The following is a 57,671-nucleotide window of genomic DNA, read 5'->3' on the forward strand; positions in this document are numbered from 1 at the left end:
GTCACAGCAATATCCAAGTCATTGAATATATTCATATAACCGGAATCAATCGCGTGCGGCTGCACGGCTCGCAGGCAAAACCGACTGCGCGATCCGCAAGCCGGAATCAACAGTCGGTTCCCAGCCGGTTGATTCCAGCAGGGCGGCGCTTGCCACGAGATTGCCGTTGAGTGTTTGCCAGCGCTGCTGCTGGCCGGTCACGGCAGCGGCGAGATGCAGGAGTCCGGCGGGAATGCCGACCAGTCCGGCATCCCGGCCCAGGCCATGCCGGATCGCCGTGACGATTGCCGCTGCTGTCATGGGCCTCTTGTCCGCGACGATATAGATGCCCCCGTCCGTGTTCGTGCTGCACAGGCTGTGCAGGATGGCGCGGCACAGCGCCGAGCGGTCAAGCACCGAGCGTTGTCCCGTCAGTGATTGCAGCGGCAGGGGTATCTTGCGGGCCGCGAGCCTGATCAGCGCCGCCATGTTGCCCTTCACGCCGGGCCCGTAGACAAGGACGGGACGCAGGATGGTAAAGTTGCGCCTTGGCATGGCCGCGGCGATTTCCGCCTCGGCGGCAAGTTTTGCCCGGCCGTAATCATCGCTTGGCCGGGGCGGCGACAACTCGGTGACGAGACCCTCCTGCGTGGCTCCCGATTGCGCCCGGATTGACGAAAGGAACACCAGTTTGCCGCTGATCGCCTGATCCGCAGCCATGGCGAGTTTGGCGGCGAGGACACAGTTCACATCGTGGTAGAGCTGTGCTGCCTCCGGCAGCCGCGTGTGGGCGATGGCGGCCAGATGCACCACATGATCGAACCCGGCGAGCAGCCGCGCGAAATCTTCGTCTGGGGCAGCGGGCGAGGGCAGAGGAATCGTTTCAATCGGGAGGGTCGCCGGGCTCGTCGATGAGCGCGAAGCGCCGGTCACCTGATAACCGGCGGCCATGAGGTGCGGCACAAGCTCCTGTCCGATGAAGCCGGAAGCGCCCGTGACGAGGACCTTGCCCTTGACCATTGTGTGAAACCCCATTCCTGAACCTCACTCATATCAAGAGGTGTCGCTGCCAATCAATGCGCCAATCCATATTCATGGCGGGGAAAGCGGATTTCCTGCTGCGACCGCGCAAAAATTTCGTGACAATTCAATATCCCGGTAAACATTTGTTCAATCTCGGCCGAGTCGTATTGACAAGTCCCGCATGATCCGAAATGTTGAATGAAACGTTTCATGAAGGCATGAATCGCAGGGAGAGGCACATTTGCGCCGGTTTGGGAGAATCTCGGGCGCAAATTGTTCTGACAGTTTTTGGCATCGTACCGCGGCACCCATTGAGGGCGGACCGGTTTTGATGTGCATCGTCAGGCCAAGGCATTTTCCGCGACATGAGAAGGATTTCAGGGTGGGCGCTTCGCGCACAGCCGGGAAAATACAAGGCAAAACCAAGGGAGGATAAACCTGTGAAGAAACTGCTCGCATCACTCGCCATCGTTGCGGCACTGGCCGCACCGGCCATGGCCGACAGCGCCGTCGATACATCCAAGGTGAAGAAGGAATACGTCACCTCCGCCAGCGGCAAGACCTATTCGATTGCCACGGTCGTCAAGGTCGACGGCATCGCCTGGTTCGACCGCATGCGCACCGGCGTTGCACAGTTCAAGGCGGAAACCGGCGCAGACGCGTGGATGGTCGGCCCGAGCCAGGCCGATGCCGCCGCGCAGGTGCAGATCGTTGAAAATCTGATCGCGCAGGGCGTCGATGCCATCTGCATCGTGCCGTTCTCGGTGGAAGCGGTCGAGCCGGTTCTGAAGAAGGCGCGCGATCGCGGTATCGTCGTCATCGCGCACGAAGCCTCCAACATCGTCAATGTCGATTATGAGCTCGAAGCCTTCGACAACAAGGCCTACGGCGCGAAGCTGATGGAAGTTCTGGCCAAGGATATGGGCGGCAAGGGCAAGTATCTCGCCACCGTCGGCAGCCTGACCTCGAAGTCGCAGATGGACTGGATCGATGGTGCCATCGAATACCAGAAGAAGAATTTCCCGGACATGTCCCTGGCAACGGAGCGTCTGGAAACCTATGACGATGCCAACCAGGATTATACCAAGCTGAAGGAAGCCATGACCACCTATCCGGATGTCAAGGGCATCCTGGGTGCGCCCATGCCGACTTCCGCCGGCGCTGGCCGTCTGATCGCCGAAGGCGGTCTGAAGGGCAAGGTCTTCTTTGCCGGTACCGGTCTGGTTTCCGTTGCGGGCCAATACCTCAAGAATGGCGACATCCAGTACATCCAGTTCTGGGATCCGGCCGTTGCCGGTTACGCCATGAACGAACTGGCCGTCATGGCGCTGGAAAAGAAGAACGGCGAGATCAAGGCCGGTCTTGATCTGGGCCTGCCCGGCTACAACAGCCTGCTCGTTCCCGATGCATCCAAGCCAAACCTGCTCTATGGTGCAGGCTGGGTTGGCGTAACCTCGGCCAATATGGGCGATTACAACTTCTGATCGCTATTGTTTGATGGCGGCGGGCGTCCCTATGGACTCCGCCGCCTCAACACTGTGTCGGCACCGGAGAAAGCATGAGCGAACACCTTCTGGAACTGAAAAATATCGGCAAGCGCTTTGGCGGCCTTGTGGCGCTGGATGCTGTCTCGCTCTCGATCAAGCCGGGTGAAATCCACTGTCTCGCCGGAGAGAACGGTTCCGGCAAATCGACGATCATCAAGATCATGGCCGGTGTTTACCAGCCGACCGATGGTGAAATCCTGATCGATGGCAAGCCGGTCTCCGGCATGACGCCTGCCCAGTCGGTGCAGCATGGCATTCAGGTCATCTATCAGGATTTTTCCCTGTTCGGAAATTTGACGGTTGCTGAAAATCTAGCGCTGAACACGCTGCTTCTCGAAGGCAAGCGCACCGTCAACTGGCGCCGTGTGCGCGAACTCGCCGAAAAGGCGCTTGCCCGGCTAGGCGTGACGATGGACCTCGACGCCGATGTCGAGACGCTGCCGACATCCGGCAAGCAGATCGTGGCGATCGCCCGTGCGGTCATGGCCGATGCGCGCCTGATCATCATGGATGAGCCGACGACGGCGCTGACCCGGCATGAGGTCGACGCGCTGTTCCGCATTGTGCGCGATATTCAGGCGCAGGGTATCGCCGTGCTGTTCGTCAGTCACAAGATGCGCGAAATGCTGGAGATCAGCGAACGGCTGACGGTCCTGCGCAACGGCAAGAAGGCCGCCGAAGGCCCGATCAGCGATTTCGATGAGCCTGCGATCACCCGCGCCATGACCGGTCATGACCTGACCGATCAGGTCTATCGCTGGCAGCCGACAAAGGGCGATACGCTGCCGCGCCTCGACGTGCGCAATCTCAGTATTGCCGGCAGCCTGGATGATATCAACCTGACATTGCATGCGGGCGAGATTGTCGGCCTGTCCGGCCTCATCGGCTCCGGCCGCACGGAGCTGGCCCTGGCGCTGTTCGGCATGCATCCCAAGTTCACCGGAACCGTCAAGATCGACGGCACCAGCGTGCATCCGAAGACCGTGCAGGAGGCCATTGCCAGCGGCCTGGCCTATGTGCCGGAAGACCGGCTGACGGAAGGCCTGTTCCTGACCCAGTCGATCGAGCGCAACATGCTGGCGACATCGCTCGACAATTTTGTCCGGGGCCTGTTCATCGACCGCAAGAAGACGGCGAAGGCCACCACCGCGATGTTCGGTGCCATGCAGATTGCCGCGCCCGGACCCTATACGCCCGTCAACCATCTCTCCGGCGGCAATCAGCAGCGTGTGGTTCTGGCGCGCTGGCTGTTGACCGGGGCGCGCGTGCTCATCCTCAACGGCCCGACCGTTGGCGTCGATGTCGGTTCCAAGGCGCAGATCCATCGCAAGATCCGCGATCTCGCCACCCAGGATGGCCTTGCCGTTTTGATGATATCCGACGATGTGCCCGAGCTTGTGCAGAACTGCAACCGCGTCATCATCATGCACCGCGGCCGTTTCGTCGATGAAGTCGGACCTGATGCTTTGGATGAAGACACTCTAAACGACCGCCTGAAGGCCTTGAAATGACTCTGTTTCGCCGATCGGAATTCATCATCGCGTGCATCCTCTTTGCCGCCATGATCATCATTGGACTGATCAACCCGGCCTTCTGGTCGCTGGACAACCTGTTCGGGCTTCTGCGCAGCAATGTCATCATCGGCATCATGGCGCTCGGCGTTCTCGTGGTGATGATCTCGGGTGGTATCGACGTGTCGTTCACCGCCTTTGCCGCCGCGGCCATGTACCTGACCATCAAACTGATGATCTATATGGGCTACGAAGGCGTCTTTCTGCCCTTTGTCGCGGCAACGCTGATCGGCCTGTTTCTCGGCGCGTTCAATGCGTTTTTCATCCACACGTTCCGGATGATCCCGCTGATCGTCACGCTGGGCACCGGCAGTGTGGTGCGCGGATTGCTGCTTGGCCTTGTCGGCACCAGCGTCATCAACATCGACAAGATGCCCCAGCAGCTGATCGCGTTCGCCAAGACCGATCTGGTCAGCCTGACCTCGGCCACCGGCACCAATTTCGGCCTGACGGCGATGATCCTGATCTATCTCGGTCTTGCCCTCGTCACCCACCTTTTCCTGCGCTACACCATGGCGGGCCGCAGCATCTTTGCGTTGGGCGGCGCGCCGGAAGCGGCGAGCCGTGTCGGCTTCAACACCCGCCGCACGCTGTTCTTCGTCTATTGCTTTGCCGGGGCGCTGGCCGGTTTTGCCGGTCTCCTGCACGGCTCGATGATCTGGCTCGCCAATCCGCGTGATTTTGCCGGGCTCGAACTCGATGTCATCGCCGCCGTCGTGCTTGGCGGTGCCTCGATCTTCGGCGGACGCGGCAGCGTCATGGGCACGCTGCTCGGGGTGTTCATGCTTGTCATGGTCAAGAACAGCCTGATCATCATGAAGGTCGACACCACGTGGCAGCGTGTCGTCGTCGGCCTGATCATTATCGTTGCGACAGCGCTGACCGCCTGGCGCGACCGCAAGAAACTGGTGTGAGAGCAGGGAACGTCATCATGCAAAACAGCTCATTCGCCAAGCGCATTTTCGGACAGGATCGCAACATCCTGCAACTGCTCGTCATCACCGTGCTCGTCTTCGCGCTGATGTCCTATCTCAACCCGGACAAGTTCCTGCGCTACTACAACTTTGAATCCATCACCTACATCATGCCGGAACTGGGCATCCTCGCCATTGCCATGATGATCGCCATGCTCACCGGCGGCATCGACCTCTCCGTCGTGGGCATTGCCAATCTCGCCGGCATCCTCGCTGGTGTGTTCTTCCATTCGGTGATTGTCGGAACCAGCCAGTCCACCGGCATGGTGCTGCTGTACACCGGCATCGGCGTCCTGATGGCGCTCGCCATCGGCCTTCTCGCCGGGGTGCTCAACGGTTTCCTCATCTCGAAACTGCGCATCACGCCGATCCTGGCGACGCTGGGCACCGGGCAGATTTTTACCGGTCTTGCCGTGGTCCTCACCGGCGGCCCGGCGATTGTCGGCTTCCCGGATGCGTGGAATTTCATCGGCAACGGCAAGATTCTGGGCATTGCCACCCCGTTCATCCTGTTCGTCATCGTTGCGGGTGCCGTCGCAATCTTGCTGACGCGCACCACGCTCGGCGTCAACCTGATGCTGATCGGTACCAATCCGCGCGCCGCCATCTTTGCCGGTCTGCGCAAGGACCGGATGATTTTCTACTCCTACATGATGACCGGGCTGCTCGCGGCCATTGCCGGGATCATCCTGTCGGGCCGGACCAATGCGGCCAAGTCGGATTACGGCGCATCCTATCTCCTGCAGGCCATCCTGATTGCCGTGCTTGGCGGTACCAATCCGGCGGGCGGCAAGGGCAGGGTGCTCGGGGTTTCGATTGCCCTGATCGCACTGATGCTGCTGTCCTCCGGCTTCCAGATCCTGCGTTTTTCCAACCACCTGATCGACTTCATCTGGGGTGGTTTCCTGCTGCTGGTCATCGCGCTCAACGCTTTCAGGAACAGCGACAGGTAGGGCATGTTTCTTTCGTGAAGTCATTGATATAGAGCAATTTCAAACACTACGGATAAGGCAAGGAACATAATATGGCTCGTCGCATTGCAGTCGTTGGCAGCAACATGACCGATCTCGTCACGTCGATCATCCGCATGCCGGCGCCCGGCGAAACCCTGGAAGCACCGGCATTCGCCATGGGGTTCGGCGGCAAGGGTGCCAATCAGGCCGTGGCCGCCGCCCGGCTTGATGCCGACGTGATGATGGTCACCAAGGTGGGCGATGACGTGTTCGGCCAGAGCACCATCGACAATCTGCGGAACAACGGTATCGATATCAGCCATGTCGGCATGGTGGCCGGGCAGTCGAGCGGCGTCGCACCGATTTTCGTCGACGAAACAGGCGAGAATTCGATCCTGATCATCAAGGGCGCGAACAATGATCTCAAGCCCGCCGATATCGATGCGGCCGCCGAAGACCTGAAGCAATGCGACCTGATCCTGATGCAGCTGGAAGTGCCGCTGGAGACGGTCTACTACACCGCTGCCTTCGCCGAGAAACACGGTATCGAGACCATCCTCAACCCCGCCCCTGCCGCACCCGATCTGGACGCCGCGAAGGTTGCCAAAGTCACCTTCGTGGTGCCGAACGAGAGCGAGCTGGCGCTTTTGACCGGCATGCCCACCGACACGGACGAACAGATCGAACGGGCGGCCCATGCGCTGATCACCCGGGGTATCCGCACTGTCATCGTCACGCTCGGCTCGCGGGGCGCGCGGCTGATCACCGCCGACAAGTCGACCATGATCGAACCGGTCAAGGTCAAGCCGAAGGACACCACCGGTGCCGGCGATGCCTTCATCGGCAGCTTTGCCCGCTTCTACGTCGAGACCAAGGAGCTGGAAGCGTCGCTGAAGAAGGCGGCGCTCTATGCGGCGGATTCCATCACGCGTCCGGGCACGCAGAAATCCTATGCGACGACGGCGGAGTTCGAGGCCTTCGTCGCTGCCAACAAGGCTTAAGGCCAATACCCGCTAGAATGAGGAAACAACCGTGCTGAAAAATCTCGATCCGCTGCTGAATGCCGATGTCCTCTATGCGCTGAAGTCCATGGGGCACGGCGATCGCCTGGTCATTTGCGATACGAATTTCCCCGGCGATTCCATCGCCCGGCAGACCCGTCTCGGCCGGTTGCTGCGGATCGATAATGTGAGCGCGCCGCGTGCCGCCAGGGCCATTCTTTCGGTCATGCCGCTCGATACCTTCATCGACGACGCCGCCGCGCGCATGGAAATCGTCGGCAGCCCCGATGAGATTCCGGACGTGCAGAAGGAACTGCAGGCGGAAATCGACGCCGCCGAGGGCAAGCACTGGCCGATGGTCTCGATCGACCGCATGGCCTTCTACGAGCACGCCAAGAATGCCTATTGCGTCATCGCCACCGGCGAGCGGCGTTTTTACGGCTGCTTCATCCTGACCAAAGGCGTGATTGCGCCGGACGCCGCCTGAAATCTTTTGTTGCCGTTGCACTAAGCGTGATGCGTGGTTCGACAAGCTCACCATGAGGGATGGAACGAGCTGCAGGAAACTATGTTCTGCAGCGTTTGTGATTAACCTTGTACCAGACCACTTCCCTCATGGTGAGCTTGTCGAACCACGCACCACCCAACGCCTTCAGACGTCCCGGCGCGGTGCAGCCGTCGAACCCCGCACCACCAGCGTTGCCTCGAGATAGTCATCCTGCAGAGGTACATTGTCGGCACCCGTGATGGCGGCAAACGCCCGCGCGGCGATCTGCTCGACGGGCTGGCTGATGGTGGTCAGGCGCGGCGTCACCAGATTGGCCAGCGGAATATCGTCGAACCCGATGATCGACACGTCGTCCGGCACCTTGAGGTCGAGATCGCTGGCAGCGCGCAGAAGACCGATGGCCTGCTGGTCGCTGGCCGTGGCAATGGCGGTCGGGCGCTCATGCGGCGGACGGTCGAGCAGGAAGCGCCCGAGCGTTTCGCCCGACGCATAGTCGAAATGGCCCTCGACCGCCTCGCAGCGCACGCCTGCCGTGCCAAGCATGTTGAGGAAACCGGCGCGCCGTTCGCGCGAAACCGGCGCATCGGCGGAACCGGCGATATAGGCAATACGCTCATGGCCGAGCGCCACGAGATGCGCAGCGGCAAGCGCTGCTCCCCGGTAGTGATTGACGGAAATGAGCGGCAATCCGGTAAAGCGCCGGTCGACGGCAACCGTCGCCACGTCGCTGCTCCAGCCCTTTGAGGCACCGAACTGCGTCGGCACGACGATGAGGCCGGTGGGATAGCTTTTGAGCAGGCTGTCGATCTGCGCCAGTTCGATCTTCGGATCGTCATTGGTGATCGACAGCAGCACCGAGAAACCGGCCTGCGAGGCAATCGCCTCCACATGTTTTGCCAGTTCGGCAAAGAACGGGTTGGTGATATCGGGAATGACGAGGCCGATCATGTCCGTGCGGCTGCGGCGCAGACCGCGCGCGACGCCGTTCGGCCGGAAATTCAGTTCGCGAATGGTGGCTTCCACCAGTTCGCGCAGTTCCTTGCCGACGGTCTCGTTCTTCGCCAGAACGCGTGAAACAGTGCCGACGGAAACATTGGCCCGTGCTGCTACATCCTTGATGTTGACCATCTTCCCATGCCTGACCTGTTGCGGGTGCCGACCAATGCGGACAACTCTGTTTTCCCCTTATGCTTTCGTCAATCTTTCACGATATTTGTCAAGGATTACTGCAAGGATAATCACAAATCCGGTGATCATCTGGCGCATGAAATCGCTGAGACCGAGCAGGATGAGGCCGTTGGCGAGCACGCCGATGATGCAGGCGCCGAGCAGGGTGCCGACAATGCTGCCGCGTCCGCCGCTCAGGCTGGTGCCGCCGATGATGACAGCGGCAATGGCATTGAGCTCGAAGCCGATGCCGATGATCGGGCTGGCGATGTTCAGGCGGGCCATGTAGATGATGGCGCCGATGCCGACCAGAACGCCGCAGATGGTGAATGCAGCCACCTTGTAGAAGAACACGTTGTGGCCGGCGAGACGGGCCGCTTCCTCATTGTTGCCGATGCCGTAGAGCACGCGGCCGAACACGGTCTTGGTCAACACGAACCAGCCGATTGCCACCAGCACCAGTGCGATCAGGAACAGCAGCGGAATGCCGTAGAACGTCTGCGAGCCGAAGGCGTTGAAGGCGGCTGGGAAGGAATAGATGGTCGATGCATTGGTGACCTGCAGTGCCGCGCCGCGGGCAATGTTGAGCGTGCCCAGCGTGACGATGAAGGAGGGGATGGCCCACCAGGCGCTGATGAGGCCGTTGAGGAGGCCGAACCCGATCCCGGCCACGATGGCGCTGATGGTGGCGAGGAACACGGCCACGGCGGGATCGAGCCCCGGCAGGGTCATCACCGTACCAGCCACGACGGCGCAGAAGGACAGGACGGAGCCCACCGAAAGATCGATGCCGCCGATGAGGATGACGAAGGTCATGCCGATGGAAAGCACCAGATTGATCGTCACCTGCGTCAGGATATTGGTGACATTGCTGGAGGACAGGAAGTGCGGCGTGAAGGAAAACACGATGATCAGCGCGATGAGCGCGATGCCGATGCCCGCTTCGCGCAGCACGGTCTTGGTCGTGCTGGCGATGGTTTTGCTGCCCGCCTGTGCCGTGGTCAAATCAGTGGTGTCCATGGTTGCGTTCGTCCTTGTAGGCAAAGTTCAAAATGCGCTCTTCGGAAAAGTCTGCGCGTGCCACTTCACCGGCAATCCGGTGTTTCGACATGACGAGGATGCGGTCGCTGAGGGTGATGAGCTCGGGCAGTTCCGACGAGACGATGAGCAGCGCCAGCCCCTTTTCCGAAAGGCCGCGCAGCAGCGCGTAGATTTCGGCCTTGGCGCCCACATCGACGCCGCGGGTCGGCTCGTCGAGCAGCAGGATTTTCGGGTTGTTCGCCAGCCATTTGGCCAGGACGACCTTTTGCTGGTTCCCGCCCGACAGGGTGGAGACCGCATCGGCGGTGTCACCGTATTTCAGCTTGATCTCGCCGCCGAGCGCGCGCGTCAGCCGGGTTTCCTCGCGTTTGTCGAGAAGGCCGAGCCGCGAAACCTTGCGCAGGCTCGCCAGCGTGACATTGGCCGCAATTGCCATGCCGAGGATCAGGCCCTCTTCCTTGCGGTCTTCCGTGACGAAGCCGATGCCGTCACGAATGGCCTGCTTGGGATTGCGGTAGTGGCGCGGCTGGCCGTCGCGTTCAATCGTGCCGGACAGCGGCAGGGCGGCGGCGAAAATCGAGCGCAGCAGTTCGGTGCGGCCGGAGCCGACCAGGCCGGCGATGCCGAGGATTTCACCGTAATGCAGATCGAACGAAACGCCTTCCGCGTGCGGGGAGGCGGGATGGCGCAGGTTGCGCAGGGAAAGTGCGGTGCGGCCGCTCGTGTCGAGATCGCGCGCGGCGGCCATGGCGGCGGCAAGCTGGCGCCCGACCATGTTGGTAACCAGCTGATCGGTCGTCGTTCCCGCAATATCCGCCGTCATGACGGATTCGCCGTTGCGCAGGACCGTGACCCGATCACAGATGGAGAAAACCTCGTTGAGGTGGTGTGAGACAAACACGACAGCGACGCCCTTGGCCTTCAGGGCGGCGATGATCTGGAACAGCCGTTCGGTCTCACGCGCGGTCAGGGTTGCCGTCGGCTCGTCGAGAATGAGAATGCGGCTTTCGCCCATCAGCGCGCGGGCGATTTCCACCAGCTGGCGGTGCGCCACGCCGAGGGATTCCACAGGTCGGCGCACATCGACATCCCCCAGCCCGATCGCATCGAGCGCCTTGCGGGCTTTTGCGTAGAGCGTGGGATAATCAACCATGCCGAACGCCTTGCGCGGCATGTCCTCAAAGCAGATGTTTTCGGCAACGGAGAGGTAGGGCAGCAGGTTGAATTCCTGGTGGACCACCTGAATGCCGGCCTTCTTCGCATCGCCCGGCGTGTGCGGATCATAGGTCCCGCCGTCGAGTGTGATCTCCCCGGCATCCCGCTGGATGATCCCGCACAGGATCTTGATCAGCGTCGACTTGCCCGCGCCATTTTCACCGACCAGCGCATGCACCTCGCCGGGGCGCAACGAAAAGCTGACGCCGTTGAGGGCGACAACGCCGCCGAAGCGTTTCTTGACGCCGGAGAGTTCGAGCACCGGCTCGGCACCAGCACCGGCCGGTGCCGGAGCGGCTGCGCCTGCCATGTCAGTGTTTTCCATGATCATCGACCCGGTTGGCGGCTGTGCTGGAACCAGACACAGCCGCGGTTTACCCCGTGTTACTTCACGTCGTCCGATGTCACGAGCTTGATGTCGGTCTTGACCCAGCCTTCGAGCGGCTTGCCGCCGGCCACGACACCAAGCGCCTTGTCGATGGCGTTGGCGGCCATCTGCTGGCCGAACTGGTCGACCGTGGCAAGCAGCTTCTTCTCCTTCAGCAGCGGCTGGACAGCCGGGATGTTGTCAAAGCCGACGACTTCGATCTTGCCTGTTTTGCCCGCCGCCTCGATGGCCTTGACGACGCCGAGGACCATGGAGTCATTGGCCGCCATCACGCCCTGGATATCCGGATGGGCGGTCAGCATGTTGGAGAATACGGTGTTGGCTTCTTCGGTTTCCCAGTGGGCGGTGCGCGAGTCGAGCAGGTCGAGCTTGCCCGCCGTGACGGAGTCCATGAAGCCGAGCTTGCGCTGGGCCGCATTGTCGGCGCCCGGATTGCCTTCGATGATGACGACCTTGGCGCCTGCACCGAGCTTCTTGGCTAGCGCATCGCCGGCCATCTTGGCGCCTTCGCGGTTGTCCGGGCCGACAAAGGCGAGCTTCAGGCCTGCCTCCTGCTTGGCCTTGTCATCGAGCGCCACGTCGAAATTGACGACAGTGATACCGGCATCCACGGCTCGCTTGATCGGCGGAACGAGCGCGCGGGAATCGGACGGCGCAACAACGATGGCATCGACTTTTTGGGTGATGAAGCTCTCGATGGCATTGATCTGCGTCTCGACATCGGTCTCGGACTGCATGCCGACGGCTTTCAGCGTGTAGTCGCCGCGCTTGGCCTCGTGGGCCTTTGCACCCTCGAGCATGTTCTTGAAGAATTCGTTGGCAAGGGATTTCATCACAAGCCCGACGACGGGCTTGTCGGCGGCATAGCTGGCTGCAGGCATGGCGAGCGTGCCGGCCAGAAGGCTGGCGGCAATTAAACGTGCGAATTTCATTGTATTCCTCCCAGAATGACAAAAGACGTTCAGCGGTTTGCCACGTCCTCCAACATGGCGATGAAACGTTTCATTGCGCGGGCGCAATAGCGGCGTCTCAGCTCAATAGGAGCCCGAAGATCACGGATTTGTCAACATGAAACGTTTCATTCAAGAGATGGGCGGATTACATGCAAACTGAACGCTGCCTGCAGAACCTTACAGATAATCCGCGACGCGGTTGGCAGCCCAGTGGTAAAAACTGCCGGGAACAAGCGGCTGGTTGGTCGGGTCTTTCTTGTGGACGTGGAAGCCGATGAAATCCGGATGGTCGAGCGGTTCCAGTCCATAAGCCGGGTCAAAGATGCGCAAGGCATCGCGCGCCGTCCAGTAGTAGAAATTTTCCTTCGGCGCGGCATCCTTGAAGAAACCGTAACGCTTGGCCATGCGTGAAATGCCGTCATTGGCGAAGGCCGTGATGCCGATGGTGGCCGGGGTTACCTTCTGTCCGGTCATGCGGAACCATGCCGGGCGCATGACGCGGCGGCGAAAGCCCAGCCATGGCGGAACGACGACCGTTCCTTCCATATAGGCGTCGAACTCGCCGATGACGGGATTGTCCGGCGGCAGGTACATCGCCGATACGCCGAGGCGGAAGTGGTTTTCCCGGGCGAGGTAAGGCTTGTCGGTCGCCGGATGAAACTGCTTCATCAGATAGATGTCGGTATCAAGCCAAAGGCCCTGCTGTTTCTTCATCAACGTGACGCGAAACAGGTCGCTGAACTGGGATACGACGTGGCCGGGGTTCTCAATATCGGGAAAATCCGGGTCGATGCGCCGAAGATATTTTTTGTCCAGTATCGGCGCCGCATCGCAAATCTCGATGCCCTTGGGAAGGTTTGCGATCTCGTCGAACGCGTATAGTTTCACCCGCTGTCCGGTCATCACCATCGATGCCAGACAGACCCGGTCCACCTCCCGAAGGCGCGGGCCATACCAGAAGGTGCAAATATCCATGAACTATTCCAGCGGAAAAAAATATTAAATTGCCAGTCCATCTATGAGAGTTGCTGATCCTGGTCAATCGCATTGTTAGACTAATATCATAGACGTTTGGCCGCATTTCAACGACGCAAAACGTAGGGGAAGGCACGGCCGGGCAGCGGAAATCAGGGTGGATCAATTTTCCACGGATCCGCATTTTTAAAAAAGCCGGACTCCCGTATTCCGCTTCGCTGGAATGAAGTTCTTTCATTCATTGTGCCGGCAGCAATAAATTGGCGCGAATTTGCCCCGGGTTGTGAAACCATCCTTTTCTTCCGGCGATGCGTTCCACTATGGTTGCCGCACGTATCGGCACATCGTAAGACGCCGAAAAACAGTGGACAGTGATTTTCATGACCAAGAGCCTGACGCACCTTCAGCGTCTTGAAGCCGAAGCGATCCATATTTTCCGCGAGGTTGCCGCAACATTCACCAAACCGGTGATGCTGTATTCGATCGGCAAGGATTCCTCCGTGATGCTGCATCTGGCGATGAAGGCCTTTTACCCGGCCAAACCGCCGTTTCCGTTCCTGCATGTGGATACCACGTGGAAATTCAAGGAGATGATCGCGTTTCGTGATTCAGAAGCGAAACGTCTCGGCTTCGACCTGCTGCTGCACAGCAACCAGGATGGCATCGATCAGGGCATCAGCCCCTTCGTGCATGGATCGAACACCCATACTCATATCATGAAGACCGTCGCCCTGCGGCAGGCGCTTGACAAATACGGCTTCGACGCGGCCTTCGGCGGCGCGCGGCGCGACGAGGAGAAGTCGCGGGCCAAGGAGCGCATTTTCTCCTTCCGCAACGCGCAGCATTCCTGGGACCCGAAGAACCAGCGCCCGGAAATGTGGAAGATCTACAACACGCGGGTCGCCAAGGGCGAATCCATCCGCGTTTTCCCGATCTCCAACTGGACCGAGCTCGATGTCTGGCAGTACATCCTGCAGGAGAACATCCCGATCGTCCCGCTCTATTACGCCGCCAAGCGGCCGGTGGTGGAGCGCGACGGCATGCTGATCATGCGCGATGACGAGCGCATGCAGCTGCTGCCCGGCGAAAAGCTGCAGGAGAAGCTTGTTCGCTTTCGCACGCTCGGATGCTATCCCTTGACCGGTGCGATTGAGTCCGATGCGGTGACCTTGCCGGAAATCGTCAGCGAAATGCTGATTGCCCGCACCTCCGAACGGCAGGGCCGCATGATCGACAAGGATGAAGCCGGTTCGATGGAGAAGAAGAAGCGCGAGGGCTATTTCTGATGAACACCGTTGCCCCCATCGAGGCTTCCGCTGCCGAGGAAATCCGCGCCTACATGGCCGAACAGGAAAAGAAATCGCTGCTACGCTTTCTCACCTGCGGTTCGGTCGATGACGGCAAGTCGACGCTGATCGGCCGTCTGCTCTACGACACCAAGCTGATCTTCGAGGACCAACTGGCCGCCCTGCAGAATGACAGCCGCAAACATGGCACCAATGGCGAGGACATCGATTTCGCGCTGCTGGTCGATGGTCTGGAAGCCGAGCGCGAGCAGGGCATCACCATCGATGTCGCCTACCGCTTCTTCTCCACGCCCAAGCGCAAGTTCATCGTCGCCGACACGCCCGGCCACGAGCAATATACCCGCAACATGGCGACCGGCGCTTCCACCGCCGATCTTGCCATCGTGCTTGTCGACGCGCGGCAGGGCATCCTGCGGCAGACACGCCGCCACAGTTTCATCGCCTCGCTGCTCGGCATCCGCAACATCGTCCTGGCCATCAACAAGATCGATCTCGTCGACTACTCCCAGGCGATTTTTGACAGGATCGTCGCCGACTACCAGGACTTTGCCAGCAAGCTTGGTTTCCAGTCGATCCAGCCCATTCCGCTTTCGGCGCGCTTTGGCGACAATGTGATTTCCGCCTCCGCCAACATGCCCTGGTACAAGGGCCCGGCGCTGCTCGAACATCTCGAAGACGTGCCGCTTGCCGATGCGGATGAGGAGCGCCCGTTCCGGTTCCCGGTGCAATATGTCAACCGGCCCAATCTCGACTTCCGCGGCTTCTCCGGCACCATCGCGTCCGGTGTCGTCGCGCCGGGAGACGAGGTGGTGGTTGCCAAGTCCGGCAAGTCCTCGCGCGTCAAGCGCGTGGTCACGCTGGACGGCGACCTCGACCGGGCTGTCGAAGGGCAGGCGGTGACGCTGGTGCTGGAGGACGAGGTCGAGGTGTCTCGCGGCAACATGCTGGTGGCACCCGGCGCCCGCCCCGAGGTGGCGGACCAGTTTGCCGCGCATCTCGTCTGGTTTGCCGAACATGCGCTGATCCCCGGCCGTTCCTATATCCTGCGGACCGAGACCGATCAGGCGACAGCCACGGTGACCGATCTCAAATACCGAATCGATATCAACAGCTTCGCCCAGGAAGCGGCCAAATCGCTTGACCTGAATGAAGTCGGCGTTGTCAATATTTCGACGCAGGAGCCGATTGCCTTCGACCCCTACAAGTCGAACCGCTCGACCGGGTCGTTCATCCTGATCGACCGCCTGACCAATGCGACGGTCGGCGCCGGCATGATCGACTTCGGCCTGCGCCGCGCATCGAACGTGCATTGGCAGGCGCTGGATGTCAGCAAGGCATCGCGCGCCGACCAGAAGAACCAGAAGCCGGCGGTCATATGGTTCACCGGCCTTTCCGGTTCGGGCAAGTCGACAGTCGCCAATCTCGTTGAAAAACGCCTGTCGTCGCTCGGCAAGCACACCTATATTCTCGATGGCGACAATGTGCGCCACGGGCTCAACCGCGACCTTGGCTTCACCGAAGAGGACCGGGTGGAAAACATCCGCCGCGTCGGTGAGGTGGCCAAGCTGATGGTGGATGCGGGTCTGATTGTACTGGTCTCGTTCATTTCGCCGTTCCGTTCGGAGCGCCGCATGGTGCGCGAGTTGCTGGCCGATGGCGAATTCCTCGAAATCTTCGTCGATACGCCGTTCGAGGAATGCGCGCGGCGTGACCCGAAGGGGCTTTACGCGAAGGCACTGCGCGGTGAGATCAAGAATTTCACCGGCGTCGACTCGCCCTATGAAGCGCCGGAGAATCCGGAGCTGCATCTGCACACGGTCGGCCGCACGACGGAGGCACTTGCCTCGGAGGTGGAGAAGCTGCTGGTCGAGCACGGCATCATCTTCAACTACGATCAAAGCTCGTGGTCGATTTAGGCGATGCCTGATTTATTCACCCCCCTCTGTCCTGCCGGACATCTCCCCCACAAGGGGGGAGATCACATTGGCATGGACGCTTTCGCACAACAGGTAACGTTTCAAATTTCTCAGAAATGGCAATGTCGTCTGATCTCCCCCCTTGTGGGGGAGATGTCCGGCAGGACAGAGGGGGGTGCATGACACTAACCCTCCCGCCCCTCGATCACGCCGCCCTGCTTGCCGTCCTGGAAACAGCGGCCATTGCCGCCGGGCAGGAAATCCTGCGCATTTACGCGGAGGGCTGTGATTTCGCGCTGAAGGATGACCAGTCGCCGGTCACGGAAGCCGATCATGCCGCCGAAGCCATCATCCTGGCGGCTCTGCGCAAGGCGACGCCTGACATACCCGTCGTGGCGGAAGAGGAAATCTCCGGCGGCCACGTGCCCGGCGATCTCGGTGCGCGCTTCTATCTGGTCGATCCGCTCGACGGAACGCGGGAATTTGTCAGCCGCAACGGCGATTTCACCGTCAACATTGCGCTGATCGAAAACGCGGCGCCCGTTCTCGGCGTTGTCTATGCCCCCGTCCGCGGTGTGCTGTTCACGGGCGGCACTGCCGGTGCGCAGGAAATTACTATCGGCGAGGGCGGTGCGGTCACCGCGCGCAAAGCCATAGGCTGCCGCACCAGTCCGGACGATCTCATTGCCGTTGCCAGCCGCTCGCACCGCACGCCGGAAACCGATGCCTATCTGGAAAAATTCCGTATTGCCGACTGTGTGTCTGTCGGGTCGTCACTGAAATTCGGCCTGCTGGCGCGCGGCGAGGCCGATATTTACCCGCGTTTCGGCCGGACCATGGAATGGGATACGGCGGCGGGCGATGCGGTCCTGCGCGCTGCCGGAGGCATAACCCTGACGCTGGATGGCAATCCGCTGACCTATGGCCGCCGCAATCAGGCCGACGACGCCGATTTCGCCAATCCGGATTTCGTGGCCTGGGGCAGGTTATAGTTTGATTGCATTGCCGTTGAGCGTGGTTCGACAAGCTCACCATGAGGGATGTGGATTGGTGCAAGATCAATCGCGAAGGTTGCAGAGTGTAATTCCCTGCGATCCACGCCCTCCCTCATGGTGAGCTTGTCGAACCACGCACGATGCTCCCTGCAATCCGACAACCAGCTACCCCGGCCGCTTCCTCAACAGGATCGTCACCACAAAAAACGCGCCGATGGAACTGGTAACGATACCGATGGGCAATTCCTGCGGCGCCAGCAGCAGACGGGCCGCGAGGTCGCTGAGCAGGATCAGCAGGGCACCGAGCACGGCGCAGGTGACGATCAATCCCGCATGCAGCTGCCCGGAAAAACGCCGGGCAATGTGCGGGATCATCAGGCCGACAAAGCCGATGACGCCCGCCACCGAGACAAAGATCGCGGTGGAGAAGGCGCAGACGATGAACACCGTGTTGCGCAGGCGCGTCACCCTTATGCCAAGGCTTTCCGCCGTGTTTTCGCCGGCCAGCAGGGCATCGAGATTGCGGTGGTTGTACAGGGCGTAGACCAGGATGGCGGCAAGCCCGGTGAGGGCGAGCGGCAGGTTCTCCCAGCGGGCAAGGCCGAGGCCGCCGAGCGTCCAGAACATCACCGAATGCGCGGCGCGCTGGTCGCCGGCAAACACCATGTAATTGGTCAGCGCAGCAAACAGGAACGAGACGGCAAGGCCCGCCAGGATCAGCCGTTCCGGCCCCTGTCCCTGCACGCGCCGCACCAGCATCAGCACGACGATGGCCGCCAGCATGCCGCCGCTGAAGGCACCAATCGGTAGGGTCCAGATGCCGAAGCGGTCGCCGATGACCGTAATCACCGAGACTGCTCCCGCCGCCGCACCATTGGAAAGGCCAAACAGGAACGGATCGGCGAGATCGTTGCGGGTGACGGTCTGCAGCAGCGCGCCGATGATGCCAAGCCCCGCGCCCACGCAGATGGCAAGGATGACCCGCGGCAGGCGCAGGTCGACGATGATCTTGCCGACAGGGCCGCCAACGGCCATATCGGAGAGGCCGGTGGCATGGGCGAGGGCGCGCAGGACATCGCCGAGCGGAATGACCGTTGCCCCATAGGCAATCGACACGAGGGCGAGGGCCAGAATGGCCATCACCCCCGTCATGAGTGTCAGATGCTGACGGAAGGGCAGATGCACTCAGAATGCTTCCGGATGCATGGCCTTGGCCATCTTGGCGATGGCCTCGATATTGGCCGGTCCGGGCGTCAGTTCCGCATAGCGCAGGGCGACGAAGCGGTTGTTCTTGACGGCGTCGGTTTCCTTCATCGCCGGATGCGATTTGAGGAAGTCGAGCAGCTTCTGGTAACCCGCATCATCCTGATAATCGAGGAGAACGAGGAATTCCGGATTGCGCGTCGCCACGGTTTCCCACGAGGTGGTGCCCCAGCTGGTGTCGAGATCGGCCATGATATTGGTGCCGCCGGCTTCGCTGATCATCGCCGTGGGAATGGCGAACTTGCCCGCTGTGAACGGCTTGTCCTCGCCGGAATCGTAGAGGAAGACGCGGGTGCCGCTCTTGTCGCCGATCTTTGTCTTGATCGCGGCAAGTTCTGTCTTCCAGCCGCTGACGAGTTTATTTGCCTCGTCTTCCCTATCGAAAATCTTGCCGAGCTTTTCCATGTCGCCATAGAGCAGGTCCATGGTGGCGGCGGGCCGGGACTTGTCGAGATGGATGCAGCTTTCGGTCAGTTCAAGCGTCTTGATGCCGTGCGGCGCCAGCGTGTCGGGGGTGACCTCACCGCCCGGCTTCATGCCGTAATTCCAGCCAGCGAAGAAGAAATCCGGTTCCGCAGCAATGAGATTTTCAAGGGTCGGATATTTTGGCGCAAGCTCGGGAATGGCGCCCAGCTGCTTCTTGAACGCGTCGTCCAGCTTGTACCAGCCGGTAATGCCCGAAACCCCGACCATCGAGGATTGCAGGTGCAGGGCGAAGGCCATTTCGCTCATGTTGATGTCCTGGATGACCGCACGCTTGGGCGCGGCCTCGAAGGTGACGGGCTTGCCGCAACTGTCGACCGTCACGGGAAACGCCCATGTGGGGGCGGACAGCGCCGACAAGGCGAGGGCGAGCAGCATTCTTTTCATCAAATTCTCCGTAGCTGAGCAGTTTGTTTTGTGGTTGGTCCGGGTGCTTCGAACACCATGAGATCGCGATCCTGCGAGGGATGGCGCAGGCGCAGGACATCGAGATCGAAGACATCGCTGACGATGCGCGGCGTCAGCGTTTCGTCGGGTGTGCCGGCGGCGACGAGCTGGGCGGCATGCATGACGGCGACGTGGGTGGCAAACGGCGCCACCAGCGGCAGGTCGTGCAGCACCGCGATGGTCGTCACGTCGAGACCGGCGACCAGCGCCAGCAATTCGCTGCGCGCCTTCGGGTCGAGGTGATTGGTGGGTTCGTCGAGAAACAGGATGTCAGGCTGCTGGGCGATGGCGCGCGCCAGCTGCACGCGCTGCCTTTCGCCGCCGGAGAGCGAGCCGATGGGACGGCGCGAAAACGCGGCGATCCCGGCGCGGAGCAGGGCTTCCGCCACGATATCCCGGTCTTTCACCTTGGTCAGGGTGCCGGTGTGCGGAATGCGGCCAAGGGATACATAATCGTCCACCAGCAATTGCGGGTCCGGCATGTCGGTCTGGCCGACGAAGGCAAATCTCCTGGCCCGTTCCTTCGGCGGCAGCCGGTCTATTGCCGTACCGTCGAGATGGATGCTGCCGGAGGAGGGGCGCAACAGCCCGGCCAGCATGCGCAAAAGTGTGGATTTCCCGGCGCCATTCGGCCCGATAATGGCAAGACGCGCGCCGCGCACGATGTCGAGCGATACCTCATCCACCAGCGTCTGGCCGGCTGTGCGGAACGTCACCTCGTCGGCACGCAGGGCGACATGGCTCATGGGCGGATATCCGTGACTGCAGGCAAGGCACATGGTGTCAAATCCCAACCGGTAAACGTCGTCGCGTCATCGCGGACGCTTCGCTCTCGTATAGTAACGTTATAACATTGGTCAATACCCGATGTGTCATGGCTGTCCCGGCCGCGGCAGGCCGCCGGCGGTCTTGCACGGGGTGCAGACGATAATCTGGTGGTCGGGTATTGGCGTGGTCATGCCGGTGCCTTGCCTTGTGGACAAAGGTTAGGGGAACGCGGCCAATGCACCATCGCGACAATGCGGGAGAGGACATCGCATCGCTCCCGGCACACCCCGTCCGGTTCGAATTGTAGATGAGATGGCAGGTCTCCTGGCTCGCGGGTCTCAGCTTCGCCTTGCCTTCCCGACCTTCCGGTCAGTGGCATGTCAGGCATCGCTCACCGCTTACAGTTGCGGGGGCAGCCACGGTCTCGGTCCCTTTTGGGTACGCCTCACCGTGTTCCCTTTTCATCTCCCGCGTTGTCGTGCGGAAGAAACCATCGGTGCGGATGCTATGCGGCCAGCCGCGCAGTTGCAAGCACGTTTATGCGGCAATTTTTGCTGCTGCCAAAATTTTTGGCAAATGAAAGATTTCAATTGGCCGGTAACTCGTTAGAGTGCGGGGAGCATTTGTGGAACCGCGGTTTTTTTTGAATCAGACTTTTGAGGCGATATGGCAATTCACGCAGCAGTCTATCATCTGACGCATTACCGGTATGACCGGCCCATCATGCTCGGGCCGCAGATCATCCGGCTCCAGCCGGCACCCCATTCCCGGACAAAAGTTCTCAGCCATTCCCTGAAAGTCAGTCCGGCCAATCATTTCGTCAACCTGCAGCAGGATCCCTACGGTAATTTCCTCGCCCGCTTCGTCTTTCCCGAACCGGTGACGGAGCTGAAGATCGAGGTCGATCTCGTCGCTGATATGACCGTCTACAATCCGTTCGATTTCTTCGTCGAACCGGTCGCCGAAACCTGGCCGTTCAGCTATCCCGAAGAGATCAGCGACGACCTGTCGATCTATATGAAACCGGAACCGGCCGGACCGCTGGTTTCGGCTTTCCTTGCAACCATCGATCGCAGCCCGACGAACACGGTGAATTTCGTCGTCGATCTCAACGCGCGTATCCAGCGCGAGATCGGCTATGTCATCCGCATGGAAACCGGGGTTCAGGAGCCGGACGCAACTTTGAACCTGCGCTCGGGATCATGCCGGGATTCAAGCTGGCTGCTGGTACAGGTGTTGCGCAATCTCGGTTTTGCCGCACGGTTCGTCTCCGGCTATCTCATTCAGCTGAAGCCTGATCTTGTCGCCATCGATGGTCCCGCCGGAACGGACAAGGATTTCACCGATCTGCATGCCTGGTGCGAAGTCTATCTGCCGGGGGCGGGCTGGATCGGCCTCGACCCCACCTCCGGGCTTCTGACCGGCGAAAGCCACGTACCGCTTGCCGCCACCCCGCATTACCGCAATGCCGCACCGATTTCCGGCATGGCGGAATTCGCCAATGTGGAATTCGGTTTCGATATGCGCGTGACGCGCGTATCCGAACACCCGCGCATCACCAAGCCGTTTTCCGACGAATCCTGGAATGCGCTCGATGCGCTCGGCGAAAAGGTGGACGCGATCCTGAACGAGAGGGATGTGCGCCTGACCATGGGCGGCGAGCCCACATTCGTGTCCATCGATGATTTCGAATCAGGCGAATGGAACACCGATGCGGTCGGGCCGACCAAGCGCGAAAAGGCCGACAAGCTGATCCGGCGGCTGCGCGAGCGTTTTGCGCCGGGTGGTTTTCTGCATTACGGGCAGGGCAAGTGGTATCCGGGCGAGAGCCTGCCGCGCTGGACGTTCTCGCTTTACTGGCGCAAGGACGGCAAGCCGATCTGGGTCAATCCCGACCTGATCGCGCCGGAGAACGGCAAGGCTGACGTCAAGCCGGAAGATGCCGGAAAACTCCTCGTCGCGTTGGCGCAGGAGCTTGGCGTTGAAGAAGAGATGGTGGCGCCCGCCTATGAAGATCCGGCGGAATGGATCATCAAGGAGGGCAATCTTCCCGACAATGTCGATCCGTCCAACTCCAGGCTCAAGGATCCGGAAGAGCGCAGCCGCATCGCCCGGGTTTTCGAGCGGGGCCTGACCGAGCCGAGCGGTTTTGTCCTGCCGGTGCAGCGCTGGAACAGCCAGGCCTCCGGCCCGCGCTGGCGTAGCGAAAAATGGAAGACGCGGCGCGGCAAGCTGTTCCTGGTGCCGGGGGATTCGCCCGTCGGATACCGGCTGCCGCTCGGCGCCCTGCCGCATGTTCCGGCCTCGGAATATCCCTATATCGTGCCGGTCGATCCGTCGGTGGATCGCGGGGCGCTGCCGGACCCGGCACCGCAGGCGCGTGAGAATATCCTGGCGGTTGCCTCTTTCACCGCGGACGAAGGCAACCAGCAGGAGCGGGTCGAGCAGGAACGGGGGGAAATCGGCGGGGCCGTGCGCACCGCCATATCGGTCGAGCCGCGGGACGGGCGCCTCAGCGTGTTCATGCCGCCGGTGGAGGCGCTCGAGGACTATCTGGAACTGGTTGCGGCGGCGGAAGCTGCGGCGCACAAGCTCGGGCTGCCGGTTCACATCGAAGGTTACAGCCCGCCGCAGGATCATCGCATCAACGTCATCCGCGTTGCACCCGATCCCGGCGTGATCGAGGTGAATATCCATCCAGCGGCCAATTGGCGCGACTGCGTGGCAACGACAACGGCAATCTATGAGGAGGCCCGCCAGACGCGGCTCGGTGCCGACAAGTTCATGATCGATGGCCGCCATACCGGTACCGGCGGCGGCAACCATGTGGTGGTCGGTGGCGAAACACCCGCCAACAGCCCATTCCTGCGCCGTCCTGATCTGTTGAAAAGCCTTGTCCTGCACTGGCAGCGGCATCCGTCGCTGTCCTACCTGTTCTCCGGCCTGTTCATCGGGCCGACCAGCCAGGCACCGCGCATCGACGAGGCGCGGCATGACAGTCTCTACGAGCTGGAGATTGCCCTCTCGCAGGTGCCCCGGCCGGGCGAGGGCACGCCGCCTTTGCCCTGGCTGGTCGACCGGCTGTTCCGCAATCTGCTGGTGGATGTCACCGGCAACACGCATCGCTCGGAAATCTGCATCGACAAGCTGTTCTCGCCCGATGGTCCGACCGGCAGGCTCGGGCTGGTCGAGTTCCGCGGTTTCGAGATGCCGCCCAATGCGCGCATGAGCCTTGCCCAGCAATTGCTGATCCGCGCGCTGATTGCCCGGTTCTGGAACAATCCGATTCAGGGCAGTTTCGTCCGCTGGGGCACGGCGCTGCATGACCGTTTCATGCTGCCGGCCTATGTCTGGCAGGATTTCCTCGATGTTCTCGCCGATTTGCGCGAGAACGGCTTTGATTTCCGCCCGGAATGGTTCGAGGCCCAGCTGGAATTCCGCTTCCCCTTCTGCGGTGAAATCGAGAATGAGGGTGTGAAACTGGAAATCCGGCAGGCGCTGGAGCCATGGCATGTGATGGGCGAACAGGGTGCCATCGGCGGCACGGTGCGCTTCGTCGATTCCTCGGTGGAACGGCTGCAGGTCAAGGTCGACGGCTTCAATCCGGCCCGCTACAGCGTGGCCTGCAACGGGCGCGAGGTGCCGCTGAAGATGACCGACAGACAGGGCACGGCGGTTGCCGGCGTGCGCTACAAGGCGTGGCAGCCGCGCTCCGGCCTGCATCCGATGATCCCGGTCAACACGCCGCTGGTTTTCGACATTTACGACCAGTGGTCGCAACGGGCGATCGGCGGTTGCGTCTATCATGTCGCACACCCCGGCGGGCGCAGCTATGATACGTTCCCGGTCAATTCGAACGAGGCCGAGGCGCGCCGGCTGGCGCGTTTCGAGCCGCGCGGCCATACGGCCGGCGGATATGAATTGCGCAGGGAACAGCCATCGGGGGAATTTCCGATGACCCTTGATCTGAGAAGGCCGAGGCATTGAGATTGTGGGATTGATGCAAAGAGAGATTTCACCCCCCTCTGGGCTACCGGGCTCCGTGGCTCGCCCCGGAGCACGGCAGGGCAGAGGGGGGTATTGAAACCAATGTCCCAGGTAAGCAAATCACGGCCACTCCCCGGTCTCCTCGCGGGCTACAAGCCCCTGCAGGGCGTGGCCGACGAGATGATCGATCCCAACGGGGCTGTGCGTCCCGGCTGGGAAAAGCTGCTGCGTTCGCTCGACACCCTCGGCCCCGAAAAACTCGCCACCCGCTTTGCCCGCGCCAACCAGTATCTGCACGATGCGGGCGTGTTTTACCGGGTCTATGACGAGACCGGTACGCAGGAGCGCGAATGGCCGCTCGCTCATGTTCCGCTTCTGATCAACGAGGATGACTGGCGCGCCATCACGTCAGGGCTGACCCAGCGCGCCGATCTCCTGGAGGATATCGTTGCCGATATCTATGGCGACAACCGGCTGGTGCGCGATGGCCTGCTGCCGCCGGATCTGATTGCCTCGAACCCCGAGTTCCTGCATCCCGTCGCCGGTATCAAGCCGGCCAGCGGGCATTTCCTGCATTTCTGTGCTTTCGAGCTGGGGCGCGCACCCAATGGCCAGTGGTGGGTGCTGGGCGACCGCACGCAGGCGCCTTCGGGTGCCGGGTTTGCCCTGGAAAACCGCGTTGCCACCACCCGCGCCCTTTCGGATATTTCCGGCGCGATGAACGTTCACCGTCTTGCCGGTTTCTTCAAGGATTTCCGCGATTCCCTGCAGAGCCTGATCCACGATCCCGCAGGGCGCGCGGCCATTCTCACGCCCGGCCCGAACAATGAAACCTATTTCGAACACGCCTATATCGCCCGCTATCTCGGCATCATGCTGCTGGAAGGCGACGACCTGACCGTGAGCAAGGGCCGGGTCATGGTGCGCACCGTGTCCGGTCTCAAGCCCATCGATGTTCTGTGGCGGCGCATGGATGCCGCCTATATGGACCCGCTGGAGCTGAAGTCGGATTCGTGGATCGGCACCCCCGGCATGGTCGGCGCGCTGCGCCAGCGTTCCGTCTCGCTGGTCAATGCGCTGGGATCGGGCATTCTCGAAACCCGGGCGCTGCTGGCCTTCCTTCCTGCGATCTCGAAGGCCCTGCACGACCGTGATCTCGCCTTGCCGAGCATCGCCACCTGGTGGTGCGGCCAGGAGAAGGAACGCCAGCACGTCATGAACCGGCTCGACCAGATGATGGTCGGCCCGGCGCTGTCGACCCGGTTGCCGTTCGAAGACGTGCAGGCCACGGTTCTGGGGTCCGCCCTCGACGATGCGGCGCGCCAGGCCCTGTTGCACAAGCTCAAAACCGACGGCCGTGGACTGGTCGGTCAGGAAGCCGTCAAACTGTCGACGACGCCGGTCTATGTGGACGGCAGGCTGGAGCCGAGGCCCTTTGTCCTGCGCGTCTTTGCGGCGCGTCACGGCGATGGCTGGAGTTTCATGCCGGGCGGTTTTGCCCGCGTCGGGTTCACGCTCGACACGGCGGCGATTGCCATGCAGCGCGGCGGGCAGGCGGCGGATGTGTGGATCACCAGTTCGGCGCCCGTGCGCAAGGATACGCTGCTGCCGCGCGAGGACGATGCCTTCCGCCGCAATGTGCCGGGCACGCTGCCAAGCCGTGCGGCGGAAAACCTGATGTGGATGGGGCGCTATATCGAACGTGCCGAAGCCACGGCGCGTATCCTGCGGGCGTGCCATGCCCGCTATGCCGAGACGGCCAATGCGGAATTGCCGCTTCTGACGGAAATGCGCGATCAGCTCAAACCCCTCGGCATTGATCTCGATGAAGCCATTCCAAAGGGCCTCTTGCGTTCCATCGACGGCGCAATGCTCAGTGCCGGACGTATCCGCGACCGTTTTTCGCCCGATGGCTGGCTGGCGCTGCGCGATCTGTCGAAGACCGTGCACCGGTTCCAGGGGGTGGTGTCGCAGGGCGATGACGGCACCCGCGCCATGACAATCATCCTGCGCAAGCTGGCCGGGTTCTCCGGTCTGGTGCACGAGAACATGTATCGTTTCACCGGCTGGCGTTTTCTTGAAATCGGCCGCCGGCTGGAGCGCGGCATCCAGATGGCGCGCATCCTGGCAAACCTGTCGCGGCATGAAGCGCCGGAAGGTGGGCTGGAAATGCTGCTGGAAATCGGCGACAGCGTCATGACGCACCGGCGGCAGTACAGCGTCTATTCCGGCCGCCTCAGCGTGCTCGATCTTCTGGCGCTTGATCCGCTCAATCCGCGCTCGATCATTTTCCAGCTGGACGCGCTCAAAACCGAGTTCAATCTTTTGCCACAGCGCGAGGCGGGTGCGCATATGTCCGCCTTTTCCAAGGATGTGTTGCGCCTGCACACGCAGCTTGCCATCATGGAATCCAGCGAACTGACCGCTGACAAGCTGCATGAACTCGCCCATGAAATCGGCGCGCTGTCCGACACCATCTCCGATACGTATTTTGCCTGAGGGGGTGAGGAATGCTCTATAACATCCGCCTCCACCTGCATTATGACTATGAGCGTTCCGCGGCGGGCGGGCGCCACCATATCCGGGTGATGCCGCAAACCCTGTCAGGTATCCAGCGCGTGGTCGCCTCGAGTCTCTCCTTTGATCCTGCAGCGGCGGAACGCTCCGATTTTACTGATTTCTTCGCCAATACGGTGACCTCCATCGTCTACCGCAATCCGCACGAAACGCTCGATGTAACGATGACAGCCCGCATCAACGTGGCGCGGCCGCAGACCATGCTCGATGTTTCGCCCGATCTTGCCGGCCTGATCCGGGAAATACGCGGCGTCTGGTCGGTGGCATCCGATGCGCCGCACCACTTTCTGACATCCAGCGCCCACGCGGCCATCGACCCTGACATATCGGCCTACGCCGCGACAAGCCTAGGCAGGACGCGCACGGTCATGGAGGCTGCGAGTGATCTGTGCAACCGCATCCATACGGATTTCGCCTATGATTCCGACGCCACCAATGTGCGCACCACGGCGCGGGAGGCGTTCGACCTGCGGGCCGGTGTCTGCCAGGATTTCAGCCACATCATGATTGCCGGCCTGCGCGGCATCGGCATTCCGGCGGGCTATGTCAGCGGTTTCCTGCGCACCATCCCGCCGCCCGGCAAGGAGCGGCTGGAAGGTGCCGACGCCATGCATGCCTGGGTGCGTGTCTGGTGCGGGCGCGAGGCGGGCTGGCAGGAGTTCGATCCCACCAATGCGATGATGGCCGGCAATGACCATATCACCGTCGGCTACGGCCGGGATTATGCCGATGTCTCGCCCATCGTCGGCGTGCTGAAAACCAGCGGTTCGCAGGAAGCAAAGCAATCGGTGGATGTGATCCCGCTGGAGTAAAGGGATAGACAGCGCTTTTGTCCTTCGCGTTGCCATTATTGGAATAGTTTTTCTTGGTTTCCGCCAGCGGCGAGAATATGGTCTGCTTCAAGTGCCATTTGCGCCGGTGAATGGGATGAAATTTCGAAGTGCGATCCATGCTCCCCATTCCACCGCTGATGCTGACCACAGGTCCGGTTCCCGCCTATCCGCAAGTGCTTGCCGCGCTCGGAAAGCCTGTTCTTTATGACTATCATCCCGCCTTCCAGGCCTTCTATGCCGAGGTGATCGAAAAGCTGCGGCTGGCGCTGCGGCAGGACACGGCGCCCGTCATCATGCAGGGTGAGGCCATTCTCGGCATCGAAGCGGCTGCTGCCGCGCTGATTGCCCGTGACGATGTGGTTCTGAACCTTGTCTCCGGTGTCTATGGCAAGGGGTTTGCCGGCTGGGCCGCGCGCTATGGCAGGGAAGTCATCGAGCTTGCCGTGCCCTATGACGACATCATCGACCCGCAGGCGGTGCGTGCGGCGCTGCGCCAGCGCCCGGATATCAAAATTGTCTCGCTCTGCCATCACGACACGCCGTCCGGCACGCTCAATCCGCTGCGGGACATCGGCGCTGTCGTTGCCGAGCACGGGGCCTATCTCATTGTCGATGCCGTGTCGTCCTTTGGCGGGTTGGATGTTCATCCGCTTGAGGCGCATGCCGACATTTTCATCACCTCGCCATCGAAATGCCTGGGCAGCACGCCGGGCCTCAGCCTCATCGGCGTGAGCGAGCGGGCCTGGGCCAAGATCGAGGCCAACCCGGATGCGCCGCGCGGCTCGTTCCTCAGCCTTCTCGGCTGGAAAGGCGCCTCGGAGCCCGGCAAGCCCTTTCCGGTGACGCCGTCCATTGCGGAAATCTATGCGCTGGATGCGGCGCTGGATCTCTATGCCGCGGAGGGTGCCGAAAACGTCTGGGCCCGCCATGCGGAAACGGCTGAAATCACCCGCAACGGCCTGCTTGAGCTTGGCCTGAAGCTGTGGCCGAAAAAGCTGGAATTCTGCGCGCCGACGGCGACCGCTTTCAAGCTGCCCGATGGTTTCAGCGACACGGCCTTGCGCGACCGGTTGCGCGATGAGCACGGCATCCTCCTGTCGCTCGGCCGCGCCGACACATCGGGCAAGCTGCTGCGCGTCGGGCACATGGGCGCGTCCGCCAAACCCGATTTCGCCCGCGCCACCATCAGGGCTCTCAGCCAGATTCTGTCCCGCCCACTCGGCCAAACCTATGCATAAGAGGATCGCAAGCATGTCCCGTATCCTGTTGAACCGACGCTCTTTTCTCCATCTGACTGCCAGCGCCGCCGCGCTCACCGCCATGCCGGGTCTTGGCTGGGCGCAGGGGGAAACGCCTGTCAAAGGCGGGCGTCTGATCGTCGCCGGGGACAGCGAACCGGCCAATCTCAATCCCGCCATCGTCGCCTCCAACGGCGTGTTCTTTGTCGCCAGCAAGATTGTCGAGCCGCTGGCCGAACAGTCCTATGACGGCAAGGACGGCCTGTCGCCGCGCCTGGCCACCGCTTGGGAGGGCTCGGTCGATGGCCTGACTGCAACGTTCAAACTGCGCGAAGGCGTGACCTGGCACGACGGCAAGCCGTTCACCTCGGCTGACGTTGCCTTCTCCGCGCTGGAAGTGTGGAAGAAGCTGCAGAATCTCGGCCGCGTGGTCTTCAAGAACCTCGAGAGTGTCGAAACACCGGATGACCACACGGCCATCTTCAAATTCTCCCAGCCGACGCCGTTCCAGCTCATCCGCAATGCGCTGCCGGTGGTCACCTCCGTCGTGCCGAAACATCTCTATGAAGGCACGGATATCGCCAAGAATCCGGCCAACCAAGCATTGGTCGGCACCGGCCCGTTCAAATTCGGCGAACACAAGCCGGGCGAATATTATCTGCTGAAGCGCAACGAGGCCTACTGGCAGAAGGACCAGCCGCTGCTGGATGTGATTGTCTACCAGATCCTGCCGGACCGTTCATCCGCCGGCAATGCGCTGGAGGCCGAACAGATCCAGCTGGCTGCTTTCTCCGCCGTGCCGCTTGCCGATCTCGCCCGCATCTCCAAGGTGCCGGGCCTGAAGGTTTACGCCAATGGCTATGAAGGGCTGACCTATCAGCTCATTGTCGAAATCAACCATCGCCGCAAGGAACTGGCCGATCCGAAGGTGCGTCAGGCGCTTGCCCATGCCATCGACCGGGATTTTGTCGTCAAGACGATCTTCCTCGGCTATGCAAAGCCGTCCACGGGGCCGGTTCCTGCCTATGACAAGGCGTTTTATGAGCCAGATGTGGCCGCCCATGCTTTCGATCCGGCCAAGGCGGAAGCGCTGCTCGACGCGGCGGGTTACAAGCGCGGCGCCGATGGCAACCGCTTCACGCTCAAGCTCCTGCCCGCGCCATTCTTCAATGAAACCAAGCAGTTCGGCGACTATCTGCGCCAGGCGCTGGCCAAGGTGGGCATCGATGCGCAGGTGGTCAGCAACGATACACCCGCCCATCTGAAGGCGGTCTATACGGACCACGATTTCGATATCACCGTGGCAACGCCGGTCTACCGTTCCGATCCGGCGATCTCCACCACCATCCTGTTTGAAAGCGGGCTGCCCGCCGGTGTGCCGTTCTCCAACCAGTATGGCTATGCCAATGCGGATGTGGACAAGCTGATCAAGGATGCCGCTTCCACCGTGGATAGCGACAAGCGCGCCGGCCTCTATAAGCAATTGCAGAAGGTGGTGGCTGAGGACCTGCCGCTGATCAATGTGGCAGAATTCTCCTTCATCACCGTTGCCCGCGATACCGTGCAGAATGTGTCCGACAATCCGCGCTGGGCGGTGTCGAACTGGTCCAATGTCTGGCTGAAGGGGTAGGGGTTGAGGGTATGGTATTATCATGACACCGCATCTTCCCTCCTGAACACAAACCCGTTTGTCTTCCGGCATTATTGGCTCTAGTGTCCCCCTCCATTCGCATGACCTGTCGGAGCCCTTCTTGCCGCCACTCGCATCCTTTTTCCTGAAACGCCTTTTGGGTGCGATTCCGGTTCTGGCCGTTGTGCTCATCGGCAGCTTTCTGCTGCTGGAGGCGGCATCCGGTGATGCGGTGGATTCCTATGTCGCGCGTTCCGGCGGCATGGATGCCGACCAGCTGGCGCAATTGCGCCAGGCGTGGGGCCTTGATCAGGGCCCATTCCATCGTTTCATCGCCTATGTCTCGGCGCTTGGCCATGGCGATCTCGGCTGGTCGACGGCGTTTCAACGGCCCGTGTTGTCGGTGATCATCGAGCGCCTGCCGGTGACGCTGCTGCTGATGGGCATTGCCACGGCACTCGCCTTCTTCCTCGGTTCGCTGTTCGGCGTCATCGCCGGCGCAAAGCCCGGCTCCCTGCGCGACCGTTTCCTGTCCATCGGTTCGCTGGCGCTCTATGCCGTTCCCGGCTTCTGGCTGGGGCTGGTGCTGATCGTGGTCTTCGCCGTCGATCTGCGCTGGCTGCCGGTGGGCGGCATCGAGACCATCGCGTCCGGCAAGAGCGGATGGGCGCGCATGGCGGATATCGCTGCGCATCTGGTCCTGCCGGTCGCCTCGCTTGCCATGGTTTACCTCGCGCTGTATCTGCGCCTGATGCGCGACCGCATGAGCGAGGTCTGGCGCGATCCCTTCGTCACCGGCCTGAAAGCGCGTGGTCTCAGCCGCGGCCGTATCGTCTGGCGGCACGTGGCGCGCAATGCGGTCCTTCCTGTCATCACCATGCTCGGCCTGCAGGCGGCAGTCATGCTGGGCGGCAGCGTCGTGGTGGAAAGCGTTTTCGCCATTCCGGGATTCGGACGGCTGGCGGCGGAGGCTGTCTCGCGGCGCGACACGCCGCTGCTGCTGGGTGTCATCCTGTGCAGCGCCATAACGGTGATTATCGCCAATCTGCTGGTCGATCTGGCCTATGGCAGGCTCGATCCGCGCGTGAGGATCGGCTGATGACGATCTGGCGGCGTCTCAACCTTGAAGGCCGTGCCGGACTGGTGCTGCTGCTTGCACTGGTTCTCATGGCCTTGCTCGCCCCGTGGATCGTAGCGGGCGATCCGCTCGCCATCGTCGGCGAACCCTTGGCTCGGCCTTTCACATCGCAGGCGCATTGGCTGGGCACCGACCGTCTTGGCCGCGATGTGCTGTCGGAGCTTCTCTACGGCACGCGCACGACGCTGCTGGTGGCGTTCTTCTCGGCTGCGGCATCGCTCGTCATCGGCAGTCTGGTCGGCACGCTGGCCGGTTTTCTCGGCGGTATTGCCGATGCGGTGCTGATGCGGATCACCGAGGCATTCCAGACGGTTCCAGGCTTTTTGCTGGCGCTGGCGACAATCAGCGTGACCGGGCCGAGCGTCCCGACCCTCATTCTGGCCATCAGTCTCGGCACATGGACGCAAGCCGCGCGGGTGACACGGGCGGAGGTTTTGTCACTGCGCGAGCGCGATTTCGTGGCCGCCGCCCGCACATTGGGTATGCGGCCGCTGGAGATTGCCTTCCGGGAAATATTGCCGAATGCCTTTGGTCCGGCCGCCTCGCTCGCCGCCATTTCCGTGGCCGCGGCCATCCTCATCGAAGCTGCCCTGTCGTTCCTCGGCTTCGGCGATCCGAACCGGGTGACCTGGGGCAGCATGATTGCCGAAGGGCGCACGGTGCTGCGCGCGGCGCCTTATCTTTCCATCGTGCCGGGTCTGGCGCTGGTGGTCACGGTTCTCAGCGTGCATCTGATCGGGCGCGGCCTGTCGCGCAGTGAAAGGTTCCTCCAGCCATGAGCGAACCATTGCTGCGCGTGGAAAATGTCGGCGTGACCTACGGCAAGACCGTTGCCCTGGCGGATGTCTCGCTCGACCTCGATCGGGGCGGGCGGCTGGCTTTGATCGGCGAAAGCGGGTCCGGAAAATCCACTCTCGCCATGGCCGTTGCGGGGCTTCTGCCAAAACAGGCGCGCCAGACGGGTTCGATTGTCTTTCCCGGCACGTCGGGCCGCCCGCGTCTCGGCCGGGATATCGGTGTGGTGTTCCAGGACCCGGGCGGCAGCCTCGATCCGGTCATGAGGGTCGGCGACCAGATTGCCGAGGTTATCCGGGCACATGAGGACACCAGCTGGATCGCCGCGCGGGTGCGTGCCGCCGACCTGATGGACCGGGTGCGTATCCCGAAAGCCCTGTCGCGCCTCAACAGCTATCCGCATGAATTCTCCGGCGGGCAGCGCCAGCGCATCGCCCTCGCATTGGCGCTGGCGGCCAATCCGTCGCTTGTCATCGCCGATGAGTTGACCAGCGCGCTCGACACGGTGGTGCAGCGCCATATCGTCAACCTGCTGGACGAGCTGGTGCGCGAGGACGGGCTGACGCTATTGTTCGTCACCCATGATATCGCGCTGGCGTCCGAACGCGCCGACCAGATCGCTGTTCTCTACAAGGGACAACTGGTCGAACAGGGCACCGCAGCCGATGTTCTCGGCCAACCCGCGCATCCCTATACCAAGGCACTGATCGGCGCGCACCTGTCACTGGACACGCCGCGGCAAAGGCGGCTTGTTGAAATCAACCCTGACAGTCTGAACCTGCCATGAGTGAAACCGACAATTCCATTGTTCTCGAAGTGAAGGATGTTGCCAAGCGCTTTGGCGAGAGCAATGCATCGGGCCTGAAGAATATCGGATTTACCTTGCGGCGCGGTGAAACGCTGGCGCTGGTCGGGGCATCGGGTTCGGGCAAGACGACGCTCGCCCGCCTCGTCATGCGGCTGGGCAATCCGGATGCGGGATCAATCCACCTGTGCGGCCACGATATCACGGCCCTGCGGGGCGAAGCCTTGCGGCTGCTGCGCCCGAGATTCCAGATGGTGTTCCAGGATCCGCTGGCGGCATTCAATCCGCGGGCCACGGTCCGGCGTATCCTGGAAGATCCGCTGCGCCTGCACGATCTGGCGCCGAGGGACAACTATGGCCAGCTCATCGCCGATGCGCTCGAACGGGTGGGGCTGAGCCCTGATCTGATGCAGCGCAGCCCGCTGGAACTGTCCGGCGGCCAGCGCCAGCGCATTGCCATTGCCCGGGCGATTGCCACCCGGCCCGACCTGATCGTGCTGGACGAGCCGGTATCGGCGCTGGATGTTTCCGTGCGGGCGCAGATCCTCAATCTCCTGCTCGATCTGCAGGAGGAAACCGGTGTGTCCTATCTCTTCATTTCTCACGATCTTGCCGTGGTTCGGGCCGTGGCCGACCGCATGATCGTGCTCGACGAGGGGCGGATTGTCGAAAGCGGCGAGACCGAACGGGTTCTCGCCGCCCCGCAGGCCGAAGCAACGCGGGTTCTGATCGATGCCGTGCCCAGACTGCGGGTTCCCGCCGGTTGAGGACCTGGCGCTCACCGCTCCGGGAATAAAAATCCGCTCTCATGCCTTTCAAGCAATCGATTGGTAAAATTTGTTTCAAAGGTCGTCAGTCAATACAACCTGTGGTAGAAGATTCGCGTGGTATCGCCCAATAGTTCAATTTTTAAGGATGTCCTTCGCACGAAATTAGCCCGCAAACGCTAGTGTCGCGTGAAGTGGAATTGAGGTTGATAATTGTACGCTGAATATTTCCCTGTCTTTGCCGATCTCGTCCATCGTCTTGGGTTGGTTGCCCTGATCAGCATGGCCTATGGCTCCATTATCCGCGCTTTCAACCTGCCCTGGACGCGCGGCCTGATGGTTGGGCTACTGTTCGGCGGTGCCGCCATTATTTCCATGCTCGACCCCGTCATCGTCGACGAGGGCATCATTGTCGATGCGCGTTCCATCCTGCTGGCGCTCAGCGCACCGTTCGGCGGCGTTGTGGCGGTGCTGGTGTCGACAGCTCTTACGATCCTGTCCCGCGTCCTGATCGGAGGGGTTGGTGTGCAGGCCGGTGTCGTCGGCATTGTCATCATCGGCCTGATCAGCCTGATCTTCACGCTGGTCTACCGGCCCCAGACCTATTCCTGGAAACATTTCCTCATTCTCGGCCTCACGGTTCCGCTCTACACGCTGAGCATCTTCATCCTGCCGTTCGAGCAGGCGCTGCCGATTTTCCAGCGCATTGCCCTGCCGATACTGACCTTGAGCGTTGCCGGAATTTTTCTCATCTCCATGTTCCTGCATCGCGAACGCCTGCGTGTCGACCGGGTAAAAACGCTGGAGGTGGACGCCCATACGGATCCGTTGACCAACCTTGCCAACCGCCGCCTGTTTGACCGGGTCGCGCGGCGCACCTTCCGCAAGGCGGCATCGACCGGCGGCGACGTCTTTTCGCTTGTCATGATCGACATCGATTCATTCAAGAGCATCAACGATCGTTGGGGTCACTCCAATGGCGATCTGGTGCTGGTGGAAATTTCCACCATCATTCGTTCGCTGGTGCGCAAATCCGATCTGGTCGCCCGCTATGGCGGGGAGGAGATAGCGATCCTGATGCCGTCCGCAGCCGCCGGCGAAGCCATGGCGATGGCCGAAGCGATCCGGCGGCGCGTCAACGAGACCTTTTTCGATCTCGGGCGCACGCGGGCCCATGTCACCGTCAGCGCCGGTGTCGCCACCTTCACGGCGCAGCATCAGTCAATGACGGAACTGATCGAGGAGGCGGACGTGGCGCTCTACCGGGCCAAGCGCCTCGGTCGAAACCGCATCGAGCTGGCGGCCATTGCTGCCTAGGTCTGGACCCTACGCTGCCCTCAGTATGCTGTCGATGGCGCGGCAGCGTTGCAGCGCCCAATGCATGTCGTCGAGTGCCCCGTCGATGGCGCTCTCATGGACCTGCTGCAGCCCGATGCGCAGCTGATAACACGCGAGTACGGTTTTGTCCTGGACGAGATCCGGCCGGTGAACCTCGAAATAGCGGGCCTGCTGCTCCATGCAGTCCAGCCACGGCCGCCAGAACAGGATATTGGCGATATCGTAGAGCGGGTCACCGTACATGGCTTCCGACCAGTCGATAACACCTGTGATCCTACGGCGGCAAACCCTGCAGGGTGACACCTTCTACCATGTGCGAGATACAAAACCCGTTGCCGTCATCGAGAACGCCGTGAGCGACAACGGCCGGAATGGGCAGCGCGGGCGCGGAAAAATGCCGGCTCGCATAGGCGTCCTTGGCAAATCCCTCAGCGGACCGGTTGATGCGCAGGACAAAGCGCTCGTTGCCCAGATTGTAACGGAAGGCACGCGAATCCTCGCCTTCCGTGATTGGAACGAGCCGGACGGTCTCGCCCGTCAATTGCCGAAGCTTGCCTGCGGCGGCGGCCAGTGAAATGTCAGGTTTTTGCATGGCGGGGAAGGCGGTCAGGCGCCGCCGGCTTTTCCCCGTTCATGCACGATCCGCGCCATGGCCTGCGCTTCGGGGCCTTCCCTCTGCAGGCCCTCGGCAACGCCGGTCCTGTCGGCTTCAGCCCGGTTCTGGCTGACTTTCCATTTGCCTTCGATGCGCGTGATCGGGATTTCAACGCCGATAATGCCTTTCACCTGTCCGGCAATGAATGGCTCGGGCGCATCTTCCACCGCCCATGGCTGGGCGCGGCCGCCTTCCTGCGTGCGGGTGAGGCTGCCGATCTGCCGGCGCAGCCATTCCGGATCGTCCTGTATCTGCGGTGTACCCCAGGCCTGGACAACCACGTAGTTCCAGGTTGGTACAACCTTGCCGTGTTCGCGCTTGGCCGCATACCAGGAGGGCGTGATATAGGTGTTGGGGCCCTGGAAAATGACCAGCGCCTCGGCACCCGCCTGCAACGCCGCCACCTGCTCGTTGGCCCTGGCCAGATGCGCGCGAAGGGTTCCGTTCGGCCCTGCATCCGCATCGAGCTCGAAGGGAATGAGGTTCGCCATCAACCCGTGTTCGCCGCTCGTCACCAGCATGGCCAGCGGATGCTTGCGGATCAATGCGTGCATCACGTCAAGGCGATCTTCACGAAACGCGGGTGGTCTGTACATGGATTGCTCCGGTCGATCTGGAGTGGTCATGGCTTCATGCCATGCATGGAACTTGGACTGGAATAATAGTGGATCGGTACGGCGGCGCAAGGCGCATGCAAGACCGTGCCGGCCCGCACGGATGAATCTGGATTTTCCCGCTTGCTATTTCCCGACGCGTCGTAAGATGATGAAGCGAGAAACAAGGAATGTCCCGAGGGCTGATGATGGACGAAGAACCCGAACTGGTTGTGTCGCGTTTGTCGAAGGAGTTCACGCGCGATGGAATCACCGTCAGCGTTGAGATTTACCGCCTTGCCGAGCAGAACGAATGGACGCTCGAAGTGGTGACCGAAGACAAGGATTCGATTGTCTGGGACGATCCGTTCGAAACGGACCAGGCTGCATTTGACGAATTTCTGCGTGCGGTCGAGGAGGAGGGGCTGGCCGGCCTGATCGATCCCGACGGCGGCGATACGCTGCACTGACATGCGCGTGACATGTCCGCAGATCGGACATCGAATGGGAAAGCTGTTGAAAACACTGGTCGGAGTGAGAGGATTCGAACCTCCGACCCCGTCGTCCCGAACGACGTGCGCTACCAGGCTGCGCTACACTCCGTGACCAGCGATGCGGGGTATATACCGCCGAGTTTTTATGCCTGCAAGTCGTTTCATAAGCACTTCTTCAATTATACCCGTGCAAACATAAACCTTGTTCCGGAAATGGTTGAACCGGCCTTGTGATCGCTGCTGAAAGTCTTGTATCGGTAAAATACGGATGATGCGATGTATCGCAAAGTCTGCCGGAAGAGAGCGAATTGTATATCGGACGAGATATCGACTGAAACAATGGGGTTGCATGCAATGACATCGGGAATGAAGCGGATTATCAGCTTTGTGATGAGTGGCGGTGTTGGTTCGAGGCTCTGGCCTTTGTCGCGCGAAGACTTTCCCAAGCAGTTTCATAATCTTTCCGGTCAAGGTTCTATGCTGCTGCGCACCGTCAAGCGCATGGGCGCGCGCGGCGGCGAAATGCCTGTTCCGGTCTATCTGCTTGCCTCCGAACGGCATGCCGACCGCATCAGCCAGGATCTTTCCGGCGTCGATCTGGCGGGCGGGCGGGCGATTCTCGAACCCATGGGGCGCAACACCGCGGCCGCCGTCGTGCTGGCAACCGAGATCACGCTGCGCGAACATGGCGATGATCTGGTGCTGGTCGTGCCCTCCGACCATGAAATCACCACGGATCGCGATTTCTGGAACACGGTGGAAGCGGGCACCGATGCGGCCATGGCCGGCCGGATCGTCGTCTTCGGCATCCAGCCGGACCGGCCGGAGACGGGCTACGGCTATATCGAGGTCGGACCGCAGAACGAAAACACGCGCGACGTCATCCGTTTCGTGGAAAAGCCGAACGAGGAAACCGCGATCCAGTATCTCGAATCGAAGAACTTCCTCTGGAATTCCGGTATCTTTCTGTTCCGCGCCAGCACCATGCGCGATGCCTTCCGTGCCCATGCGCCGCAGATCTGGGATGGTGCCGTCACGGCGCTCGACGAGGCGACAAGCAATGTCTCCGGCACCTACCTGCCGCACGATCTCTATGCGGAGGTGCCATCCATTTCCGTCGACTATGCCATCATGGAACATGCGCAGGACATTGCGCTGGTCCCGGCGCGCTTCCGCTGGAACGATCTCGGATCGTGGCAATCCCTGCTCGAAGTCAGCTCGAGCGACGGCAGCGGCAATGTGATTGTCGGCGATGTCGTCGCCATCGATTGCGAGAACAGCTATCTGCGCAGCAATGGCCGCCTTTTGTCCGCCATTGGCCTGCGCGATCTTGCCGTCGTGTCGACCTCGGACGCAACATTCGTGGCCCCCGTTACCGAAAGCCAGAACGTCCGCAAGATCGTCGAACAGCTGGAAAAGACAGGGCGGCTTGAAACCAAGTTTACCCCGGCGCAGGACCGGCTGCCGCAGGTCGGCGCCTATGAAAAGCGTGTACGCCATTGGCTGTTCGAGGAAACGCTGCCGCTCTGGTCGACGGTCGGCGTCGACCGGCGCTATGGCGGTTTCCATGAAGCGCTGACCTTCGACGCCACCCCCATCATCAAGACCAAGCGGATGCGCACCACGGCGCGGCAGATCTATGCCTTCGCGGTGGCGCACGAAATGGGCTGGGATGGCCCGGCCCATGATCTGATCGACCACGGTATCCGCTTCATCACGGCCAATGGCCGGACGAAGCGCGGCGGCTGGGTGAAGACGTTCAACCCCGACGGTACGGTGCTTGACGGGGCAGAAGACGCCTATGACCAGTCCTTCGTGCTGCTGGCGCTGGCGCATGCCCATCGGGCGGGCCATCCGCAGGCGCTTGGTCTTGCCACGGAAACCTTTGCCTTCATCGATGAGTATCTCGCCGATTCCAAATTGCGCGGTTTTCTGGAAATGCCGGGGGATACCGGTTTGCGCCGGTCCAACCCGCATATGCACCTGCTGGAATCATTCCTTGCCTGGTACGATGTGACGGGCAACCGCGATTATCTGCAGCGTGCCGCGCGGATTGTCGATCTGTTCCGGCATCACCTCTTCGATGCGGAGACATGGACGCTCGGCGAATACTTTACCGATGACTGGGAGCGGGCACCGGGCGAAAAAGGCGAATGGACGGAACCGGGGCACCATTTCGAATGGGCCTATCTCCTGTCCAATTTTGCCAAGGCGTCGGGCCAGAAAGACATCATCCGCCACGCGCGCAAGCTCTATGCCTCGGCCATTGCCAACGGGCTGAACCGCACCACGGAACTCGCCTATGGCGCTGTATCCCGGCACGGCCTGCCGCTCGACACCAATTCACGCAGCTGGCCGCAGACCGAGGCAGTGAAGGCCGCTATTGCGCTGGACGGCAATGGCGGGCCGGACCTCAAGCCGGAAGTCGAGGCACGGGTGGGCCGTCTGTTCCGCTGGCATATCGAGCAGGCGCCGAAGGGCCTGTGGATCGACCTGATCGATGAAAAGGGCAGGGCACGGGCCGAAGACGTGCCGGCCTCGATCTTCTATCATCTTGTCTGCGCCCTGACGCAGTATGTGGATTACATCGGCAAGGCCTAGTCAGTTCTGACAGGCCAGGCGCACATCGCCGTTTCGGCAATCCCGGTCAATTCCTCGATGGTCGCGCCATCGCGCGCCTGCACCGACATGCCTTGAATGATGGTGCCATAAAAACGGGCAAGCTGGCGCGTATTGGTGGTCTCCGGCAGTTCGCCCGTGCCGATGCCCTTGCGGATATAGTTCTCAATCATATCCAGACTGCCGCTGCGCATGGCGGCCAGACTATCGGCGACCCCTTTCACTTCCGATGCACAGGAGAGGACCGCCGTCGAGATCATGCAACCGCCGGGGCCTGCGGTGAACGATTCCGCCGCCCCGTGCAACAGCCGGCTGATTCCCGCATGGACGGTCTTTTCCCCGGCAAGCGCTGCGGGGAAATAGGCGCCGAAACTGCTGCGGTAGAGGTCGAGGACTTCCGCATAGAGCGCTTCCTTCGAACCGAAGGCCGTGTAGAGGCTGGGCGGGGTAATGCCCATCGCCGCCGTCAGGTCGTTGATCGACGTGCCCTCGTAGCCATGCTCCCAGAAAAGTTGCAGTGCTTTCTCCCGCGCCGCCTCCCGGTCAAAGCTGCGCGGACGGCCGCGCTTGCGGGCGGGTTCTTCAACGGTGCTGACAGATGGCTCATTTATTTTCATAGTGACCACTAATAAATTTGTTGACGCGAAGCAGGCTTGTGCTAATCCTATTATATAGCGACCACTATTAAAAAGGAACAGGCCGATGAACATACCAGTTGCTACCGCCCTGACAACACTTGCCTTGACCGCTCCGGCACTGGCTGCACAGGCCAGTTTCAAGGACCGGCTCGACGCCGTGATTGATCGTGCCATCGCCGATCAGACCATCGTGGGTACCGTCATCCTGGTCGCCGAGGATGGCGAGATCGTCTATCGCCGCGTGGCGGGATTTGCCGATCGCGAGGCCAGGGTTCCGATCAGGGAGAATGCCATCTTCCGCTTTGCGTCGATGACCAAGCCGATTGTCGCGGTTACAGCCCTGCGGCTGGTGGAAGAAGGGAAGCTGAAGCTCGATGATCCCGTCACGCAATATCTGCCGGATTTCCAGCCAAAACTGGCCGACGGCCGCGAACCTGTCATCACCATCCGGCAGCTGATGGACCACACGTCAGGCCTGAGCTATGGCTTCCTTCAGCCCGCCAATGGCCCCTATCGCAAGGCCAACATATCCGACGGTCTTGACCAGCCGGGGCTCTCCATCGAGGAGAATCTGCGCCGCATCGCCACGGTTCCCCTGTCGTTTGAACCCGGAACCGCTTGGGAATATTCGGTTGGCATCGACGTGTTGGGTGCAGTGCTCGCCAAGGCCACTGGCAAGACACTACCCGAGCTGGTGAGCGAAAATGTCACCGGAAAGCTGGGTCTCAAGGATACGGCATTCAGCGTGAGTGACCGGGCAAGACTGGCGGTAGCCTATGGCGATGCCCAGCCGCCGGCGCGGATGGACGGACCGCATGTCGTGCCGTTTTTCGACGGCGTCGTCAGCTTTGCGCCGGACCGCATCTTCGATCCCGCTTCCTACGCGTCCGGCGGTGCGGGCATGGCCGGAACCGCCGATGATTACATCCGCTTCCTCGAAACCCTGCGCAAGGGCGGCTCGCCCCTGCTGAAGGCCGACAGCGTCAAGCTGCTGTCTGATAACCAGATTGGCGATATTGTCGTGACGGCCACGCCGCCGGGTTGGGGTTTCAGTCTCGGGTTTTCTGTTCTGAAAGATCCTGCGGCGGCGGGCTCGCCGCAATCGGCGGGAACCTGGCAATGGGGCGGGGTCTACGGCCAGTCATGGTTTGTCGACCCTAAGCAAAAGCTCTCCGTCGTCGTGATGACCAACACGGCCTATGCCGGCATGATCGGGGCATTTCCCGATGGTGTGCGCGACGCCATCTACGGCAAATGATGGACATGGCGGGACAGGCAAATGTCCCGCCATGATCAATTCTAGTAGGGGCTCTCGACCTTGCCCGTTTCCACATAGACCGACTTGATCTGGCTGTAGTGGTAAAGCGCAGCCAGACCGTTTTCACGGCCGACACCGGACTGCTTGAAGCCGCCGAACGGCATTTCAACCGGGGCGAGGTTGTAGGTGTTGATCCAGCATGTGCCGGCCTTGAGCTGGCTGATGACCCGGTGCGCACGGGACAGATCCTTGGTGAAGACACCCGCTGACAGGCCGAACTCCGTATCATTGGCGCGGGCGACAACCTCGTCCTCGTCGTTGAAATCGAGAACAGCCATGACGGGGCCGAAAATTTCCTCCTGCGCGATGGTCATGCCATCGGTCACATCGGTGAAAATCGTCGGCTCGACATAGCAGCCGCCTTCAAAGCCCTGCATGTTCGGCACGCCGCCGCCAAAGGCGAGCGTCGCCCCCTCGGCCTTGCCCTTTTCGATATAGGCAACCACCTTGTCGCGCTGCGCCGCGTTGATCAGCGGTCCCAGATGGATTTCGGGATCGAGCGGATCGCCGAGGCGGATTGCCTTGGTGCGCGTCACCAGCCGGTCGAGGAACCTGTCCTTGATGCCTTTCTGGACAAAGACGCGGGTGCCATTCGAGCAGACTTGGCCGGTGGAATAGAAATTGCCGAGCAGCGCGCCGCCAACGGCGTTCTCCACATCCGCATCGTCGAAAATGATCAGCGGCGACTTGCCGCCGAGTTCCATCGTGGCGTGTTTCATGTGCGAACCGGCCTGCGCCAGCACCTTCTTGCCGGTGGGCACCGAGCCTGTCAGCGAAACCTTGGCGACAAGAGGATGATCGACGAGCTGCGAACCGACATCGCCAAACCCCTGCACCACATTGAACAGGCCATCGGGCAGGCCGGCTTCCTTGTAGATCTCTGCCAGTGCAAGGGCGGACAACGGGGTGTTTTCCGAAGGCTTGAAGATCATGGCGTTGCCTGCGGCGAGCGCCGGGGCCGACTTCCAGCCCGCACCCTGGATCGGATAGTTCCATGCGCCGATGCCGACGCAGACGCCCAGCGCCTCGCGGCGCGTATAGGCATAGGAGCCGCCAAGCTCGATCATCTCGCCGTTGAACCCGGCGATAATACCGCCGTAGAATTCCAGCGCATCGGCCGCCGATGCCGGATCGGCAACCAGCGTTTCCTGAATGGCCTTACCGGTATCGAGCGTTTCCAACTCGGCGATCTCGGCATTGCGGGCACGCAGAAGGTCCGCCGCCCGGCGCAGGATGCGGCCGCGTTCCACCGGCTTGAGCGCCGCCCAGGCGGGCTGTGCGGCCGCCGCTGCCTGCACGGCCTGTTCGATCAGGGCCGGCGTTGCGCCAAACAGTTTTGCGATGATTTCGCCGGTCGCCGGATAGATCACATCGAGCGGCTTGCCGGCCTTGTCCTCGACGAAGCGGCCATTGATGAAATGCGATGCCTTCGGCTGCGCGCGCATGGTGTTCTCCTGGAGTTGTAATTTCAGCATAGGCTTTGTGCGTGGTTCGACAAGCTCACCGGTTGCGCAAAGTAAAATCCGATACCATCACCGGTCGCTCGCTTCCCAGCGCGGATTGATCCACGGCTCCTGATTGGACCTCGGCAGGGGATCGCGGCCAAGAATATGGTCGGACGCCTTTTCGCCGGTCATGATCGAGGGACCATTCAGATTGCCGTTGGTGACGCGCGGAAAAATCGAGGAATCAGCGACACGCAGGCCCTCGACACCGATCACCCGGCATTGCGGATCGACCACGGCCATGGGATCGTTTGCCGCGCCCATCTTGCAGGTGCCGCAGGGATGGAACGCGCTTTCCGCATGTTCGCGCAGGAAGTCGTCGATGGCCTCGTCGGATTGCACATGCGCGCCCGGAGAAATCTCGCGGCCGCGATAGGGATCAAGCGCCGCCTGGCCGAAAATCTCGCGGGTCAGGCGCACCGCATGGCGGAAGTCCGCCCAGTCATCCGGATGCGACATGTAGTTGAAGACGATCTTCGGCTTTTCCAGCGGGTCGGACGAGCGCAGGCTCACGCTGCCGCGCGACTTCGAGCGCATCGGACCCACATGCGCCTGGAATCCGTGACCCTTGGCTGCCGCCTTGCCGTCATAGCGGATGGCGGCGGGCAGGAAATGGTACTGGATATCAGGGTAGTCGACACCGGGTTTTGAGCGCACGAACGCGGCGGATTCGAAATGATTGGTGGCGCCGTCGCCGGTCTTGAAGAACAGCCATTGCGCACCGATCATCGCCTTGGAGAACAGGCCGAGCTTGGAATTGAGCGTGATCGGCTTCAGGCTCTCCTGCTGGATATAGACTTCCATGTGGTCCTGCAGGTTCTGGCCGACACCGGCGCGATCGGCCACCACGGCAATGCCATGCTCTTTCAGGTGCTGTGCCGGACCGATACCCGACAGCATCAGGAGTTTTGGCGAATTGATCGACGACGCCGCAACGATCACCTCACGCCGCGCGCGCACGATTTCCGTCTTGCCGCGCCGGGTGATTTCCACCCCCGTCGCCCTTTGATTCTCGATGACCACACGCCGCGCGAAGCCATTGACGAGACTCACATTCCGCCGCTTCAGCGCCGGGCGCAGATAGGCATTGGCCGTCGACCAGCGGCGGCCGTTGTGAATGGTCTGTTCCATGGCGCCGAAGCCTTCCTGCTTGGCGCCGTTATAGTCTTCAGTGACTTCGAAACCCGCCTGCTTGCCTGCATCGACGAAGGCATGGAACAGGGGATTGTCGCGCCGTCCGCGTTGCACATGCAGCGGGCCGTTGGTGCCGCGCCATCCGGCCTCGCCGCCATGGGAATGTTCCATGCGCTTGAAATAGGGCAGCACATCCGCGTAGGACCAGCCAGCCGCGCCACTCTCCGCCCAATGGTCGAAATCATGGGCGTGGCCGCGCACATAGACCATGCCGTTGATGGAGGAGGAGCCGCCGATCACCTTGCCGCGCGGGGTCACCAGCGTGCGTCCGCCCAGGTGCGGTTCCGGCTCGGACGAAAAGCCCCAGTCATAGGTGCTCATGTTCATCGGGAAGGAGAGGGCGGCGGGCATCTGGATGAATGGCCCCATATCCGTGCCGCCGAATTCGATGACGATGACCGAATGCCTGCCATCCTCCGACAGGCGGTAGGCCATGGCGGAACCGGCCGAACCCGAACCGATGATGACGAAATCTGCTTCCATAGCTGGCCCCATTATTCGCCGCGCGGAAAGCGCGCGTTTTCTTCCAGAACATTCAGATCCATGTGATTGCGCATGTAGCGCTCCGAGGCCTTCTGCAGCGGCTGGTAATCCCAGGGATAATAGGAGCCGTTGCGCAGCGCCTCGTAGACCACCCAGCGGCGGGCCTGGCTCTCGCGCACGGCGGCGTCATAGGCCGCCATGTCCCAGCGCGCCCTGGCGGCAGTCGTGAACTGGGCAAGCAGCGCGGCATGGGCGGGATCACCGGCAAGGTTGGTCAGCTCGTGCGGATCCGATTCAAGATCAAACAGTTGCGGCGGATCGATCTCGCAATGCACGAACTTGTATCGGCCGTCGCGTATGCAGACGAGCGGGGCATTGGAGCCCTCCGCCGCATATTCCATCAGCACCGGGCCCTGCCGCTTGCCGCCCGCGATGACGCCGGTCAGATCCTCGCCGTCTGTCCATGGTTTGACGGCGGCAATGTCGATACCGGCGAGTGCCGCAAGGGTCGGGTTAATATCGAGCGTCGAGGCCGGCTGGGTGACCAATTGCGGCGTGATGCCCTTGCCTGCAATCATCAGTGGCACGCGGGCCGACCCCTCGAAAAAGTTCATCTTGAACCACAGGCCGCGCTCGCCCAGCATGTCGCCATGGTCCGACGTGAACACGATGATCGTGTCGTCGAGCATTCGCGTTGCCCGCAGCACCTCCAGAATTTCGCCGATCTTGTCATCGACATAGGAAATATTGGCGAGATAGCCCTGGCGCGCCCGGCGGATGTTTTCCGGGGTAATATCGAATTGCGTGTAGTCACAGGCCCGCATCAGGCGCTGCGCATGCGGGTCCTGTGCTTCGAAGGGGATGGCGGCAACGGCAGGTTCAAGCGCCGGCGAATTCTCGTAGAGATCACAGTATTTGCGCCGTGCCACATAGGGGTCGTGCGGATGGGTGAAGGAGACCGTCAGGCACCACGGGCGGCGCGCCGGATCATCCGACGTGCGCGACAGCTGGTAGAGTTTTTGGGTGGCGTGAAACGCCACCTCGTCGTCATATTCCATCTGGTTGCTGGTTTCGGCCACGCCGGCGCCGGTGACGGAGCCGAGATTGTGATACCACCAGTCGATGCGCTCGCCCGGTTTGCGGTAGTCCGGGGTCCAGCCGAAATCGGCGGGATAGATATCCGTGGTCAGGCGTTCTTCAAGACCATGCAACTGGTCAGGGCCGACAAAGTGCATCTTGCCGGAAAGCCCGGTGTAGTAACCGGCGCGGCGCAGATGATGCGCATAGGTCGGAATATCCGAGGCGAATTCGGCGGCATTGTCATAGACGCGGGTGCGCGACGGCAGCTGCCCGGACATCAACGAGGCACGGGCCGGGGCACAGAGTGGCGAAGCGGTATAGGTGTTGGCAAAGCGAGCCGAACGCTGCGCCAGCGCACGCAGATGCGGGGCATGGATGAAATCGGCTGGACCGTCCGGAAACAGGGTTCCGTTCAGCTGATCGACCATCAGGATGAGAATATTTGGTCTTGTCATTGGCATGCTCCGGCGGCGGCTAATTTCGTCGTCACATAATCTTCCACGAGCGCGATTGCCGAAGCTGCCTCAGGCGCGCCATTGCGCAGCGCATGGCGGATATAGAGCCCGTCGATCATCGCGCCGGTGCCCTCGGCGATCTGCAGAGCGGTCGCCCGATCGGTCATGCTGCTGAGGGCAAAGGCGAGGTTGGAATGCATGCGCCGGGCATAGACACGCAGGAGGCGGCGGGTTTCTGTCGATTGCTGCGCATGCACGTAAAAGGTCAGCCATGCCGCCACGGTCTGCGGAGCGAATTGCGAGGCGGAGAAGTTGACGGCGATGATGGCGGCAACGCGCTGTGCTGGCGTCTGCGCTGGCGCCAGCGCCGCCAGGAGATCCTGCCCGAGTTCTTTCAGGAGATGGCGCATGGTGGCCAGGATCAGCTGTTCCTTGCCGCCGAAATAATGATGCGCCAGCGCCGGCGAAACGCCCGCTTCATGGGCGATCTCCGCGACAGTCACGTCAAGCGAGCCGCGCTGGCCGATGGTGCGGATGGCCGCATCGATCAACTCCCGCTTGCGCAGTGGTTCCATTCCGACTTTGGGCATGCTGAAAAACCTCGTTCGGAGGAATTATTATTCTTGATTGACTGATCAATCAATAAAAATAGCGACGTTTTGGAGCGGTATTTGATGGGAGTGCTGCAAAGCCATTATGCGTGGTTCGTGGTTCGTGGTTCGTGGCTCGACAAGCTCACCATGAGGGAGAGTGGTGCTGTAACGCTAACTGGAGAGATTGCAGAATGTAACTCCCTGCAATCCTCACTCTTCCTCATGGTGAGCTTCCTGAGCTTGTCGAAGGGCGAACCACGCACGATGGTCTTGCAACCACCAGCAAGCAATAAACGACTCACCACGATACACCCAACCGCACGATAATTGCCAAACCACAGGCTCCGGTATTGCACTGCAACAAAGCCCTTTACCTTGAAACGATGCGGGTTCATGGTTACCTACAAGAATGACATTTTGGAGGAATGACATGACAGCCTGTATCGTTGGATGGTCGCATCTGCCTTTCGGAAAACTGGAAGGCGAGAGCGTGGAAAGCCTGATCGTCAAGGCGGCCGTCGCTGCGCTCGATCATGCAGGCATCGGCCCGCAGGATGTCGACGAGATTGTCCTCGGCCACTTCAATGCCGGGTTCTCGCCGCAGGATTTCACCGCCAGCCTCGTCCTGCAGGCCAGCGATGCCTTCCGCTTCAAGCCCGCCACCCGGGTGGAAAATGCCTGCGCCACCGGTTCGGCGGCCGTGCACCAGGGCATCAAGACCATTCGCGCCGGCGCTGCCCGTATTGTACTGGTGGTGGGTGTCGAGAAGATGACATCGACGCCGGGACCCGAAATCGGCAAGAACCTTCTCAAAGCCTCCTACCTGCCGGAAGAGGGCGATATCCCCGCCGGTTTTGCCGGGGTGTTCGGCCAGATCGCGGCGGCCTATTTCCAGAAATATGGCGACCAGTCCGATGCGCTGGCGACAATCGCCGCGAAGAACCACAAGAACGGTGTGGGCAATCCCTATGCGCAGATGCGCAAGGATCTGGGCTATGAATTCTGCCGGCATGAAAGCGAGAAGAACCCCTTCGTTGCCGGTCCGTTGAAGCGGACCGACTGCTCGCTGGTGTCGGACGGCGCAGCGGCACTGGTTCTCACCGACACGCAGACCGCGCTGAAGATGAAGCGCGCCGTGGCCTTCCGTGGCGCTGCCCATGTGCAGGATTTCCTGCCGATCTCCAAGCGCGACATCCTGCTGTTCGAAGGCTGCGCCGAAGGTTGGAAGCGCGCCCTCGATCTGGCCGGTGTCACCATCGACGATCTGTCTTTTGTCGAAACCCATGATTGCTTCACCATCGCCGAACTCATCGAATATGAGGCGATGGGCCTGGCCAAGCCGGGCGAGGGTGCCAAGGTTGCCCTGGAAGGCCAGACGGCCATGGGCGGGCGCCTGCCGGTCAATCCATCCGGCGGTCTCAAGGCCAAGGGTCATCCGATCGGCGCCAGCGGCGTCTCCATGCATGTGCTCTCGTCCATGCAGCTGACGGGCGAAGCCGGCGGCATTCAGGTGCCGGATGCCAAGCTTGCCGGCATTTTCAACATGGGCGGCGCTGCCGTCGCCAACTATGTGTCGATCCTCGAACGCATCAAATAAACCGTCCAATAGCGTTCTTGTCGAATCCGGGGCTTCAAGTCCCGGATTCGCCGTGTCAAAAGCATCCGGCAAATCCATGAATTGAATCATCTTTTCCGGCAGAGGAAAAAGACATGTCGAACGGATGGAAGGAATCGGCATCCGCCTGGATTGCCGAACAGGCGGAAGATGGTGACTACGGCCGCGTTTATGTTCTCGACAAGCCGATGCTGGAACGCGTCAGCGGACGCGGCTTTAAAAATGCGCTCGATGTCGGCTGCGGCGAAGGCCGCTTCTGCCGCATCCTCAAGGGCCTTGGAATCAAGCCGGTCGGTATTGACCCGACCGAGGAATTGCTGGCGCAGGCGCAGGCCCGGGACCCCGAAGGAGACTATCGTTTCGGGTATGCGGAGGCGCTGGAATTTCCGGATGCCTCCTTCGATCTGGTCGTAAGCTACCTCTCGCTTATCGATATTCCCTATCTGCGCAAGGCGATCGCTGAAATGGTCAGGGTGCTGGCGCCGGGTGGGACCCTGCTGATTGCCAATCTCAACAGTTTCAATACGGCGGGACAACCGGGGGGCTGGCAGCCCGATATCAACGGCGATCCGCGTTTCTACGTGGATCATTATCTCGAGGAGCGTGTGGACTGGGTGGAGTGGCGCGGCATCCGCATCCAGAACTGGCATCGGCCGCTGAGCACCTACATGTCGCTTCTCCTTGGCCATGGTCTCACCCTGCGCCATTTTGCCGAACCGGCACCTTACGGCGGCGATCCCGACAAGGCCGATCGCTATCGCCGCGTGCCCTATTTCCTTGTCATGGAGTGGCAGAAGGGCGGCTGAGCGCAATTGTGCCGTTTTCGCCATTGGAAAGGCAAACGGGGCATCCTATAAGACCATCAATTCCGGCGGACGCCGGTCGATTTCCCGAGCAAAGTAGGGCGTTATGAGCAATCCGGTTCTGGTTGAAGTTTTTCGCGGCGAAACAGTGGAGAGCCGCCATCGCGGCGCGGTTGTTGTCACAGACGGCGACGGCAGGATTGTCTATTCGGCTGGCGATATCGAACGGCCGACCTTTCCCCGTTCGGCGATCAAGGCGATACAGGCTCTTCCGCTGGTGGAAAGCGGCGCTGCCGATGCCTATGGCTTCGGCAATGAGGAACTGGCCATGGCCTGCGCGTCGCATTCGGGCGAACCGTTGCATGTGAGCAAGGCCGCCGACATGCTCGGCCGTGCGGGTCTCGACCTCTCGGCGCTGGAATGCGGCGCCCATTGGTCATCCGATCAGTCCGTGCTGATCGCCCAGGCCCGCAGCATGCAGGAGCCAACGGCGCTGCACAACAATTGCTCCGGCAAGCATTCCGGATTTCTCTGCACCTGCGTGCATCTCGGCATCGAGACCGCAGGCTATTCGACCCTGGGATCGCCGACGCAGACCATGGTATGCGAAGCCATGGAGAGCGTAACCGGCGCGGTTCATTCGCTGGATCATTGCGGCACGGACGGTTGCTCCATCCCGACCTATGCCATCCCATTGAAAAGTCTGGCACACGGCTTTGCCCGCATGGCGACCGGCACCGGCCTGCCGCCGGTACGGGCCAAGGCAGCAAAGCGTCTGCTCGATGCCACCATGGCGGCCCCATATTATGTTGCAGGCACCAACCGCGCCTGCACGCGGCTGATGGAAATGGCGCCGGGGCGCATCTTCGTCAAGACCGGTGCGGAAGGCGTTTTTGTGGCGGCTTTGCCGGAGTTCGGTCTCGGCATCGCGCTCAAATGCGATGATGGCGCGACCCGCGCCTCCGAAGCGATGATCGGAGCGGTTCTCGCGCGGATTTTCCGTGGCGATGCGGAGCTGGAATCGAAGCTCGACCGGTTTGCCGACCGCGAAATGCGCAACTGGAACGGCATCACCTACGGTGTTGTCAGCCCGGCCGATATCCTGACCGAAGCCGACATCAACTGAGAATATTGCGCGCGACGATCAGCTTGTCATAACCGCTGGCATTTTGCCGGGCGAGATCCTTGGTCACCGCATCCATCCAGCGATGGCCGAAAATGCCGCCCCGGGCCGCCTTCTCGATGATATTGTCGGTGATGACAGCGGAGCCGACACCGTCGACGACGCTGACATAAATGCCGGTGCCCGCCTGCCGGATCACGTTGCCCGTGGCGGTGAGGTTGCGCATATAGGGACCCCAGCCCAGCTTGATGCCGTAGAGGGCCGCAGTCTCGATGACGTTGCCCGTCACGGCAATATCCGCTTCGACGCTGATGCCGATGCCGAATCCCGGCGCATCGGCGGGATAGGGCCCGATGGCGGTGAGGTTGCGCACCACATTGCCGCTGCAGGTGCCCATGCGGCCGCCGCCATCGAAATTGACCATGGAAATGCCACTGGCCGCGCCATCGACGATGTTGTTGGCGATCACCGCGCCTTCGAAGGCGAATTCGGAATAAAGCGCCATCTCGCCGCTGCCGGTGCAATTGTTGCCGATGATCTGCACATTGTTTCCGGCATTGGCGCGAACGGCGGAGAAGGCGCACCCCACCAGCACATTGTTGGAAACAAGCACGTTGCCGGCACGGAACACATTGATGCCATTGCCGTTCTGGCCGGTGCCGCCGCCATCGGCGCGGATATTCTCGACGCGGTTGCCGCTGACGATGGTCCCGTCCGGTCCCTGTGCATCGCGAAAGATCAGGATGCCGCCATTGCCGCAATCGCCGACTTGGTTGGCGGTGATGTCGAGCCCGGTGGATTGCGACGCAAAAATACCCGCGTCCCGGGCACCGCTGATACGGTTGTTGCGGATACTGCCGCCGCATTGAGAAAGCGCGATGGCGTTTTTGCCCGATGCCGCGAAATCGCAATCCTCGATGACGATCCGGGTGACATTGGCAGCATCGACCAGCGCCTTGGCACCGCCGGCAAGCGGCTGGTTCGCGCCATCGATGACAAGCCCGCTGAGGCGGATCTGCGCGCCGCTGCTGGCCCTCAGAAAGAAACCGCCGCCGCCATAAACGAGGCGGGTTGCGCCGGGAATGCCGGCGAGATTGGTCCGTGCAGGCAAATCCACGCCGGAAACAATATAGGTTCCGGGTTGCAGGAAAATCTGGTCGCCGGTCGCACTCGCCTTCTGCAGGAGGGCATTGAGCGCCTTGCCCTGATCGTCAGGCGATCCCGGATTAAGCCCTGCGGATGCCGCCGCAAAAGTCCGGGCGGGCAGGAGTGCCCCGGCACCAAGCCCGGCCATTCCACCGAGAACAAGACGTCTGTCGATCACGGGCTTTACCTCAGGTTCAGCGTTTGGACAGGCCGAGGGATTGTGTGTCTTTTGGCCAATCGATTGATGGCACTTGCAGCTTGGTCAGGCAAGGCATACCTTCACCGGATGAGCAGAGCTTTCACCAAGGAAGACGACAGCAATTCATCGATTGATCTGGGCGAGCGCCCCGTCAGTCCGCACCGGAATCTGGTGACCGAAAACGGTCTTGCCATGATCGATGGTGAAATCGCTGCCTCGCGTGAGGATCTCTCCAAAGGCAACGCCGAGGCTGACCGCGATCTGATTGCGCGGGCGTCGCGCGACCTGCGCTACTGGACGGCGCGGCGGGAGACGGCGGAGGTTTCACATCCCGATCCAACAAGCACCATTGTGCGCTTCGGCATGACGGTGACCATCGCCGACGAGCATGATACCCGCCACAGCTGGGCCATCGTCGGCGAAGATGAGGCCGATGCCAGCCACGGCAAGATTTCGCACGTCTCGCCCATGGCGCAACTGATGTTCGGCAAATCGCTCGGCGATATTTTCGAGCTCAACGGCCGCGAATGGGAAATCATTGCGATCGGACTGCCGCAGGTTGAATCAGAATAACCAGAGAAAGCCTTAAACCATTCGCTTACAAGGGTTTTTTGGCTGGTTGCCCCAATTGGGCTGGAAAAGGCAGGCTCAGCGTTGCGGATGCATCATAAGCCATTTCTATCTGCCCCAGAAGCAATAGCAGACGGTATTAGGGTCAATCCCTTGTCCGTTTCTAAAACCTCAAGTTCGTCACCAATTTTAAGATTGTAACGATCAAGAATTTCATCTGGAATGATGAAACCAACTTCGTCTCCGATCTCGATCAAGGTGACCACATACATGATCTGCGCCCCAGTGTTGCGAATAAATTACAACACCTGCAGTCAAGTGAATCAAGATCGCTGATCTCATCACTTCGTCTTACAGCCAGCCCTTCTTGCGGAAGATCAGCAGCGGGATGACGGCCGAGGCAATCATCATGCCGATGGCCATGGGATAGCCCCACATCGTCTTGAGTTCCGGCATGAATTCGAAATTCATGCCGTAGATCGAGGCCACCAGCGTCGGCGGCATGAAAGCGACGGCCGCCACCGAGAAGATCTTGATGATGGCGTTCTGTTCGATGGAGATGAGGCCAACCACCGTATCGAGCAGGAAGGTGATCTTGTTGGAGAGGAAGTCGACATAGGTGCTCAACGATTGGGTGTCGCGCTCCAGCGACTTGATCCACGCCTTCGTCTCTTTCTTGTAGCTGTTCTGCTCGGTAATGGCGGCGAGGTAGACCAGCAGGCGGCTCACCCCGGCAATGCTTTCCCGCACCTTTGACAGAAACGCACCCTGGCCGCCGATCCGCGTGAGGCTGTCGCGGAAATTCTTCGTCGTCATCGGCTTGTCATTGTCGGAACGGCGGAAGATCGTGTGGGAATTCTGGTCGATGTCCGAGGCGACGCCTTCGAGAATATCGGCAATGCGATCCGTCACGGCTTCGATGATCCCAAGCAGAATGGTCACGCCGCTGCATTTGTCGTTGATCAGCCCGTTGCCGGGCTTCGACGCCCGGCTGACATAGAGGCTGAAGGCCCGCGGCTCGGCATAGCGCACCGTAACCAGGAACGAACCCGTCAGGATGAACGAGATCGGGCTGATGGCGTGATGCTTGTCCTGGGTGAAATAGAGGATCGGCGCCGTCAGATACTGTCCGCCATTTTCCGTGTAGAAGCGGCTGGACTCCTCGATCTCCACCATATCCTCGCGGGTAGGGATGGCGGTCTTGGTCCAGGTCTCGGTCTGCACATCCTCGTCATGGGTGGGATTGAGCAGGTCGATCCAGACCGTATTGTCAGGCAGGGCATCGCCGACCTTGGCCGGGCGTGCGGCCAGATGATCTGCTTCAAGCGTATAAACAACGATCATGTCACAATGAACCCAGCAAGGTATCAATCAGCTTTTCCGCCGCTTCACCGATCACGGTCCCCGGCGGGAAGATAGCGGTCGCGCCGGCCTTGAGCACGGCATCGAAATCCTGGGGCGGGATGACGCCGCCGACAATGATCAGGATATCGTCGTGCTCGCGCCGCTTCAGCGCCTCTTTCAGTTCGGGAACGAGGGTGAGATGCCCGGCTGCCAGGGAGGACACGCCGACAATGTCGACATTGCTCTCAATGGCAAGCTCCGCCACTTCATCCGGTGTCTGGAACATGGCGCCGACGATCACGTCGAAGCCGAGATCGCCGAATGCCGTTGCAATCACCTTCTGGCCGCGGTCGTGGCCGTCCTGGCCCATCTTGGCGACGAGGACGCGCGGCTTTTCGCCGGTGCGCTTTTCATAGGCGGCGGCCTTGGCCTGCACCCGGTCGATCACCGCGCTCTTGCCGACTTCCTTGCGGTAGACGCCGGAAATGGTGCGGATATCGGCGACATGGCGGCCATAGGCTTTTTCCAGTGCCAGCGATATTTCGCCGACCGTTGCCCGGGCCCGTGCGGCCTTGATGGCGAAATCAAGCAGATTGCCGGTGCCGGATTTGGCGGCGCTGGTCAGGGCGGTCAAGGCGCCGTCCACGGCGGTCACATCGCGCGTGCCCTTGAGCTGCTGCAGCTTCGACAGCTGGCGGGCCCGCACCTCGGCATTGTCGATCTTCAGCACATCGATTTTGACGTCATCGACCGGCCGGTAGGAATTGACCCCGATGACCGGCTGCTGGCCGCTGTCGATGCGTGCCTGGGTTCGTGCCGCTGCCGCCTCGATGCGCAGTTTGGGAATGCCCTGTTCGATGGCTTTCGCCATGCCGCCGAGCGTCTCGATTTCCTCGATATGGGCGAGCGCCCGCGTCGCCAGATCGTGGGTCAGGCGCTCCACATAGGCCGAGCCGCCCCAGGGATCGATGATCCGGGTGGTGCCGGATTCCTTTTGCAGGATCAGCTGGGTGTTGCGGGCGATGCGGGCCGAATGGTCGGTCGGCAGCGCCAGCGCCTCGTCAAAGGAGTTGGTGTGCAGCGACTGGGTGTGCCCCTGGGTCGATGCCATCGCCTCGATCATGGTGCGCATGATGTTGTTGTAGGGGTCCTGCGCGGTCAGCGACCAGCCGGAGGTCTGCGAATGGGTGCGCAGGGAGAGCGAGCGTTCGTCCTTCGGGTTGAAGTTCTTCTTCAGCAGCACCGCCCAGAGCAGGCGCGCGGCGCGCATCTTGGCGACTTCCATGAAGAAATTCATGCCGATGGCCCAGAAGAACGACAGACGCGGCGCGAAGGTGTCGATGTCGAGCCCGGCGGCGACACCGGCCCGGACATATTCGATGCCGTCGGCAATGGTGTAGGCAAGCTCGAGATCGGCGGTCGCTCCCGCTTCCTGCATGTGATAGCCGGAAATCGAGATCGAGTTGAATTTCGGCATATTCTGCGAGGTATAGGAGAAAATGTCCGAAATGATCCGCATCGAAGGCTGCGGCGGGTAGATGTAGGTGTTGCGCACCATGAACTCTTTCAGAATGTCGTTCTGAATGGTTCCGGCGAGCAGTTTCTGGTCGACGCCCTGTTCTTCGGCGGCAACGATATAAAGCGCCAGAATCGGCAGGACCGCGCCGTTCATGGTCATTGACACGGTCATTTCGCCAAGCGGAATGCCGTCGAACAATTGCTGCATGTCGAGAATGGAATCGATGGCCACGCCCGCCATGCCGACGTCACCGGCCACGCGCGGATGATCGCTGTCATAGCCGCGGTGCGTGGCAAGATCGAAGGCGACGGAAAGGCCCTTTTGGCCAGCCGCCAGATTGCGCCGGTAAAACGCGTTGGATTCTTCGGCGGTCGAAAATCCCGCATACTGCCGGATCGTCCAGGGCTGCTGGACATACATTGTGGGGTAGGGCCCGCGGATGAACGGCGCCGATCCCGGAAACGTGTCGAGGTGGGACAGGCCCTTCAGCGCCGCATCGCCATAGGCACGCTTGACGCGGATACCTTCCGGGGTTTTCCACACCGCTGCTTCGGGCTTGCGGGCAGACGCTTTGGGCTCTTGCCAGTCGATCTGGGTAAAATCGGGAACTCTCATTCTGCGGAAGCCTGCAATGTTTCATCGATGCGCGGGAAGGTCAGCGGCTCGCAGTGAACCACGCCATCCGTCGGCAGCGGCATATGGGGGGCATCAAGCACGGTCACTGGCCGCTCCTCCTTCACAGGGAAAAGTGTCGTTCCGATGATCGCACGCGTGCCGGACCGGTATTCTTCGTTGCGCGCCGCTCGCGCCGCGATGATGCGCTGCTGGAAGCGGTCTTCGACCAGGCTTTGCAGGATGCCGCCTTCCTTTTCCAGCATCTGGAATTCCTTCCATGCGGCCTCGCACAGGGCGTCGGTCAGGGCTTCGATCGCACCCGAACCGGCTCCCGGATCGGCGACGAAGGCAAGGTTGCTCTCGTCGGCCAGTACCAGCTGGGTGTTGCGGGCAAGCCGTCGGGCAAACGGGTCGGGCAGGCCGTGGGTGATGGTGTGCGGCAGGACGGCGAGGCTGTCGGCACCGCCCACTGCCGCCGCAAAAGCCGCAATCGTGGTGCGCAGCGTATTGGTCTCGCAGTCCTTTTTCGTCATCATCCGCATGGAGGTTTCCGCATGGATGGTTGCGGCAGACGGCGGAATGCCGCAGGCCTCCTGCAGGCGAGCCCAGAGGCGGCGCAGCGCCCGCAGCTTGGCGATGGACAGGAACTGATCCTGATCGACGGCGATGGAAAAACCGATATGCGGGGCGGCGTAGACAATCGGCTGGCGCGCTTCCTCGAACAGGCGGAAATGGCCCGATGCGATGGACAGCATGGCGCCCAGCTCCTGCGCCTCCGTTGCACCGGCATTGTGGTAGACGCGGCCATCGGCTTCCAGCACGATCCCCGGCAGGTCGGTGGAAAAGAACCCGGCCAGCGACTGCGGCAGGGATGCCTTGAGCGCTGCCAGCGTCATGCGCAGGCGGCCGGTTCCGGCCAGCGTTGCCGCGGGGTCGATCCCCAGGGAGAAGCTCAGTGTCTTCGGGTTGATGTTGCGCGGGCGCATGTAATCGACGAACCAGTCGGCACAGGCGCGGCTTTTCGGGTGCACGTCCATGCGCAGGTGGATCATCTCCAGATGCACGCCGCGCAGCACCTGATCGACCGCCTCGCGCGTTGACGGCAAACCGTAGCCAAACGCATTGGGCGCCCCTTCGAACACCAGCGAAATGCCGGTCGCGCCGTTTTCCAGATCTTCCAGAAGCTGCCTGTTGGCGCGAACCGGGTCCGGATCGTCGATGCGCTGGACGATATGCCATGGCTGCGCCGGATTGCGGCGCGGGGTCAGTTTGGCATTCTTGCGGCGTTCATACAGCGGCTCGATGGGAATATTGTCGTCGGTCCGCGAGACGAGGGCCTCATGGAAATCCGCACCCTTCAGGGCCTTTTGCGCCAGTTTGACCCAGCCCTCGCGGTTTGCCGCGGCAAACGCCGTGTCCTTTAGGATAGACGCGTCCATGCTCACTCCCGGTCGAATCAAACCGGCTTTCCGCCGAATGAGATCATTTCGGCCGGAAACCGGCGTTACTGTTGGTTTTCGGTACGCAA

Annotated in this window: 49 protein-coding genes, 1 tRNA gene and 1 riboswitch; of the genes, 26 read left to right on the forward strand and 24 right to left on the reverse strand. The window is 61.3% G+C overall.

All coding sequences use genetic code 11. The features are described 5' to 3' along the window. Nucleotides 1-45 precede the first annotated feature (45 nt). Complete coding sequence (locus tag RDL77_RS11070) at nt 46-1,014, reverse strand: NAD-dependent epimerase/dehydratase family protein (RefSeq protein ID WP_288192850.1); 969 nt, start codon at nt 1,012-1,014, stop codon at nt 46-48. A 428-nt stretch (nt 1,015-1,442) separates the two neighbouring features. On the opposite strand from RDL77_RS11070, the gene RDL77_RS11075 reads away from it, so the two are divergent. The 6 genes from RDL77_RS11075 (at nt 1,443) to RDL77_RS11100 (ending at nt 7,535) form a co-directional block, all read left to right on the forward strand. Beyond that, the gene (locus tag RDL77_RS11075) at nt 1,443-2,486 is read left to right on the forward strand and encodes an autoinducer 2 ABC transporter substrate-binding protein (RefSeq protein WP_223611483.1); all 1,044 of its coding nucleotides are present in this window, start codon (nt 1,443-1,445) and stop codon (nt 2,484-2,486) included. A 74-nt stretch (nt 2,487-2,560) separates the two neighbouring features. Next, nucleotides 2,561-4,060: a sugar ABC transporter ATP-binding protein gene (locus RDL77_RS11080; protein ID WP_223611482.1), complete on the forward strand. Its 1,500-nt coding sequence runs from the start codon at nt 2,561-2,563 to the stop codon at nt 4,058-4,060. Then, nucleotides 4,057-5,034, forward strand: a complete 978-nt coding sequence (locus RDL77_RS11085; RefSeq protein ID WP_288192851.1) for an ABC transporter permease — start codon at nt 4,057-4,059, stop codon at nt 5,032-5,034. Before RDL77_RS11080 ends, RDL77_RS11085 begins: the two co-directional genes overlap by 4 nt. 17 nt (nt 5,035-5,051) lie before the next feature. Beyond that, the gene (locus RDL77_RS11090) at nt 5,052-6,047 is read left to right on the forward strand and encodes an ABC transporter permease (RefSeq protein ID WP_288192852.1); all 996 of its coding nucleotides are present in this window, start codon (nt 5,052-5,054) and stop codon (nt 6,045-6,047) included. 71 nt (nt 6,048-6,118) lie between these two features. Then, the gene (rbsK, locus tag RDL77_RS11095) at nt 6,119-7,048 is read left to right on the forward strand and encodes a ribokinase (RefSeq protein ID WP_288192853.1); all 930 of its coding nucleotides are present in this window, start codon (nt 6,119-6,121) and stop codon (nt 7,046-7,048) included. A gap of 31 nt (nt 7,049-7,079) precedes the next feature. Next, nucleotides 7,080-7,535 (forward strand): RbsD/FucU family protein, encoded by a 456-nt coding sequence (locus tag RDL77_RS11100; protein WP_223611479.1) that lies wholly within the window; start codon nt 7,080-7,082, stop codon nt 7,533-7,535. A gap of 165 nt (nt 7,536-7,700) precedes the next feature. Here the strand turns inward: RDL77_RS11100 and RDL77_RS11105 are convergent, their stop codons facing one another. The 6 genes from RDL77_RS11105 to RDL77_RS11130 all read right to left on the reverse strand — a co-directional run bounded on the left by RDL77_RS11105 (nt 7,701) and on the right by RDL77_RS11130 (nt 13,677). Beyond that, complete coding sequence (locus RDL77_RS11105; protein ID WP_223611478.1) at nt 7,701-8,684, reverse strand: LacI family DNA-binding transcriptional regulator; 984 nt, start codon at nt 8,682-8,684, stop codon at nt 7,701-7,703. Nucleotides 8,685-8,741: 57 nt separating this feature from the next. Beyond that, nucleotides 8,742-9,743, reverse strand: coding sequence for an ABC transporter permease (locus RDL77_RS11110; protein WP_288192854.1), 1,002 nt, complete (start codon nt 9,741-9,743; stop codon nt 8,742-8,744). Then, the gene (locus RDL77_RS11115; protein ID WP_288192855.1) at nt 9,730-11,289 is read right to left on the reverse strand and encodes a sugar ABC transporter ATP-binding protein; all 1,560 of its coding nucleotides are present in this window, start codon (nt 11,287-11,289) and stop codon (nt 9,730-9,732) included. Before RDL77_RS11115 ends, RDL77_RS11110 begins: the two co-directional genes overlap by 14 nt. 74 nt (nt 11,290-11,363) lie before the next feature. After that, a complete protein-coding gene (locus RDL77_RS11120; protein WP_288192856.1) occupies nt 11,364-12,299 on the reverse strand; it encodes a sugar ABC transporter substrate-binding protein in 936 nt (311 codons plus the stop codon). Between the two features lie 198 nt (nt 12,300-12,497). Continuing rightward, nucleotides 12,498-13,295, reverse strand: a complete 798-nt coding sequence (locus RDL77_RS11125) for a hypothetical protein (RefSeq protein ID WP_130268888.1) — start codon at nt 13,293-13,295, stop codon at nt 12,498-12,500. A gap of 238 nt (nt 13,296-13,533) precedes the next feature. Continuing rightward, nucleotides 13,534-13,677, reverse strand: coding sequence for a hypothetical protein (locus RDL77_RS11130; protein WP_223611474.1), 144 nt, complete (start codon nt 13,675-13,677; stop codon nt 13,534-13,536). Between RDL77_RS11130 and cysD the strand changes: the two genes are divergently transcribed. From cysD to cysQ, 3 genes are all read left to right on the forward strand, one after another. Then, nucleotides 13,676-14,581 carry a sulfate adenylyltransferase subunit CysD gene (gene cysD, locus RDL77_RS11135; protein WP_223611473.1) on the forward strand — a complete coding sequence of 302 codons (906 nt, stop codon included), beginning with the start codon at nt 13,676-13,678 and terminating at the stop codon, nt 14,579-14,581. The two genes, RDL77_RS11130 and cysD, sit on opposite strands and share 2 nt — an antisense overlap. Further along, entirely contained in the window at nt 14,581-16,518 is a 1,938-nt protein-coding gene (gene cysN / locus RDL77_RS11140; protein ID WP_288192857.1) for a sulfate adenylyltransferase subunit CysN, read from the forward strand. Before cysD ends, cysN begins: the two co-directional genes overlap by 1 nt. 179 nt (nt 16,519-16,697) lie before the next feature. Then, nucleotides 16,698-17,510, forward strand: coding sequence for a 3'(2'),5'-bisphosphate nucleotidase CysQ (gene cysQ / locus RDL77_RS11145; protein ID WP_288192858.1), 813 nt, complete (start codon nt 16,698-16,700; stop codon nt 17,508-17,510). A gap of 168 nt (nt 17,511-17,678) precedes the next feature. Here the strand turns inward: cysQ and RDL77_RS11150 are convergent, their stop codons facing one another. Genes RDL77_RS11150 through RDL77_RS11160 form a run of 3 tightly spaced genes read right to left on the reverse strand, consistent with a single transcriptional unit; the run spans nt 17,679 to nt 20,452 of the window. Continuing rightward, a complete protein-coding gene (locus RDL77_RS11150) occupies nt 17,679-18,665 on the reverse strand; it encodes an iron ABC transporter permease (RefSeq protein WP_288192922.1) in 987 nt (328 codons plus the stop codon). Between the two features lie 33 nt (nt 18,666-18,698). Next, nucleotides 18,699-19,646 carry an ABC transporter substrate-binding protein gene (locus RDL77_RS11155; protein WP_288192859.1) on the reverse strand — a complete coding sequence of 316 codons (948 nt, stop codon included), beginning with the start codon at nt 19,644-19,646 and terminating at the stop codon, nt 18,699-18,701. Next, a complete protein-coding gene (locus tag RDL77_RS11160; protein ID WP_288192860.1) occupies nt 19,646-20,452 on the reverse strand; it encodes an ABC transporter ATP-binding protein in 807 nt (268 codons plus the stop codon). The genes RDL77_RS11155 and RDL77_RS11160 overlap by 1 nt, the downstream gene beginning before the upstream one ends. Nucleotides 20,453-20,770: 318 nt before the next feature. Further along, a riboswitch (cobalamin riboswitch) is annotated at nt 20,771-20,984 on the reverse strand. 156 nt (nt 20,985-21,140) lie between these two features. On the opposite strand from RDL77_RS11160, the gene RDL77_RS11165 reads away from it, so the two are divergent. The 10 genes from RDL77_RS11165 to RDL77_RS11210 all read left to right on the forward strand — a co-directional run bounded on the left by RDL77_RS11165 (nt 21,141) and on the right by RDL77_RS11210 (nt 35,561). Next, nucleotides 21,141-24,461 carry a DUF2126 domain-containing protein gene (locus RDL77_RS11165; RefSeq protein ID WP_288192861.1) on the forward strand — a complete coding sequence of 1,107 codons (3,321 nt, stop codon included), beginning with the start codon at nt 21,141-21,143 and terminating at the stop codon, nt 24,459-24,461. Nucleotides 24,462-24,563: 102 nt separating this feature from the next. Further along, nucleotides 24,564-26,960 carry a circularly permuted type 2 ATP-grasp protein gene (locus RDL77_RS11170; RefSeq protein WP_288192862.1) on the forward strand — a complete coding sequence of 799 codons (2,397 nt, stop codon included), beginning with the start codon at nt 24,564-24,566 and terminating at the stop codon, nt 26,958-26,960. Nucleotides 26,961-26,971: 11 nt separating this feature from the next. Beyond that, nucleotides 26,972-27,850: a transglutaminase family protein gene (locus tag RDL77_RS11175; protein WP_288192863.1), complete on the forward strand. Its 879-nt coding sequence runs from the start codon at nt 26,972-26,974 to the stop codon at nt 27,848-27,850. A gap of 137 nt (nt 27,851-27,987) precedes the next feature. Beyond that, nucleotides 27,988-29,109: a pyridoxamine--pyruvate transaminase gene (gene ppaT, locus RDL77_RS11180; protein WP_288192864.1), complete on the forward strand. Its 1,122-nt coding sequence runs from the start codon at nt 27,988-27,990 to the stop codon at nt 29,107-29,109. A 13-nt stretch (nt 29,110-29,122) separates the two neighbouring features. Continuing rightward, nucleotides 29,123-30,739: an ABC transporter substrate-binding protein gene (locus RDL77_RS11185; protein ID WP_288192865.1), complete on the forward strand. Its 1,617-nt coding sequence runs from the start codon at nt 29,123-29,125 to the stop codon at nt 30,737-30,739. Nucleotides 30,740-30,860: 121 nt separating this feature from the next. Next, on the forward strand, nt 30,861-31,838 hold the full coding sequence (locus tag RDL77_RS11190) for an ABC transporter permease (protein ID WP_288192866.1): 978 nt from the start codon (nt 30,861-30,863) through the stop codon (nt 31,836-31,838). Then, nucleotides 31,838-32,656 (forward strand): ABC transporter permease, encoded by an 819-nt coding sequence (locus RDL77_RS11195; protein ID WP_288192867.1) that lies wholly within the window; start codon nt 31,838-31,840, stop codon nt 32,654-32,656. The genes RDL77_RS11190 and RDL77_RS11195 overlap by 1 nt, the downstream gene beginning before the upstream one ends. Next, a complete protein-coding gene (locus RDL77_RS11200; protein ID WP_288192868.1) occupies nt 32,653-33,459 on the forward strand; it encodes an ABC transporter ATP-binding protein in 807 nt (268 codons plus the stop codon). The genes RDL77_RS11195 and RDL77_RS11200 overlap by 4 nt, the downstream gene beginning before the upstream one ends. Beyond that, a complete protein-coding gene (locus RDL77_RS11205; RefSeq protein ID WP_288192869.1) occupies nt 33,456-34,244 on the forward strand; it encodes an ABC transporter ATP-binding protein in 789 nt (262 codons plus the stop codon). The genes RDL77_RS11200 and RDL77_RS11205 overlap by 4 nt, the downstream gene beginning before the upstream one ends. 213 nt (nt 34,245-34,457) lie before the next feature. Next, nucleotides 34,458-35,561 (forward strand): diguanylate cyclase, encoded by a 1,104-nt coding sequence (locus RDL77_RS11210; protein WP_288192870.1) that lies wholly within the window; start codon nt 34,458-34,460, stop codon nt 35,559-35,561. A 9-nt stretch (nt 35,562-35,570) separates the two neighbouring features. Here the strand turns inward: RDL77_RS11210 and RDL77_RS11215 are convergent, their stop codons facing one another. The 3 genes from RDL77_RS11215 to RDL77_RS11225 are packed head-to-tail and all read right to left on the reverse strand — an operon-like array spanning nt 35,571 to nt 36,833. Further along, nucleotides 35,571-35,825 (reverse strand): hypothetical protein, encoded by a 255-nt coding sequence (locus RDL77_RS11215; protein WP_288192871.1) that lies wholly within the window; start codon nt 35,823-35,825, stop codon nt 35,571-35,573. Between the two features lie 31 nt (nt 35,826-35,856). Then, a complete protein-coding gene (locus tag RDL77_RS11220; protein WP_288192872.1) occupies nt 35,857-36,174 on the reverse strand; it encodes a hypothetical protein in 318 nt (105 codons plus the stop codon). A gap of 14 nt (nt 36,175-36,188) precedes the next feature. Continuing rightward, a complete protein-coding gene (locus RDL77_RS11225; protein ID WP_288192873.1) occupies nt 36,189-36,833 on the reverse strand; it encodes an FMN-binding negative transcriptional regulator in 645 nt (214 codons plus the stop codon). Between the two features lie 188 nt (nt 36,834-37,021). On the opposite strand from RDL77_RS11225, the gene RDL77_RS11230 reads away from it, so the two are divergent. Further along, nucleotides 37,022-37,300 (forward strand): hypothetical protein, encoded by a 279-nt coding sequence (locus RDL77_RS11230; protein ID WP_374042706.1) that lies wholly within the window; start codon nt 37,022-37,024, stop codon nt 37,298-37,300. 56 nt (nt 37,301-37,356) lie between these two features. Here the strand turns inward: RDL77_RS11230 and RDL77_RS11235 are convergent. Continuing rightward, a tRNA-Pro gene (locus tag RDL77_RS11235) sits at nt 37,357-37,433 on the reverse strand. Nucleotides 37,434-37,690: 257 nt separating this feature from the next. Here RDL77_RS11235 and RDL77_RS11240 point away from each other — a divergent pair. Continuing rightward, on the forward strand, nt 37,691-39,925 hold the full coding sequence (locus tag RDL77_RS11240; RefSeq protein WP_223611456.1) for an AGE family epimerase/isomerase: 2,235 nt from the start codon (nt 37,691-37,693) through the stop codon (nt 39,923-39,925). Here the strand turns inward: RDL77_RS11240 and RDL77_RS11245 are convergent. Next, nucleotides 39,922-40,560, reverse strand: a complete 639-nt coding sequence (locus RDL77_RS11245) for a TetR/AcrR family transcriptional regulator (RefSeq protein ID WP_223611455.1) — start codon at nt 40,558-40,560, stop codon at nt 39,922-39,924. The genes RDL77_RS11240 and RDL77_RS11245 overlap by 4 nt on opposite strands. A gap of 85 nt (nt 40,561-40,645) precedes the next feature. Here RDL77_RS11245 and RDL77_RS11250 point away from each other — a divergent pair, with 85 nt between their 5' ends. Next, complete coding sequence (locus RDL77_RS11250) at nt 40,646-41,839, forward strand: serine hydrolase (RefSeq protein ID WP_288192874.1); 1,194 nt, start codon at nt 40,646-40,648, stop codon at nt 41,837-41,839. A gap of 41 nt (nt 41,840-41,880) precedes the next feature. Here the strand turns inward: RDL77_RS11250 and betB are convergent, their stop codons facing one another. From betB to betI, 4 genes are all read right to left on the reverse strand, one after another. After that, a complete protein-coding gene (gene betB / locus RDL77_RS11255; RefSeq protein ID WP_288192875.1) occupies nt 41,881-43,344 on the reverse strand; it encodes a betaine-aldehyde dehydrogenase in 1,464 nt (487 codons plus the stop codon). Between the two features lie 87 nt (nt 43,345-43,431). After that, nucleotides 43,432-45,081, reverse strand: a complete 1,650-nt coding sequence (betA, locus tag RDL77_RS11260; protein ID WP_288192876.1) for a choline dehydrogenase — start codon at nt 45,079-45,081, stop codon at nt 43,432-43,434. Nucleotides 45,082-45,092: 11 nt separating this feature from the next. Continuing rightward, on the reverse strand, nt 45,093-46,616 hold the full coding sequence (betC, locus tag RDL77_RS11265) for a choline-sulfatase (RefSeq protein ID WP_288192877.1): 1,524 nt from the start codon (nt 46,614-46,616) through the stop codon (nt 45,093-45,095). Continuing rightward, nucleotides 46,613-47,206, reverse strand: a complete 594-nt coding sequence (gene betI / locus RDL77_RS11270; RefSeq protein ID WP_288192878.1) for a transcriptional regulator BetI — start codon at nt 47,204-47,206, stop codon at nt 46,613-46,615. The genes betC and betI overlap by 4 nt, the downstream gene beginning before the upstream one ends. A 433-nt stretch (nt 47,207-47,639) precedes the next feature. On the opposite strand from betI, the gene RDL77_RS11275 reads away from it, so the two are divergent. The 3 genes from RDL77_RS11275 to RDL77_RS11285 all read left to right on the forward strand — a co-directional run bounded on the left by RDL77_RS11275 (nt 47,640) and on the right by RDL77_RS11285 (nt 50,753). Continuing rightward, complete coding sequence (locus RDL77_RS11275) at nt 47,640-48,806, forward strand: acetyl-CoA acetyltransferase (RefSeq protein WP_288192879.1); 1,167 nt, start codon at nt 47,640-47,642, stop codon at nt 48,804-48,806. Nucleotides 48,807-48,919: 113 nt separating this feature from the next. Next, nucleotides 48,920-49,630, forward strand: coding sequence for a class I SAM-dependent methyltransferase (locus RDL77_RS11280; protein WP_288192880.1), 711 nt, complete (start codon nt 48,920-48,922; stop codon nt 49,628-49,630). A 103-nt stretch (nt 49,631-49,733) separates the two neighbouring features. Continuing rightward, nucleotides 49,734-50,753, forward strand: a complete 1,020-nt coding sequence (locus tag RDL77_RS11285; RefSeq protein WP_288192881.1) for an asparaginase — start codon at nt 49,734-49,736, stop codon at nt 50,751-50,753. On the opposite strand, the gene RDL77_RS11290 is transcribed toward RDL77_RS11285, so the two are convergent. Then, nucleotides 50,746-52,074: a TIGR03808 family TAT-translocated repetitive protein gene (locus RDL77_RS11290; protein WP_288192882.1), complete on the reverse strand. Its 1,329-nt coding sequence runs from the start codon at nt 52,072-52,074 to the stop codon at nt 50,746-50,748. The two genes, RDL77_RS11285 and RDL77_RS11290, sit on opposite strands and share 8 nt — an antisense overlap. Nucleotides 52,075-52,182: 108 nt before the next feature. Here RDL77_RS11290 and RDL77_RS11295 point away from each other — a divergent pair, with 108 nt between their 5' ends. After that, a complete protein-coding gene (locus tag RDL77_RS11295; protein ID WP_288192883.1) occupies nt 52,183-52,668 on the forward strand; it encodes a GreA/GreB family elongation factor in 486 nt (161 codons plus the stop codon). 92 nt (nt 52,669-52,760) lie between these two features. Here RDL77_RS11295 and RDL77_RS11300 read toward each other — a convergent pair whose 3' ends face one another. The 4 genes from RDL77_RS11300 to RDL77_RS11315 all read right to left on the reverse strand — a co-directional run bounded on the left by RDL77_RS11300 (nt 52,761) and on the right by RDL77_RS11315 (nt 57,582). Further along, a complete protein-coding gene (locus RDL77_RS11300; protein WP_288192884.1) occupies nt 52,761-52,937 on the reverse strand; it encodes an AbrB/MazE/SpoVT family DNA-binding domain-containing protein in 177 nt (58 codons plus the stop codon). Nucleotides 52,938-53,016: 79 nt separating this feature from the next. Beyond that, nucleotides 53,017-54,009, reverse strand: a complete 993-nt coding sequence (corA, locus tag RDL77_RS11305; protein WP_288192885.1) for a magnesium/cobalt transporter CorA — start codon at nt 54,007-54,009, stop codon at nt 53,017-53,019. Between the two features lies 1 nt (nt 54,010). Continuing rightward, nucleotides 54,011-56,143, reverse strand: a complete 2,133-nt coding sequence (scpA, locus tag RDL77_RS11310) for a methylmalonyl-CoA mutase (RefSeq protein ID WP_288192886.1) — start codon at nt 56,141-56,143, stop codon at nt 54,011-54,013. Further along, a complete protein-coding gene (locus tag RDL77_RS11315) occupies nt 56,140-57,582 on the reverse strand; it encodes a methylmalonyl-CoA mutase subunit beta (RefSeq protein WP_288192887.1) in 1,443 nt (480 codons plus the stop codon). The genes scpA and RDL77_RS11315 overlap by 4 nt, the downstream gene beginning before the upstream one ends. Between the last annotated feature and the right edge of the window lie 89 nt (nt 57,583-57,671).

This window comes from uncultured Phyllobacterium sp. (assembly GCF_902479695.1).
GTDB classification, from domain to species: Bacteria; Pseudomonadota; Alphaproteobacteria; order Rhizobiales; family Rhizobiaceae; genus Phyllobacterium; species Phyllobacterium calauticae.

Coding starts and splice junctions, on each gene's coding strand:
- RDL77_RS11070 (WP_288192850.1), bottom strand. CDS start 1,014: ATGGGGTTTCACACAATGGTCAAGGGCAAGGTCCTCGTCACGGGCGCT.
- RDL77_RS11080 (WP_223611482.1), top strand. CDS start 2,561: ATGAGCGAACACCTTCTGGAACTGAAAAATATCGGCAAGCGCTTTGGC.
- RDL77_RS11085 (WP_288192851.1), top strand. CDS start 4,057: ATGACTCTGTTTCGCCGATCGGAATTCATCATCGCGTGCATCCTCTTT.
- RDL77_RS11090 (WP_288192852.1), top strand. CDS start 5,052: ATGCAAAACAGCTCATTCGCCAAGCGCATTTTCGGACAGGATCGCAAC.
- rbsK (WP_288192853.1), top strand. CDS start 6,119: ATGGCTCGTCGCATTGCAGTCGTTGGCAGCAACATGACCGATCTCGTC.
- RDL77_RS11105 (WP_223611478.1), bottom strand. CDS start 8,684: ATGGTCAACATCAAGGATGTAGCAGCACGGGCCAATGTTTCCGTCGGC.
- RDL77_RS11110 (WP_288192854.1), bottom strand. CDS start 9,743: ATGGACACCACTGATTTGACCACGGCACAGGCGGGCAGCAAAACCATC.
- RDL77_RS11115 (WP_288192855.1), bottom strand. CDS start 11,289: ATGGCAGGCGCAGCCGCTCCGGCACCGGCCGGTGCTGGTGCCGAGCCG.
- RDL77_RS11120 (WP_288192856.1), bottom strand. CDS start 12,299: ATGAAATTCGCACGTTTAATTGCCGCCAGCCTTCTGGCCGGCACGCTC.
- RDL77_RS11125 (WP_130268888.1), bottom strand. CDS start 13,295: ATGGATATTTGCACCTTCTGGTATGGCCCGCGCCTTCGGGAGGTGGAC.
- cysD (WP_223611473.1), top strand. CDS start 13,676: ATGACCAAGAGCCTGACGCACCTTCAGCGTCTTGAAGCCGAAGCGATC.
- RDL77_RS11130 (WP_223611474.1), bottom strand. CDS start 13,677: ATGAAAATCACTGTCCACTGTTTTTCGGCGTCTTACGATGTGCCGATA.
- cysN (WP_288192857.1), top strand. CDS start 14,581: ATGAACACCGTTGCCCCCATCGAGGCTTCCGCTGCCGAGGAAATCCGC.
- cysQ (WP_288192858.1), top strand. CDS start 16,698: ATGACACTAACCCTCCCGCCCCTCGATCACGCCGCCCTGCTTGCCGTC.
- RDL77_RS11150 (WP_288192922.1), bottom strand. CDS start 18,665: ATGACGGGGGTGATGGCCATTCTGGCCCTCGCCCTCGTGTCGATTGCC.
- RDL77_RS11155 (WP_288192859.1), bottom strand. CDS start 19,646: ATGAAAAGAATGCTGCTCGCCCTCGCCTTGTCGGCGCTGTCCGCCCCC.
- RDL77_RS11160 (WP_288192860.1), bottom strand. CDS start 20,452: ATGAGCCATGTCGCCCTGCGTGCCGACGAGGTGACGTTCCGCACAGCC.
- RDL77_RS11165 (WP_288192861.1), top strand. CDS start 21,141: ATGGCAATTCACGCAGCAGTCTATCATCTGACGCATTACCGGTATGAC.
- RDL77_RS11170 (WP_288192862.1), top strand. CDS start 24,564: ATGTCCCAGGTAAGCAAATCACGGCCACTCCCCGGTCTCCTCGCGGGC.
- RDL77_RS11175 (WP_288192863.1), top strand. CDS start 26,972: ATGCTCTATAACATCCGCCTCCACCTGCATTATGACTATGAGCGTTCC.
- ppaT (WP_288192864.1), top strand. CDS start 27,988: ATGCTCCCCATTCCACCGCTGATGCTGACCACAGGTCCGGTTCCCGCC.
- RDL77_RS11185 (WP_288192865.1), top strand. CDS start 29,123: ATGTCCCGTATCCTGTTGAACCGACGCTCTTTTCTCCATCTGACTGCC.
- RDL77_RS11195 (WP_288192867.1), top strand. CDS start 31,838: ATGACGATCTGGCGGCGTCTCAACCTTGAAGGCCGTGCCGGACTGGTG.
- RDL77_RS11200 (WP_288192868.1), top strand. CDS start 32,653: ATGAGCGAACCATTGCTGCGCGTGGAAAATGTCGGCGTGACCTACGGC.
- RDL77_RS11205 (WP_288192869.1), top strand. CDS start 33,456: ATGAGTGAAACCGACAATTCCATTGTTCTCGAAGTGAAGGATGTTGCC.
- RDL77_RS11215 (WP_288192871.1), bottom strand. CDS start 35,825: ATGTACGGTGACCCGCTCTACGATATCGCCAATATCCTGTTCTGGCGG.
- RDL77_RS11220 (WP_288192872.1), bottom strand. CDS start 36,174: ATGCAAAAACCTGACATTTCACTGGCCGCCGCCGCAGGCAAGCTTCGG.
- RDL77_RS11225 (WP_288192873.1), bottom strand. CDS start 36,833: ATGTACAGACCACCCGCGTTTCGTGAAGATCGCCTTGACGTGATGCAC.
- RDL77_RS11230 (WP_374042706.1), top strand. CDS start 37,022: ATGTCCCGAGGGCTGATGATGGACGAAGAACCCGAACTGGTTGTGTCG.
- RDL77_RS11240 (WP_223611456.1), top strand. CDS start 37,691: ATGAAGCGGATTATCAGCTTTGTGATGAGTGGCGGTGTTGGTTCGAGG.
- RDL77_RS11245 (WP_223611455.1), bottom strand. CDS start 40,560: ATGAAAATAAATGAGCCATCTGTCAGCACCGTTGAAGAACCCGCCCGC.
- RDL77_RS11250 (WP_288192874.1), top strand. CDS start 40,646: ATGAACATACCAGTTGCTACCGCCCTGACAACACTTGCCTTGACCGCT.
- betB (WP_288192875.1), bottom strand. CDS start 43,344: ATGCGCGCGCAGCCGAAGGCATCGCATTTCATCAATGGCCGCTTCGTC.
- betA (WP_288192876.1), bottom strand. CDS start 45,081: ATGGAAGCAGATTTCGTCATCATCGGTTCGGGTTCGGCCGGTTCCGCC.
- betC (WP_288192877.1), bottom strand. CDS start 46,616: ATGACAAGACCAAATATTCTCATCCTGATGGTCGATCAGCTGAACGGA.
- betI (WP_288192878.1), bottom strand. CDS start 47,206: ATGCCCAAAGTCGGAATGGAACCACTGCGCAAGCGGGAGTTGATCGAT.
- RDL77_RS11275 (WP_288192879.1), top strand. CDS start 47,640: ATGACAGCCTGTATCGTTGGATGGTCGCATCTGCCTTTCGGAAAACTG.
- RDL77_RS11280 (WP_288192880.1), top strand. CDS start 48,920: ATGTCGAACGGATGGAAGGAATCGGCATCCGCCTGGATTGCCGAACAG.
- RDL77_RS11285 (WP_288192881.1), top strand. CDS start 49,734: ATGAGCAATCCGGTTCTGGTTGAAGTTTTTCGCGGCGAAACAGTGGAG.
- RDL77_RS11295 (WP_288192883.1), top strand. CDS start 52,183: ATGAGCAGAGCTTTCACCAAGGAAGACGACAGCAATTCATCGATTGAT.
- RDL77_RS11300 (WP_288192884.1), bottom strand. CDS start 52,937: ATGTATGTGGTCACCTTGATCGAGATCGGAGACGAAGTTGGTTTCATC.
- corA (WP_288192885.1), bottom strand. CDS start 54,009: ATGATCGTTGTTTATACGCTTGAAGCAGATCATCTGGCCGCACGCCCG.
- scpA (WP_288192886.1), bottom strand. CDS start 56,143: ATGAGAGTTCCCGATTTTACCCAGATCGACTGGCAAGAGCCCAAAGCG.
- RDL77_RS11315 (WP_288192887.1), bottom strand. CDS start 57,582: ATGGACGCGTCTATCCTAAAGGACACGGCGTTTGCCGCGGCAAACCGC.